The sequence below is a fragment of the Streptomyces sp. SGAir0957 genome (assembly GCF_043523415.1).
Genome location: NZ_CP027293.1, coordinates 1543351 through 1601021, shown reverse-complemented (window position 1 = coordinate 1601021; position 57671 = coordinate 1543351). Strand labels below are relative to the sequence as shown.

The following is a 57671-nucleotide window of genomic DNA, read 5'->3' as shown; positions in this document are numbered from 1 at the left end:
AGGACGGTGCCCTTGGGGTTGAACGCGACCTCGACGGCGTTGTAGACCCCCTGCGTGCCGTACGTGGCGGGGATCCTGAGGAAACGCCCGGACTTGCGCCGGGTGACCGGGTCCCAGAATCCCACGGTGCCGTCCTGGCCCGCGGTGACCAGAAGCCGGCCGTCCGGGCTGAACGTCAGCGCGTTCACCGCGTACTCGGTGGTCGCCTCGAAAGGGTCGCCGCGGGGCTGTTGCGTCCTCGGGTCCCACAGCCGCACGGTGCCCTTGCTGTCGCCGGTGGCCAGGACCGTGCCGGCCGGGTCGAAGGCCACCGCGGTCCCCTGGTAACCGAAGGAGGCCGCGGTGACGGGCGCGCCGAGCGGCTTGCGAGTGGCGGGGTTGAAGAGCCGGACCGTGTTGTCTCCCCCCGCGACGGCCAGTACCGTGCCCGCCGGGTCGAGCGCGAGACCGGTGGCCGAGCCCGCATCCGGCAGCGGGATGGCGCGGCCCAGATCGTGCCCGGTGGCGACGGACCACAGCCGCACGACGCCGTTGCTGAGGGTGATCAGCGATTTTCCGCTCGCGCTGAAGACGGCCGCGCTCACTTTGCTGCCGTCGGGTTGTGCGACGAAGGGGCGGCCGACGGCGCGCTGCGTGACCGGGTCCCACAGCCGCGCCGTGCCGTCGCCGCACGCCGTGGCCAGCAGGGTGCCCTTGGGGTTGAACGCCAGCCCGACCACCCCGAACAGCCGGTCCTTGGTGGCGGTGATCGCGGTGCCTGTCTCGCGGTGGGTCGCGGGGTCCCAGAAGCGGACGGTGCCGTCCTTGGCGGCCGTGACCAGCGTCCGGCCGCGGGGGGCGAAGACGACGGAGGTGGCCATGCCGTCCTTGGCGGCGGCTTTGATCGGGGCCCCGACCTGCCGCAGGTCGTGGGTGTCCCACAGCAGCACCGTGGCGCCATGGGTGCTGGCCAGGAGGGACCCGTCCGGGCTGAACGCCACCGCCGCCCTGCCTCCGGCGGAATCTGCGCCGCGCTCCCGCACGGCCCGTCGAACCCGGTGGTGCGTCGCGGTGTCGAACAACTGCACCGTTCCGTCGTTGCTGGCAGTGGCCAGCGACCTGCCGTCCGGGCTGAAGGCGACGGCGTTCGTCAGGCCGTCGAAGCCCTGTGTGACGGGGGCGCCGACCTGCTGTCCCGTCGCCGGGTTCCACAGGCGCAACTGGAGCCCGTCGACGCTGGCCAGCAGGGTGCCCGCCGGGTTGAACGCCAGCGCTTCGACCTCTGTGTCGTGCCCGATGAGCATGCCGTCCTGCTGTTGCCCGGTCAGCAGTGTGCTCATCGCCGTACCGGCCTGGTCGGTCCGTGACACATGCCAGGCGGCGACGGCCAGCCGCCTCGCCCGCAGCGGGTCCGACCGTTCGACGACCAGGCTCTGGGAGGCGAGTTGCCGCGACAGTGCGAGGGCGTGCTGCGCGCGGACATGCCTCTCCTGCGCGGCGGCGGCGTCCGCGTTGCTCATCGCCGTCCTCGCGGCGATCCCCGCGGCCACGGTCAGCAGCACGAGCACGATGCTCACCGCCCTGCGCTGCCAAAGCTGTCGCCGGACCGTACGGTCGGCGGTGGCAAGAAAGGCCCGCGCGGACGGCGGCAGCCCCGCGGTGCCCGACGGGGCCTGCTCCGCGCGGGCCCGCATGGCGGCCAGCCGCGTGCCCCGGTACAGCAGGGACGCGTCACGCCCCGAGCGCTCCCAGGCCAGCGCGTCGTCGGTGAGCTGCTGGACGGCGTGCAGCGAGTCGCGGTCGGCATTGAGCCATTTACGCAGGTCAGGCCATTCGCGGAGCAGTGCCTCATGGCTGATGCGGACGGTGTCGCGATCCAGCGTGAGCAAACGGGCCTCGGCGAACCGGTCGATCGCCTGCTGCGCGGCGCCGGGATTCGCGAGGCCGTGCAGCAGCTCGGCGCGTTCCACCGGCCGGGCGGTGTCGCTCGCGTCCTCGCCGACCCGCACGAGCCGGGGCAGCATACGGCGGACGGCTTTGCGGCCCGCTTCGTCCAGCGAGCCGTAGACCTGTTCGGCGGTGGTCGCGATCGCCCGTGCGATCCCGCCGGTGGCGCGGTACCCGGCGACAGTGAGCCGTGCTCCGGCGCACTCCCACCACGTCGCCCACAGGGCGTGGGAGAGCAGCGGCAGCGCCCCGGCGGCCGGCCGGCCGTCGCTGGAGGCGCCGAGCTCGTGCAGCATGACATCCGCCAGCCCGTCGTCGAGGACAAGGCCGACGGCTCCCGCGGGCCGTTCGATGCAGGCCAGCAGTTCCTTGGGGGTCATGGGCTCGACCAGCACCTGGCGTTCGCGCAACACGGTCAGCAACTCCGGGTGTTCGGCGGCCCGGCCGTAGAAGTCCGCCCGCAGCGCGAGGACCGCCAGTGTCCGCGGCGGGGCTTCTCCGTCCCCGCCCGCGGCGGCGGTCACGGCCCGCAGGAACGCGGTGCGTTCCGCCGCGTCCGGGCAGAGAGTGAACAGTTCCTCCAGTTGGTCGACGAGGATGATCAGGCGCGCGCCGGGCCGGTCGGCCAGCATCCGGGCGATCAGCGCACGTGCGTGACCGGGATCGGCCCGCAGCCGGTCGGCGCCGTCCTGGGGTGCGGCGTCGAGCTGCCCGGCCAGGCGGCGGAGCGGGTTGCTGCCGGGCGTCAGGCGTACGCACGGCCAGCCCTCGGAGCCGGGCAGACCGGGCAGGCCCCGGGCCCGGACAGCGGCCAGCAGACCGGCGTTGAGCAGGGAGGTCTTACCCGAACCCGACGCTCCGACCAGGGCCAGCAGACCGGGCGCGGCCGCGTCGGCGGCACACGCCTCCGCGACCGTCGGGAGCAGCCGGCCGGTCATCTGCTCGCGCCCGAAGAACACATCGGCGTCGTCGGTCCCGAACGCGTCGAGGCCCGGGTAGGGGCACCGGCCGGGCGCGGGGTCCCGCGGTCCCTGCGGCCGGGGCGCGGCCGGCGCCGCCGGGTTGGGCGCGATCACGAGGTTCCCTGAGCGGTCACCCGCCTGCCGCCGGGGCCAGGGCCGGTTCTGGTCGCGCAGCTTCTGGAAGACCGTGTCGTAGACCGAGTCCAGGGTCAGCTGGTGCGGACCGCGCGGATCGCCGTCCTCCAGGAGTTCCAAGAACGCTCCGGTGAAGGCGGTGCGGTCGGCGCCCGGTGGGGCCAGCGCCAACTGTTCCGCGGAGCCGATGAGATACAGGCCGTGCGCGGGGGCGAGGGCGAACGCCGGCGCAACCGGCCCGCCGCCGCTCAGGGACGCCCATCCGGAGAAGCAGCAGTCGAGCACCACGACCACGGACGAGGCGGGGCTGACCGCGAGCGCCTGCCGGAGCGAGGAGAACGACAGTGCCTGATGGTCGGCCATGCCCGGGACGAGCCGGCCGGTGCCGCTGGCGGCCAGATACAGTTCGTCGTCGGGCCCGAGCAGGCCGTGGCCGATGAAGTAGACCAGCAGCACGGTGCCCGCCTGCTGGGCCGCCTCGGTGACGGCGATCGCCATGGTCTGGGCGTCCGGCGGATTCAGCACCGCGTGCAGCGCACCGTCCCGCACACCGCACCGCTCGCGCAGGGCGTTTCGCAACGCTTCGAAACTGCTCTCCACCGCGGGCACGGCCGGTAGGTCGGGGCCGTCGTGTGCGGCGGTGGCCAGCAGCAGGACCCGTACACCGGAACCGGACAGATCAGTCATCGGCCGGCGGAAGCTCCGTATTGTTCTGTGTCTCGTTGAGCAAGGTGACCACGTGGGCCACCTGTTGCGCGAGCGCGACGGCGTCGAGCTTGGCCAGGTTCTCTGCGGCGAGCTCCACCGACGCGCCGTCGGCACGCGTCACCTTGATGCGCACCCCGGATCGCCGCAGCCGCAGCCAGGCCACCACGGTGGTGCCGAACGCGGTCACCGCACCGGCCGGTCCGAGAGCCACGGTGAGGGCTTCGAGCACCGGCCCGAGCGCCCCCGGGGGTGGCGGGCTCTCACGGCGGCCGACCGTGCCTCGCAGTTCCTGTACCTGTCTCAACCACTCGTGCAGCGAACGGAGTTCGTCCGCGGTCTGCGGGCCCTGCGCGGTCACCGATGCGTACACGATCCAGCCCCCCCCAGCTCTCGATCGATCACGGCCGTCGGCCAGCGTAGCCAAGAGCGCGGTCCCGCGCGGGCGATTCGACGGCCGCCCGAGCCCCGCGAGGACGAGGCCCGGTGTGGTGCCGGCGCTCTCGGTCACGCGGTGGCGGACGTGGCCGTTCTCCGGGGCAGGATCTGCCGGGCCAGGTCGGAGCGGAGTCCGAAGCGGCGCCATTCCCGGGGGTATCCGAGGGACACTTCATCGAAGGGCACGCCGTCGTAGACGGTGCTGCGGGGGATGTGCAGATGCCCGTACACGACGGACCGTACGTCGAAGCGGGTGTGCCAGTCGGCCGTGCGCACGGTTCCGCACCACTGCGCGAACTCCTGGTAGGTCATCACCTCGGTGGGCCGGCGCACCAGGGGCCAGTGGTTGACCAGGAGCAGTGGTGGCTGGCCGGGGCCGCTGACCTCCGTCAGTCGCCGCTCGCTCTCCTCAATGCGCGCCGCGCACCAGTCCTGGCGGCTCGGGTAGGGGTCCGGGTGGAGGAAGAACTCGTCGGTGCACACGATCCCGGCCTCGTAGGCCTTCTCCAGGGATTCCTCGCGCGTCGTGGTGCCCGGGGCCAGGAATGTGTAGTCGTAGAGCAGGAAGAGGGGCGCGATGCGTACCGGGCCGCCCGCGCCGTGCCACACCGGGTAGGGGTCCTCGGGGGTGAGCACGTCGAGGCGGCGGCAGAGCTCCACCAGCGCTTCGTAGCGGCGCACTCCGCGCAGCGGGCTGGTCTCCTGCTTGACGGTCCACAGTTCGTGGTTGCCGGGAACCCAGATCACCCGTGCGAAGCGCTCTCGCAGCAGAGTCAGGGCCCACTCGATGTCCGCCATCAGTTCACCCACGTCGCCCGCGACGATCAGCCAGTCGTCGGGCGACGTCGGCTTCAGCTCGGACACCACCGACCGGTTCTCGGCGTAGGAGATGTGGAGGTCGCTGACTGCTCGTATCACGCCTTCGGGCTCTGGCATGTGATCAGGGTAGAACGCCTGCGTAGGGGGTGGGTAAGGCCGGGGTGTCGATGGAGGGCGGCGCTGACTCCCTTGGTGTCGGGGCGTGCGCCGAGTGACTGTTGATCCTCGGCGGAGGGTGGCTGGGGTCTGCCTCAAATGCTGCGCCGCGAAGGGTATTTGGGGGCGTGGCCCGCGTCGTGGTTCCGCGTGCCAGCCCCCTGGGACGCGGCCTGTACAGGGGTGCGGTGTTCGACCATGATGCTCAAGGAACTGTCGTGGTCGGGGGGCACGAGTGGGTTTGGTCGGCCATGCGAAGCCCGCTTCGTGTGCGCCTGAGCAGGCTCCTTCCGTTCTTCCGCGCTCTTCTGACGTGGCGCCATGTCAAAGCGGTGTGGCAGGAAGGAGTCCGGCATGAGCCTTCGCGCGCTCGCTCGCATGTATGCCGACGGTGAGATATCGACGACGCAGGCCCTGGGTGAACTCGGCAGGCGCCTGGACATCCCATTGTCCGAAGGGCAGCGCGGATTGTGGGCGCTCGCCCAATTGGAACCGGATACGTACGCGTACAACGTTCCGGTGGGCTTTGCGTTTTCGGACGTGGATACCGAGGCGCTTCAGACCGCGTTCCGCGACACGCTTTCCCGGCATCCGCTTCTCTCGGCCACGGTGCGCGACACGAAGGACGGGCCGCGTCTGTCCCACGGAGATGCGGACGGTTTCTTCGTCGAGGACGTGGATATTTCCGATATCCCGTCCGATCGAGTGCTGGACTTTTTGAGGGAGAGGGCTCGGCGGCCGTTCGACGTGGCCGGGGCTCCCTTGACCAGGCTGACTGTCCTGCGTCGCTCCGCGTCCGAGGCGTACGTTCTGCTGGTCGTCCATCACCTCGTGATCGATGGAGTGTCGGGGCGTCTCGTCGTCGACACGCTGCTCAGTTCGTACCGGGCGCGGGCCGAGGGGCAGGATGTGCCGTTGGAGGTGGGCTCCGCCTCGTTCGGGGAGTTCGTCGCGTGGGAACGGGACTTGCTCGCCGGTGAACGCGCCGGTGAGCGCGCCGAGGAGGACCGCGCGTTCTGGGCGCGGGAGCTGGCCGGCGCGGGCGTCCTCACGGGGTTACCCTCGCAGGTGGCCCTGGAGCCGGACGCGCCCCACGTGGGCGAGGTGCACACCAGTCGGCTGTCGAACGAGCAGGCCGCCGCCATCGCGGCCTTCACCGCTTCGCACGCCATCAGCCCGGGGATCTTCTTCCTGACGGCCTTCCTGACCTTGCTGCACCGGTACACCGGAAACGAGGACCTCGTCATCGGGATGCCGGTGGCCGGGCGCCCGACGGAGCAATTCGATTCCATTGTCGGCTGCTTCGTGAACACGCTGCCCGTCCGGAGCAGGCCGAACGCCTCCGAGGAATTCCTTTCGTTCGCCCGGCGCGTGCGGTCCACGGTGCTCGACGTGCTTGAGCACGGGGCCTACCCGTTCCACCGGATCGTGGACGATCTCGGTGCCCGGGGCGAGAATCCGCGGTCGCCTCTTTATCAGGTCGTGTACAACTATCAGGATTCTGCTCTTTCCGGATATCTGGGCGAGCGGGCCCGCGCCACCGGCGAGACGGAGTTCGAGCTCGTCGACGGGCTGTACCAGCTGGGGGAGTACGACCTCACGGTGGACGTGGCTCCCGGTGACGGGTTCCTGGTGAACTGGAAATACCACCCCGACGCCTTCTCGGCCGACGCCGTCGCGCGCATGGCGGAACACTTCGCCACCCTGGTGGACGGCATCCTCGCCTCGGACGGGCAGTCGCCGATAGGTGAACTGAATCTGCTCGGTGACGAGGAACGGCGCTTCGTCGTCGAGGCATGGAACCGCACCCAGGTCGACTTTCCCGCGCATCGGACGTGCTGGGACCTCTTCGCGGAGCAGGCGGAGGCGAACCCGGATGCCCCGGCGGTCACCTGCGGGGAGCGGACTCTCACCTATCGCCAACTCGCTGACCGCAGCACGGCGCTGGCGCAGGCGCTGCCGCGGCAAGGCGTCGGGCCCGGGGACGTCGTCGGGGTCTGCTACGAACGGTCGCCCGACCTTGTCGTGGCCCTCCTCGCCGTCATGAAGCTCGGCGCGGTCTACCTGCCCCTGGACAGCCGGCTGCCGACCGAACGCCTCGCCTACATGGTCGAGGACAGCGGGGCACGACTCGTCCTCTGCCATGCGGGGGTGGTGGCGGACAGGCTCGCCGCCATGGGGGAGGGGAAGGCGAGGCTGTATCCGACAGACCGCCAGGACGAGGAGGGTGCCCGGACATGGGCAGGGGGTGGGGGGACGGTCGGCGGTGCGCTGGACTCGCAGTCGGACGCTGGTGCGCCGGACTCGCAGTCGGTCGGCGATGCGCCGGACTCGCAGTCGGTCGCCGGTGCGCCGGATTCGCGAGTCTCGACACCTCGGGCCGCCTACGTCATCTACACCTCGGGCAGCACGGGGAAGCCCAAGGGCGTCGTGGTTCCGCACGCGGCGCTGACCAACTTCCTGCTCGCCATGGCGCACACGCTGGGCGTGACGTCCCACGACCGGCTGTTGGCCCTCACCACGCACAGCTTCGACATCGCAGCCTTGGAGCTGTACCTCCCGCTGATCACCGGCGGGCAGGTCTGCGTCTGTGACGCGGCCACGGCCGCCGATGCCACCTTGCTGGCCGACAAGGTCGCCGACTGGCGACCCACCATCATGCAGGCCACTCCGGCGACCTGGGCCATGCTGGTGCGCGTCGGGTGGCGGAACACCGAAGGCGTCAAGGTGCTGTGTGGCGGCGAGGCGTTGTCCGACGGCCTGAAGAACCACCTTGTGGCGCGCGGCGAGGCCTGGAACCTGTACGGGCCCACGGAGACGACCATCTGGTCCGCGGCCAAGCGGCTGCGCCGTGAGGAGCCGGTGTCCATCGGCAGCCCCATCGCCAACACCCAGCTGTACATCCTCGACCAGAACCTGAGTCCCCTGCCTGTCGGCGTGACCGGCGAGCTGCACATCGCGGGCGACGGGGTCGCCCTGGGTTACCACCGCAAGCCGGAGCTGACGGCCGAGCGCTTCCTCGACAACCCGTTCGCGCCCGGACGGCTGTACCGGACCGGCGACCTCGCGCGCCGACTGCCGAACGGCGAGATCGTCGTCCTGGGCCGGATGGACAACCAGGTCAAACTGCGCGGCCATCGCATCGAACTCGGCGAGATCGAGGCGGTGCTCGACGCCCGTCCGGAGATCGGCCGAAGCGTCGTCCTGCTGGAGCGTGTCGGCCTGTCGGACAGGCTCACGGCCTATTACACCGGGAATGGGGACGGACACGGGGACGGGGATGGCGGCAGGAACGGGGGCGGGGACGCGCCTGTCGACGCTGCCCTGCTGCGCGCGGAACTCGCCAAGACCCTCCCCGCCTACATGGTGCCCGCCGCGTTCGTGGCCCTGGACGCCTTTCCGCTCACGCCGCACGGCAAGGTCGACCGGGCGAGGCTGGCCGAGGCCGCCCGGACGGTGCCGACCCCGGCCGCCGAGAGCCGGGCCGGTGAGAGCCGGGCTGCCGACAGCCCGGCCGCCGAGAGCCCCGTCGAGGACAGCCCGGTGGCCGCGCTGGACATCGAGCGCACCGTGCGCGGGATCTTCGAAGAGGTGCTCGGCTCGCGCGACATCGATCGTGCCGCGGGCTTCTTCGACATCGGCGGGGACTCGTTCGCGGCCATCGAAGCGATGGCGCGGATCAACCGCGAGTTCGGCTGCTCGCTGCGCCCCACCAGCCTTTTCGCGCACCCGTCCGTCGCGGCGATGGCCCGGCACCTGACGGGGCTGCTGCCCGCTGAGCAACCACCCGCGGCGCAGGCACCCGCGGCGCAGGCACCCGCGGCGCAGCCGGTCGAGCCCTTGCAGCAGTCGGCCGAGCCCCTGCGTCACCCTGCTCCGCGCCGTACCACTCCGGCAGCCGACGACGCCTCGCTCGCCGACTCGATCGCGGTGATCGGCATGTCCTGCCGGTTCCCGGGCGCCATGGACCACCGCGCGTTCTGGTCCGCGCTCGTGGAAGGACGCAGCGGCGGCACGTCATGGTCGGCCGAGGAACTGCGCGCGCTCGGCGTGCCGGAGGAGCTGATCACCCGGCCCGGATACGTGCCGCAGCGGTCGGTCGTGGACGGCAGGGCGGAGTTCGACGCGGCGTTCTTCGACATCTCCCCGCGCGACGCCGAGTTCATGGACCCACAGGCGCGCTTGCTGTTGCAGCACGCGTGGCAGGCGCTTGAGGACGCCGGGTACCGCCCGGAGGACGTTCCCGGGACCAGCGTCACCACGTCCACGAGCACGAACTTCTACCAGGCCCTGCTCCCGGCTCTGATGGCGAACGCGTCGGGCCCGCGGGTCCTGGCCAGCTCCGAGACCTACGCCGCGTGGCTGTTCGCGCAAGGCGGCACGGTGCCCACGATGATCTCCACGAAGCTTGGCCTGCATGGCCCCAGCATGGCGGTGAGCACCAACTGCTCCTCGGCGCTGAGCGCGGTGCACGTCGCTTGTCAGGGGCTCCTGGCCGGCGATGCCGACCAGGCGATCGTCGGCGCGGCCAGCCTGTTCTCCGCGGGGGAACTGGGCTACGTGCACCAGCCGGGCCTGAACTTCTCCAGCGACGGGCGCAGCCGCGCCTTCGCCGACGGCGCCGACGGCATGTCCGGCGGTGAAGGTGTCGGCGTGGTCGTCCTCAAACGCGCCGACGAGGCGATCGCCGCCGGCGACCACATCTACTGCCTGATCCGCGGCGTCGCGGTGAACAATGACGGCGGCGACAAAGCAGGGTTCTACGCGCCCGGTGTGCGCGGCCAGACCGAGGTGATCCGCAAGGCGCTGGACAAGGCGGGCACGGACCCGTCGACGATCAGCTACGTCGAAGCGCACGGCACGGGCACGCGACTCGGCGATCCCATCGAGGTCGCCGCTCTGACCGAGGCGTACCGGCACTACACGGCACGCAGCCAGTACTGCGGCATCGGCTCGGTCAAGAGCAACATCGGCCACCTGGACGCGGCCGCGGGCATGGCCGGCCTCATCAAGGTGGCCTTGGCCCTGCAGCACGGCGAGGTTCCGCGGACCCTGCACTGCGACGTGTCCAGCTCGGAGATCGACTGGGACGAGTCGCCGTTCTTCGTGGCCGACAGGAACCTGCCGCTGAACGGCGACGAGCCCGCACGGGCGGGACTGAGCTCCTTCGGGATCGGCGGCACCAACGCGCACGCGGTACTGGAACAGGCGCCGACCGGTGCGCGGGCCACCGGACGCCCCGGGCCCCAGGCGGTGGTCCTCTCGGCCCGCGACAAGGAGCGGCTCGGCGTCCTCGCGCGGCAGCTTCTGGAGTTCCTGCCGGGATACCGGGACGCACACGGCGATCTGGCGTCGCTCGCGCCGCTCGCGTACACGCTGCAGGTCGGGCGGCGGGCGATGGCCGAGCGAGTCGTCTTCGTCGCGAGCGACGTCGGCGGGCTGATCGCAACCCTTCAGGAGTACGTCGAGCGCGGGGCGCGCGGAGCGGTGTTCGAAGGTACGGCCCGACGGCCCGAGGACGAGTTGCTCGGCCTCTTCGATCGCCCCGGGGAGCTGCGAGATCTGGTCGCGGGGTGGCTCGAACGCGGGGAGTGGGAGAAGGTCGCGCCCCTGTGGGTCAACGGCGTCGACGTCGATTGGCACGCCTGCCACGGGGCGAACCCGCCGGTGCGGGTGAGCCTGCCGACGTATCCGTTTGCTGGGAAACGGTTCTGGCCGACTGCCGAGGCGGGGTCTGTGTCGGTGTCGGGGTCGGGCTCGGTACGGGTGCCGGTGCCCGTACCGGTGTCCGTGCCCGTGTCCGTACCGGTGTCCGTACCGGTGTCGGGTTCCCGGGCCGCCGACCCGCTCGACGCGCTCGACGCGGCATCGTTGCTCGTGGCCGCGGCCGGGCCCGCGGGCGTCGAAGCGTTTCTGTCCGGTCGCATGACCGCTACGGACGAGATGGACGGCCTCTCGCGCCCGCTGGTGCTCGCACAGCTCGTGGCGGCGGGCCTGTTCGACGTGCCCGTTCGGCGCGACTTGATCGGGCAAGGGGTCACGCCTTCCTTCGCGCAGTGGCTCGACCGGACGGTGACCGTGCTGCTGAGCCACGGAGAACTCGTGCGCGAAGGCGAGTTCGTCGCGCCCAGGAAGGCTGCGCCGGACCTCGAACAAGCGTGGCGCGCTTGGCGCGCGTGGAAGGACACCCATGCCGACGATCCGGAGCTGGCGGCCAAGACCGGCCTGACCGAGCGCATGATCGACGCCCTGCCCGCGATCCTGTCCGGGCGGACGAAGGCCACGGCGGTCATGTTCCCCGGCGGCTCGTTCGAGCTGGTCGAACCGGTGTACCGGGGGAACGCGACGGCCGACTACTTCAACGACGTGACGGCCGGCGCGGTGCGCGCGGAGGTGGCCGCCCGCCGCCGCGACGGGGTCCGGCTGCTGGAGATCGGAGCGGGCACCGGCAGCACCAGTGAGCGCGTCTTCGCCCGACTGGCGGGCCGCGATCTCGCTGAGTACCTCGCTGAATACCGCTACACGGACGTTTCGAAGGCGTTCCTGATCGACGCGGAGCGGCGGTTCGCCGGGCAGGTGCCGTACGTGTCCTTCACGACCTTCGACGTGGAGCGGGAACCCGGCGCTCAGGGACTTGCCGCGGGCCACTACGACATCGTCATCGCCAACAATGTCCTGCACGCCACCAAGGACATCGTGCAGGCGGTGCGTCACGCCAGAGCGCTGCTGCGGCCCGGCGGAGCCCTCGTACTCAACGAACTCGCCCGGAACGACTGGTGGTCACACCTGACCTTCGGGCTCCTCGAAGGCTGGTGGCGGCCCACGGACGGACGGCGCATCCAGGGCGGACCGGCGCTGTCCTCGGACTCGTGGCGCGAAGTGCTGCGGGAGTGCGGGTTCGACACGGTCGAACTGCTGGCGGAGCCCGCCCGCGACCTGGGGCAGCAGGTGCTCCTTGCGCGTGCCGGTTCGCCCGTTCCGCGCCGGGATCCGCGGCCTGCCGCGCCCGGTTCGACCGAGGAGCACGTCCGCGCGGCCGTCGAGCGGATCCTCGCCGAGACGCTGAAACTGACCGCGGACGAGCTTGCTGCCGACAAGCCTTTCGCCGACTACGGACTTGACTCGCTCACCGGCGTCTCCCTGGTGCACCGGCTCAACGAGTCGCTGGGCACCGACCTTGATCCGAGCGTGCTGTTCGAGAACCCGTCGATCAGGCGGCTGACGCGTTTCATCGTCGAGGAGGAAGGCGCTGCCATCGTGGCCGCGCCGATCGAGACGGCCGTGCCGATCGAGACGGCCGTGCCGATCGCATCGACCGTACCGATCGCGTCGAGTGAGACGCTGGCGCAGACCGAGACGACCGAGACGACCGAGACGACCGAGACGACCGAGACGACCGAGACGACGGGGACGACGGGGACGACCGTGACGACCGGGACGACCGCGCCGGCCGAGACCTCGGGCGGCGATGGCCGGGAGCCCGTCGCGATCGTCGGGATGAGCGGCCGGTTCCCGGGCGCCCGGGATGTCGACGCGTTCTGGAACCTGTTGTCCTCCGGCCGGGACGCCGTCTCGAAGGTGTCCCGCTGGGACCTCGCGTCGCTGGGCAGCGTGTGCCTGGACGGCGGTCTCCTGGACGGCGTCGACGAGTTCGACCCGCTCTTCTTCGGGATCTCCGGCGCGGAGGCCGTCTACATGGAGCCGCAGCAGCGGCTGTTCCTCCAAGAAGCGTGGCGGGCGCTCGAGGACGCGGGCCACGTGGGGGAGTCGCTCGACCGCGACCGGTGCGGCATCTACGTGGGCTGCGCCGCGGGCGACTACCTGGACATGACGGGGCCGGCCGACTACCCGGGCCAGGCGCTGTGGGGCAACATGAACTCGCTCGTGCCGTCCCGCATCGCGTACTACCTGGACCTGCACGGACCGGCGATCGCGGTCGACACCGCATGCTCCAGCTCACTCGTCTCCCTCTACCTGGCGTGCCAGGCGCTGTGGGCGGGCGAGGTCTCCACGGCGATCGCGGGCGGGGTCTACGTCCAGAACTCGCCGCGGCTGTATCTGGCGGCGTCGCGGGCCGGGATGCTCTCCCCGACGGGCCGGTCCCGGTCGTTCGACCAGGCGGCCGACGGATTCGTGCCCGCCGAAGGGGTCGGTGCCCTGATCCTCAAACGGCTCTCGGACGCCGAGGCGGACGGCGACCACATCCACGGCGTGATCCGTGGCATCGGGATCAACCACAACGGCACCACGAACGGGATCGTCGCGCCGAACGGGACCTCGCAGGAACGGCTGATCCGGCAGATCTACCAGGATTTCGGCATCGACCCCGCGGGGATCGGTCTTGTCGAGGCGCACGGCACCGGAACCAAGCTCGGCGACCCGGTGGAGTTCCGGGCGCTCGATCGCGCGTTCCGCGGCTTCACGGACGCCGAGCGGTTCTGCTCGCTCGGTTCGACGAAGGCCTCCATCGGCCACGCGCAGGCCGCGGCCGGCGTGATCGGCGTCATCAAGGCACTGCTTGCGATGAGGCATGGGGTGATCCCCGGTCTGCCGCACCACACGGAGACCAACTCCAGTGTCACGTTGGCCGGCAGCCCGTTCTTCGTCCACACGGAGCCGAGGCGGTGGGACGCGCCGGAAGGCGGCAAGCGGCGCGCCGCGGTCACGTCGCTCGGCGCGAGCGGAACCAACGCCCACGCCGTCATCGAGCAGGGCTCGCAGCCGTCCGCGCCGCCGCGGAGCGGACAAGGCGGGGCCCGGTTGATCGCGTTGTCCGCGGCGACGGAGCACGCCTTGCGCGAACAGGTGGACCGGCTCGCGCGCCACTGCCACGAGCACCCGGACCTCGACGTCGGCGAGGTGAGCCACACACTCCTGCTCGGCCGCAGGCACCTGCGGCACCGATGGGCGCGCGTGGTCCGGGACCTCGCGGAACTGGAGCACCACTGCGCTGCCTGGCTCGCCGGGCAGGACATTCCGGCGCAGAGCGCGGACTCCAGGTTGCGGGGACTGGCCCAACAGTTCCTCGACGGTGAGGCACCGGAGTTCGCCGAGTTGTTCCGCGACCGTCGCTACCGTCGTGTTCCGCTGCCGGGCTACCCCTTCGAGCGGGAACGCTATGCGCTGCCGGTCCGCGCGGAGGTGGACAACGGGCCGCAGCATGACGGGCCACAGAACGACGGACCGCAACACGACGGGGCAGTCCTCACCGGCGACGAGTTCTACCTGCGAGAACACCAGGTACAGGGAACCAGGATCGCCCCGGGGGCCATGTATCTGCAGTGGGCCGCCGCAGCGGCGAGGCGGACCACGAGGCGGACCACGAGGCGGACCACGAGGCGGACCACGAGGGGGATCGCGAGCGACGCGGTGCGCCTGGACGACGTCGTCTTCCTGCGCCCCCTCGCGGTTTCGGGCGTGCCGCGCGCACTGCGGGTGGCTCTTCGCGCGGAGGGCGACGTCACTCGCTTCACGGTGTCCTCGACGGAGTCCGCCGGAGACGAGCCCGTTCTCCACTGCCAGGGCGAGGTGTCCGCCACCGAGCCGACAGCCGCGCAGGCGCTCGACCTGCCCGCGCTGCTTCGGGACCACCGACCCACCGCATTCGACCCCTCGCGGTTCTACGCCGAGTGGCGTGAGCGCGGTATCGCCTACGGCCCTACGTTCCAGGGGGTCGTGGCGGTGCATCGGCGTGACGACGCGGTCTTCGCCGAATTGCGGCTGCCCGACGCAGCGTCAGAAACCATGGACGACCCCGTCCCGCACCCGGCGCTGGTGGACTCGGCGATGCAGTGCATGCGACTGCTCGACGGCGACGGCGACGGCGACGGCGAGGGCGACGGCGACGGTCAGGTCGGGTTGGTGTTCACCATCAAGTCGGCCGAAGTCCTCGCCCCCGGCGCGACCACGATGTGGGCCCTGGTCCACCGCGCCGAGGACGCGCGCGGCGCGGACCGGATCGACATCGACCTCGCGACCGACGACGGCACGGTGTGCCTGCGTCTGCGAGGCATCGCAGGCCGTCGGGCCCGAGCCGAGCAGACGCCGGCCCCGGCGGTGGAAGGTGTCGTCACGCTGCTGCCGGTGTGGGACCCCCTTCAGCAGACGGACTCCGCGACATGGCCGCTGAATTCCGCTACGCAGCCGCAGAGTTCCGCATCAGTGGGCATCATCGCGCCCCCAGGGCAGGCGCGGGACGTTCTCCTCGCACGCTGCCCCGGCGCGCACATCCTCGCGGACCCGGCGCGGAATACGTACGACGACCTGGAGGAGGCCCTCCGGTCGGTCCCGGAACTGGACCATCTGATCTGGGTGGCGCCCAGCGCCGTGGACGACCGGTCCGCCGACAGCGTCGTCGAGGGCCAGTCCAGCGGCTCGCTGCATGCCTTCCGCACGGTGAAAGCACTTCTGGCCGCGGGGTACGGCGATCGCCCGCTGGGCCTCAGCCTGATCACCGAGCGGGCGCACCCCGTCCATGAGGCCGAGGCCGAGGCCGTCGACCCGGCGCACGCCGGTGTCGCCGGCCTGGCGGGGTCGACCGCGAAGGAGTACCCGAACTGGCGGGTGCGGGTGGCGGACGTCGAGGACTACGACGCGCCCTCCCTCGCCGCGGTGCTCGACCTGCCCGCGGACCCGGACGGCAACCTGCGCATCCGCCGCGACGGCCGATGGCACGAGCAGCGGTTGCTGCCTGTCCAGCCGGCCGCGCCGACGTCGTCCCGGTTGCGGCAGGGCGGCACCTACGTCGTCATCGGCGGGGCGGGCGCCCTCGGCACGGCCATCAGCGCTTACTTGATCCGCCGGTACCGCGCTCAGGTGGTGTGGCTCGGGCGCAGGCCGCAGGACGCGCGCATCGAGGCCGCTCGCGCGCAGGCGGCCGGCGCGGACGGGCCCGCGCCGCTGTACCTGCGGTGCGACGCCACCGACCTCGCGTCCCTGCGCGCGGCGAAGGACGAGATCGTACGGCGGTTCGGCGCGGTGCACGGCGTCATCCACTCGGGTCTCGTGTTCTCGGGGGCGAGCCTGGCCCGGATGAGCGAGGCGCAGTTCGAGGACGTGCTGCGCGGCAAGGTCGACGCGAGCGTCCGGTGCATGCAGGTGTTCGGCGGTGACTCGCTCGACTTCGCCTTGTTCCTGTCGTCGATCAACTCCTATCTCAAGGCCATCAAGCAGGCGAATTACGCGGCCGCCTGCACGTTCCTCGATTCCTTCGCGCTGACGGTGCGACGCCGCTACGGCGCTGTCGGCAAGGTGCTGAACCTGGGCTACTGCTTCAACAACGCACCCGCCGAGGGCGAGCGGGACGCGGTGGTCGGAGCGCAGGCGCCGCTCATCCAGGCGGACGAGCTGACGGCGGCGATCGAACGGCTCTGCGCAGCGCCGGTCGGCAGGCTGACGGTGATGAAGTTCAGCCCCGCGCTCAACAACCGGGGCATCGTTCTGGGCGACGACGAAGTCACCCTCCCCACGACCGTGCCACCGGACGCCGTGCCACCGGACGCCGTGCCACCGGACGCCGTGCCACCGGACGGCGAACTGGAGCGACTGCGCGCCCGCACCGCAGAGCTGACCACACTCGCGATCTGATCGCGGCCTTCGGAAGGAGCTGATGATGAAGCAGCTGCTGCTCGACTTCCTCTGGTCCCATCTGTACGCGCTCGGCGCGTTCGGTGAGTCAGGGCAGACTCCGCAGGCCGCACGGGAGTCGGCGGGCCTCGCAGCTGGATACGACGCCTGGTTCGACGAGTGCCTGCGCGTCTTCGAAGCGGCCGGCTACGTCGATCGGCGGGACGGCAGGATCCTGCTCGACGATGCCACGCGGGACCGGCCGATCGAGCAGCTGTGGCGCGAGTGGGAGACGGAGAAGCCCGCATGGCAGGGGAATCCCGACCTCGCGGCCACCCACCTGCTGGTGGAGACCACCTTGCGGGCCTTCCCCGACATTCTCACCGGACGGCGTCCGGCCACCGAGGTCATGTTCCCCGGGGGATCCCTTGAGCTGGTGCAGAACGCCTACGCGACCAACCCGGCGTCGGCGTTCTTCAACCAGGTGCTGGCCACCGACTTGGTGACGCGGCTGCGGCGGCGGGCACGAGCCCGGACGGCGGATGCCGCACGGATCCTGGAGATCGGCGCGGGCACGGGTGCCACGAGCACCGTCGTCCTGGACGCGCTGCGGTCCGCGCGCCTCGACGTGCGCGAGTACTGCTACACCGACATATCAAGGGCCTTCCTGCACCACGCGGAGCGTTCCTTCGGCGCGGACAACCCCTATCTGACCTGCGAACTCCTTGACATCGAGCGTCCGGTCGCGGATCAGGGCCGCACCCTCGGCGGGTACGACGCCGTGGTCGCCGCCAACGTCCTTCATGCCACCCGGGACATCCGCCACACCCTGCGCAACGCCAAGGCGCTCCTCAAGCCCGGCGGGCTGCTGGTCCTGAACGAGCTGACCGCGAACAACCTGCTCAGCCAGTTCTCGTTCGGCCTCCTCGACGGATGGTGGCGCTACGAGGACCCGCACCTGCGTATCCAGGGCAGCCCGTTGCTCTCCCCGGCGCACTGGCGGCACGTCCTGACGCAGGAGGGATTCCGCGCGATCGCCTTGCCCGCGCAGGATGCCGAGGATCTGGGACAGCAGATCATCGTGGCCGAGAGCGACGGCGTCGTACGGCGGACGACGGCCGTGCCGCGCCCATCCGCGCCGCAGGTCGCGCAGGTCGCGCAGGTCGCGCAGGTGGCCCAGGTGGCCCAGGTGGCGCCGGTGCGCGAGAATCCGGTGCGGGCCGTGGCCGATCACAGCGCCGGGAACGAGCCCGGAGACCGTCTGCGCGCCCACGTCGAGGCGGTCGCGCGCGATGTGCTGGCAGAGGCGTTGGACATCCCGCGGACGAGGATCGGGCGGGCCGAGCCCTTCTCGAACTACGGGCTCGACTCGATCTTCGCGGTGAACGTGGCCCGCACCCTCGGCGGGACACTCGGCATCGACCTCGACATCACTGTGCTGTTCGAGCACAACACCCTGGCCGAACTCGGCGAGTTCATCGTCTCCGAGTACGCCGAGGAGCTGCGGGATATGTCTCAGCCTGAGCTCGACGAGACCGCGCTCGACAAGGCGGCGCTCGACAAGGCCGCGCTCGACGAGGCGGCGCTCGATGGGGCGGCGCCCGACGAGACCGCGCTCGACGGCATGGCGGTCATCGGCATGTCCGCACGTTTCCCCGGGGCCGACGACGTCGACGCGTTCTGGCGGATCGTCGAGCAAGGCAGACGCTGCATCACCGCGCCGCCGGAGAAGCGTGCGGACTGGGCGTCCTACGGCGACGAGGCAGCCGCGCTGCGCGGCGGATTCCTCGACGGCGTGCATGAATTCGACCCGCTCTTCTTCCGCATGTCGATGACCGAGGCGCGCCAGGTGACGCCGGAGCTGCGCCTGCTGTTGATGACGTCGTGGAACGCCGTCGAGGACGCGGGCTACCGCCCGGCCGAGTTGCGGAACCGGCCGACGGGCGTGTTCGTCGCCACGACGCAGAGCGAGTACCGGCCCGCGGCGACGGACCTGATGAGCCTGCCGTCGCCCGCGATGGTGCCCAACCGGATCTCGTACCTGCTCGACCTCAACGGTCCCAGCGAGCAGTACGACACGACGTGCTCGTCCTCGTTCGTGGCCCTGCACCGGGCGATCCGGTCGATCCGCGACGGCGAGTGCGAGCAGGCGCTCGTCGGCGGGGTGAACCTGGTGATGTCGCCCGCGGGGTTCGGCGGGATGCGGGCCGCGGGGATGCTCAGCCCGCGCGGCGACGTCCGGCCGTTCCAGGAGGACGCCGACGGTACGGCGCGCGGCGAGGGCGTCGCCGCCGTACTGATCAAACCACTGCGCCGGGCTCTGGAGGACGGGGACTTCGTCCACTGCGTCGTGCGCGGCACCGGCGTGGCCCACGGCGGCAAGGGCGTGTCCTTCACGGCACCGAACATCAGGGGCATGAAGGCCGCCGTCGCGCACGCCTTCGCCGACGCCGGGATCGATCCGGGCGCCGTGGACTACGTCGAGACCCACGGCATGAGCTCGCTTCTGGCGGACAGCGCGGAGCTGGCGGCGCTCGGCGGCGGACTCCGCGGCGAGGACGACAGCGAGGACGTGACGTATCTGGGCAACGTGAAGCCCTGTATCGGGCACACGGAGGTCGTCTCCGGACTGGCCGCGCTGGTGAAGACCGCGCAGGCGATGCGGCACGGCGTGATCCCGGCGCTCCCGGGCTTCGGGCGGCTGCACCGCGACCTCTCCCTCACGGGGACGCGGCTGCGCGTCGCCGCGCGGAACCTGCCGTGGCCCGAGCGCACCGACGACGCCGGCCGGCCGCTGCCGCGCCGCGCGGGCATGCACAGCTTCGGGATCGGCGGCGTGAACGCGCATGTGGTGCTGGAGCAGCACATCGCCCCCGCGAATCGGGACGGCAACGCGGGCGCGCAGGTCCTGGTGCTCTCGGCGCAGAGCGTCGATGCTTTGCGCCGGCGGGCGTCCCGGCTGATCGACCGGCTTGCCGAAGCGGATCCGCGCGCGTGGGCCGACATCGCGTACACGCTGCAGGTCGGCCGGGAAGCCATGAGCTGCCGCCTGGCGTTCGTGGCGCGGAGCACCGACGACGCCGCCCGCGTTCTGGGCGGTTGGCTCGACGGCGACCCGGACATGCTCGCCCGCGTGGTGTTCGCCGAGGGCGTCGATCCCGCTGCCGGTGCCAAGGGCGATGGGATACCCCCGCGGCTCGACCAGGTGGCGGAAGACTGGGTCGCGGGCGCGTTCACGGACTGGGACCTGCTGCATCGCGACGCCCGGCGCAGGCGGATCCCGCTGCCCGGATATCCCTTCGCACGGCTGACGTGCTTCGCCGAGCAGGCGCCGCGGTCGGATCAGGCGCCGCGGTCGGATCAGAAGCCGCGGTCGGATCAGGAGCCGGATCAGGCCGCGGACACCGTCGTCGGCCCCCAGGACGGCGAAGACTTCGTCGCCGACCTCGTCGCCTCGGTGCTCGGCCTGTCGCGCCACGAGATCGACGGCACGAGGCCGCTCGCCGACTACGGTCTCAACTCCCTACTCCTGGTAGCGACGTTGGGCCGGATCAGCAGTAAGTTCCCGGGTTTCCGGCCCGAATGGTGGCAGCCGCACGACACGTTGAACGACATCGTCGCGAGGTTGTCCGAGGCGGGGGTCCGCTCCACGCGTGCGCACGCGCGTCCCCTGGCCCCGGAGCTGGTGCGCCTCAACGGCGTGACCGAGGGCAGGCCGGTGTTCTGGATCCACGGCGCCCTCGCCGGCGTCGAGTCGTACCGCACGATCGCCGAGCGGATCGACCGCCCGTTCTACGGCATCCAGGCGCGTGGCCTGCTGTCCGAGGATGCGCCGGTCGAGGGCGTCACGGCCATGGCCGAGTACTACACCGAGATCATTCGCGCGGTACAGCCGGAGGGACCGTACGACATCGGCGGATTCTGCCTCGGCGGCATCGTCGCCTATGAGGTGACCCGGCTGTTGCAGGCGCGGGGCCAGGACGTGGCCTCGCTGACGATGGTGGACTCGCCGGACGAGACCGGCCTGGCGAAGTCGAACGCGAACGGGTTCCAGTCGGCGCGGAGCGCGGCTCTGCAAGTCGTCAATTCGCTGCTCTGGCCTGCGGGGGAGAAGGACCCGGCGGTCTTGCGTGCCCGGCTCGTCCACCGGGACGAGGTCGCGGCGGACCTGGACGAGATCGCGGAGGGCCCGGACGAGGACGCGGAGGGCCCGGACGAGGACGCGTTCGTCCTGCGGCTCGCGGACCTGGCGGCCGGGCGCGGGCTCGCCATGAGACCCGCCCAGATCGCGCGGTTCATCAGGCGCAACATCGCGATCCAGCTCGCCTACCGGCTCGGCGAGCACACCATCAGGCCGCTGCCACGGCCGGAAGCCGTGCTGTGCACCTACTTCCGCAACCGGCGCGGGCTCTTCCTGGGCGAGATCGAACCCTACTTCCAGGTCGTCGGCGAGACCTTCACCCTCGACCACGTGAACTACCGGCAGGACTGGGAGCGCGAACTGCCGGGCCTTCGCCTGGTGGAGATCGACGCAGCGAACCACATGACGATTCTCAACGACGCGGGTCCGCTCGCCGCGATCGAGGAGACATGCCTGGCGCTCTACGCGTCCGACGAGATCGGGGCTTCCCGTGGCTGACCAGACCGCCGCCCGGACGTACGGGCGCCACGAACCGGTGGCGATCGTCGGCATCGGTTGCCGACTGCCGGCGCGGATCGAGGACCCGGCCGCACTCTGGCAGGCACTGCTCGGCGGCGTCGACGCGGTGCGTGAGGTACCGGCCGACCGGTGGAACGCCACCGCGTGGGCCGAGGCGGAGGCGTCCGGCCGGGCGGCGAACCGCCGGGGCGGATTCCTCGACGACGTGACGGGATTCGACGCGGAGCACTTCGGCATCCCACCGGCCGAGGCACGGCAGATGGACCCGCAGCAGCGGATCGCCTTGGAGGTGGCGTGCGCCGCCGTCGAGGACGCGCGGCGTTCCACGGCGAGTCTCGCGGGCACGCGCACCGGTGTCTTCCTCGGCGGGATGTGGCAGGAGTATCCGCTGTTCACGCAGGGTGCGGCCGAGGCGATCCACGCGCACTCGGCCATCGGCTGGGACAACTCGGTGATCCCGTCCCGCATCGCCTACGCGCTGGGGCTGCGCGGCCCCGCGATGGCCGTGGCGACCGCGTCGAGCTCCTCCTTGGTCGCGGTGCACCTCGCCGTGCAGAGCCTGCGCTCCGGAGAGTCGGACTTCGCACTCGCCGGCGGCGTCAACCTGATGCTGCACCCGAACACCTCGGTCGCCATGACGAAGCTCGGCACGCAGAGCCCCGCCGGCCTCTCCCGGGCCTTCGACGGCGACGGCGACGGCTACGCCCGGGGCGAGGGCTGCGCCGTGGTCGTGCTGCGCCGGCTGTCCGACGCGCTGGCCGACGGTGACCGCGTCTACGCGCTGGTGCACGGCAGCGCCGTCAACAACGACGGTGCGACGGACGGGCTGACCGCCCCCAGCCACGAGGCGCAGACAGAGGTGCTGCGCTCGGCGTGGGAGAACGCCGGGGTCGCGCCGGGTGCGGTGGCGTACGTCGAGGCACACGGTACGGGCACGCCCCTGGGCGACGTGACGGAGGCGGGCGCGCTCGGCACCGTGTTCGGGCCCGACCGGCCCGTGCCGCTGCGCATCGGCTCGGCGAAGACGAACTTCGGCCATCTCGAACCGGCGGCCGGTGTGCTCGGGCTCGTCAAGGTCGCGCTCGCGGTCCACCATGGCGTCATCCCGCCGAGCCTGCACTTCCGCACGCCGAACCCGCGCATCGACTTCCCCGCCGCACGTCTGGACGTGGTCACCGAGGCAGCCGCGTGGCCGGCCGGGCCGCGGTTCGCGGGAGTGAGCAGTTTCGGATACGGCGGAACCAACGCGCATGTCGCCGTCGGCGAGGCGCCCGCGGCCGCGCCGGTACCGGACATGCCGGATGCGGGCGGCGGTCCGGTCTGCCTGCCGGTGTCCGGCACGAACCGGCACGCGCTCGCACGCAACGCCGCACGCCTTGCGGGCCACCTCGGACAGTCGCCCGACCGCAGGCAGTCGCCCGACCTCGGGCGGTCACATGACCTCGGGCAGTCGCCCGACCTGGGGCAGTCGCCCGGGGCGAGGCTGTCCGACGTCGCCTACTCGCTGGCGACGACACGCACGCAGCACCCCTCGCGCGGCGTGGTGATCGCCACAACGACGGACGAGGCGGTGGCCGGTCTGCGGGCGCTCGCCGCGGACGAGAGCCACGACGCGGTGGTGACGGGCGAGACTGCCGGTCGCGGTCGCGGTCGCGGTCGCGGTCGCGTCGCGTTCGTCTTCCCCGGCCAGGGCGCCCAGTGGTGGGGGATGGGCCGGTCGCTGTGGGAGCAGAACGACGCGTTCCGCGAGGCGGTGACGGCCTGCGACGACGCCCTCGCCCCGTACACCGGGTTCTCGGTCGCCGAGGTGGTGCGTGGACAGGACGGTCCCGCGCCGTCCTTCGCGCGCACGGACGTGGTGCAGCCGGCGTTGTTCGCGATGTACGTCGGTCTCGCCGCGATGTGGCGAGCCTGGGGCGTCGAGCCCTCGGCGGTCGTCGGCCACAGCCAGGGTGAGGTGGCCGCGGCGGTCGTCAGCGGGGCGCTGAGCCTGGCGGACGGCGCTCGCATCGTGGCGTTGCGCGCCCGGGCAGTGCACGAACACGCGCCGGACGGGGCGATGGGGCTCGTGGAGCGCCCGGTCGGCGAAGTCCTCGAGCAACTGGCGCCCTACGGCGAAGCGCTGTCCGTCGCCGTGGTGAACACCGCGCGGTCGACCGTCGTGGCCGGAGACGCCGGGGCGGTGGACCGCTTCCTCGCGCAGATGGAGGCCACCGGCGCGTACTGCCAGCGCGTGGACGTGGACTACGCGTCGCACAGCCCGCACATGGACGCGCTGCTGCCCGCGCTGCGCGAGCAGCTCACGGACGTCGCCCCCGCGGAGACGGGGATCGCCTTCTATTCGAGCGTGACGGGACAGCGAGCAGCCGGGCCGCAGCTCGACGCGGACTACTGGTGCCGCAACCTGCGCGAGCCGGTGCGCTTCGATCGCGCCCTTGAACGCCTGCGCGCGGACGGGTTCGGGACCTTCGTCGAGGTGAGTCCGCATCCGGTGCTCCAGATCGCCCTGGCGCAGGGGACGGAAGCCGACGGGTCGGCCGTCGTGGTGGGCAGCCTGCGGCGCGGTCACGGCGGGCTCGAACAGGCGCTGCGGGCGTTGGCGGAGTTGCACGTCCAAGGGGTCCCGATCCCCTGGAGGCGAGTTTTCTCGACCTCTGACCCGGCCTCCGATCCGCACAGTGTGGACCTTCCGACGTATGCGTTCGAGCACCGCAGCTACTGGCTGGACGAGCACGACGACGCGATCCCGGCCGTCACCCGTGCTTCATGGCGCGAGGACGTCAGGGCGTTGCCCGAAGCCGAGCGCCTGGGATCGCTGATCGCACTCGTCACGGAGGAGGCCGCGGCCTTGCTCGGCCGGCCCGCGGACGGCGTGCGCCCCGACACGACGCTGCGCGACCAGGGCTTCGACTCCCTCATGGTGGTCGAGCTGCGCAACCGGCTCAGCGCACGGACACGGGTCGCGCTGCCCACCGTGCTCGCCTTCGACTACCCCACACCGCAAGCGATCGCGGCACTGCTGCTGACGCACGCCGAGGCGCGGGACGAGGCTCAGGACGAGGCACACGCCAACGCGCAGGACGAGGCACACGCCGACACGCAGGACGAGGCCCCGGACGTCTCGACCGAAGTCGCGGCCGTGCCACGGCAATTGGACGACGACGACCCCGTCGTGATCGTCTCCATGGCCTGCCGCCTCCCGGACGGGATCGACACGCCCGAAGCGTTCTGGGACCTGCTCGCCGACGGCCGCGAAGCCTCGGGCCCGTTCCCACGGCGCTGGGACGGGTGGGATCTCAGCACGCTCGAGGACACGGAGCGCGACGCCACCGGCAGGCGCTTCGCGCGCAAGGGAGGCTTCGTACGCGATGTCGAGGACTTCGACGCGGCCTTCTTCGGGCTCAGCCCGCGTGAGGCGCTGTCCCTGGACCCGCAGCAGCGGCTCGTCCTGGAAGTCGTGTGGGAGGCGTTCGAGCGGGCCAATCTGCCCGCCGCGTCCCTGGAGGGCAGCAACACGGGCGTCTATCTCGGCGCGATGAGTTCGGACTACGACGTCGCCCGGCGCTGGGACGTCGGGAGCAGCGACGGCTACAAGATCACCGGCAACGGGTCGAGCCTGATCTCCGGGCGCGTGGCCTACACCCTCGGCCTGTCCGGGCCTGCGCTCACCGTCGACACCGCGTGCAGTTCGTCGCTCGTGGCCTTGCGCCTCGCGTGCGAGGCCCTGCGCAGCGGCGAATGCGATCTGGCGCTCGCCGGCGGAGTGACCGTGATGAGCACCCCGCAGATCTTCGTCGAGTTCAGCCGTCTCAACGGGCTGGCGGCCGACGGCCGTTGCAAGAGCTTCGCCGACGACGCCGACGGGACGAGCTGGGCGGAAGGCTGCGGCGTCCTGGTGCTGAAGCGCCTCTCGGACGCGAGGCGCGACGGTGACCATGTACTGGCCGTGGTGCGGGGCACCGCCATGAACCAGGACGGGCGCGGCCAGGGGCTCACCGCGCCGAACGGGCTCGCGCAGCAGCGTGTGCTGCGCAGTGCCCTGGCCGACGGGGGACTGACCCCGGCCGACATCGACGCCGTCGAAGCGCACGCCACGGGCACGGTGCTCGGCGACCCCATCGAGGCCGGCGCCCTTTCCGCGGTGTTCTCGGGCCGCCTGCGGCCCCTGCACCTGGGATCGGCCAAGTCCAACATCGGCCACGCCCAGGCGGCCTCCGGCGTCATCGGCGTCATCAAGATGGTGCTGGCCCTGCAGCACGAGCGGCTGCCCCGCACGCTCCACGCGGAGAAGCCGAACGCCCGGATCAACTGGACCGGCGGCGAACTGGCGCTGCTGCGGGAGCCGAGGCAGTGGCCGCGGACACGGCGGGTGCGGCGCGCAGGCATCAGCTCCTTCGGCATCAGCGGCACGAACACGCACGTCATCATCGAAGAAGCACCGGCGACCGCATCGGCGACCGCACCAGCGACTGCACCGGCGACCGCACCCGCGGCGGCACCGGCGACCGCACGGGCGACCGTCATCGCGGACCAGCCCGGCGACGCTCTCGTCCACCCTTTGGTGATCTCGGGCACCGACGCGACCGCCCTGCGCGCACAGGCCCGGCACTGGGCCGAGTGGCTGCGCGAGCGGCCCACCGCGTCGATGCGGGACATCGCCTACACCTCCGCCGTCGGCCGGACGCACTTCGACGCGCGCGCCGTGATCTTCGCGGGCAACGCCACCGATGCCGCCGAAGCCCTGAGCGGGGTCGAGCCCGGCTCCGGCACGGCGCGGGGGAAGGTCGCCTTCGTATGCGGCGGTCAGGACTTCGACGGTCAGGACGCGCAGCCGCCAGGGGCGAGCCGGGAACTCCTTGAGCAGAGCGCGGTCTTCCGCGACACCGTGGCGGAGTGCGACGCGGTCCTCTCGCCGTTGACCGGCTGGTCCGTGCTGAAGGTGCTGCGCGGCGAGGAGGACGTGAACAGTCCGGATGTGCTGCCGTGCACGCTCTTCGCGACCTACCTCGGACATGCGGCGCTGTGGCGCAGCTGGGGTGTGGAGCCGGCGGCGGTGGTGGGCGACGTGCACGGCGACGTTGCCGCTGCGGTGGTGAGCGGGGCGTTGAGCCTGGAGGACGGCGCCCGAGCCATCGCCCGTCGTGCTCGCGAATCAGAGCCGGGACCGGGACCGGGATCGGAGCCGGAGCAGGAGCCATTCATGCTCGACCGCGCCCTGGAGCGGCTGCGCGGCGACGGCTTCGGAGTCTTCGTCGAGCTCGGCCCGCCCGCCGAGGGTGGATCGGGCGGGCTGGACCAGCTCTGGCGCGAGGCCGCCACGTTGTTCGAGCAGGGCTTCCCTCTGGACTGGGAGCGAGTCCTCGGGTCGTACGGCGCCCGCAAGGTCGACGTCCCGACGTACGCGTTCCAACGCCAACGCTTCTGGCTCGGCGAGCTTCCGGCCGCCCCCGCCGCGCTGACAGACCGTCAGTCCGCGCACCGCTACCCGTGGTTCGGCGCAATCACGGCTCTCGCGGGCGGCGGCGGTCACCTGTTCACCGGCCAGCTGTCGCTGGACGCGTCCCCGTGGCTGGCCGATCACGTCGTCGGCGGGCAGGTCTACGTGCCGGGCGCGGGCTTGATCGACGCCACGCTGTTCGCCGCCCGGACCGCGGGTGCCGACTCCGTGGCAGACCTGACGCTGATTGAGCCGGTCGTCCTTCTTCCGGGCCGCGCTCTGCGCATCCAGGCCACCGTCGGTGATCCGGACGCGCACGGGCGGCGCCCCTTCGCGTTCTACAGTCAACCCGAGGACACGGACGAGCCGCTGAGCTGGCAGCAGCACGTGACCGGAGAGTGCGTGACCCGCGCACGCGTCGATGCCACGACGCCACCGCAGGACACCGAGAACTGGCCGGTGCCCGAGGCCCGGACGCTCGACATCGAAGCCTTCTACGGACGAGCCCTCGCCAACGGGCTCGACTACGGCCCGGCCTTCCGAGGACTGCGCGAACTCGCCTGCCGCGACGGCGTCTACTACGGGCGGGTCTCCCTTCCGGACACGCTGGACCCGGCCGGGCACGCGCTGGCCCCTTCCGGACACGTTCAGCATCCAGCCGGCCACGACCTGCATCCGGCACTGTTCGACGCGGCACTCCAAGTCGTCGTCGCCGGGCTGATGGAGGCGGGCGCGGCTCCCGGGCCGCTCGTCCCGTTCATCTGGTCGGACGTCGAGCTGTTCCGTGCGGCAGGCAGAGAACTGACTGTACGCGTGTCGTTCGAGCCCGGCGCGGACGAGGGCCTCGCCCCGGCCACCGTCTGGCTGGCCGATCCGGCAGGCCACCCGGTGGCCCGGATCGGCAGGCTCCAGTTCCAGCGCGGCAGACGTCGCGGACACCCGTTCGCCGAGCACCTCTACCGCGTCGGCTTCGAACCCGTACAGCCCATGGCCGAGAACCCCGACCTAGCGGGCACCCTCGTGGTGGGCGACGCGGAGTTGGGCGCGGGGCTCGGCGCCGATGTCGTACCCGACCTGGACGCGCTCGTGAAGCGGCTCGATGTCCGGGCGGACACGCCTCGGCGGCTGCTGTTCGCGCTGCCTGGCGGCGCGTCCGCGCGGTCGTACGGCGCGGAACGCAGCGCCGCCGAAGCGCTGCGGACGCTTCAGTTGTGCCTCGGCGATGCCCGCCTCCAGGGCGCGGAACTCGTCTGGATCACCCGTGACTCCGTGTCCTCGAACCCCGCCGACCAGGTGCGCGATTGGGCCGATGCCGCGGTGTGGGGCATGGTGCGCACAGCCCGCACGGAACAGCCCGAGCGCGCCCTGCGCCTCATCGACCTCGATTCCGGTACCCCGGACTTCCGGCTCCTGGCGCGCGTGCTCGCAACCGGCGGCGAGCCGGAGTGCCTGCTGCGCGGCGAGACCGCCCACGTGCCACGGGCGAGGCCGACCGTCGGCGAGGTCGACGCGCTCGTCCTGCCGGACGAAGGCAGCTGGCACGTGCGTCGGCGGGAAGACGATCAGCTGGACGTCGTTGCCGCCACGTACGACGAGGGCGTGCCGGAGCCGATCGGCCCGCGGGAGGTCCGCGTCGAGGTGCGCGCCGCCGGGATGAGCCCGGGGCACGCACAAGACCTGGAGTTCGCGGGGATCGTCAGGGAGGTCGGCAGCGGCGTCACCTCCCTGCACGCGGGTGACCGGGTCATGGGCAGTGCGGCAGCGGCGCTCGGCGATCAGATCAGCGTGAACGGTGCCACCCTCAGGCCGATGCCCGCCAACCTCACCTTCGCGCAGGCGGCTGCTGCTCCTTCCCCCCACGACGCGAACGATACGAGGCAGGACGAGAGGCAGGACGAGAGGCAGGACGAGAGGCAGGACAAGAGTCAGGACGAGAGGCAGGACAAGAGTCAGGACGAGAGGCAGGACAAGAGGCAGGACAACAGGCAGGACAACAGGCAGGACAAGGCGGCGTTCACCGCCTTCGACGTACGCGACGCCCCGTACGCCCTGCGCCACGCGCGGCAGAATGCCGCGCACAAAACCGTGCTGACCTTGCCCCGCGCCCTCGACCCGGACGGCACCGTGCTGATCACCGGCGGCCTCGGCGAGCTCGGCGGCGCGCTCGCCGCGCACCTGGTCCGCGCGCACGGAGCGAGGCGGCTCGTGCTGCTGTCGCGGCGCGGCGGCAACGCCCCCGAAGCCGGATCGTTCGCGAGGAAGCTCGAAGCCGCGGGCGCCGAACGAGTGGACCTGGTCGCGGGCGACGTCGCGGACCGGGCCGCGGTGGCCGCCGTGCTGGACGGGATCGACCCGCGCCATCCCCTCACGGCCGTGTTCCACCTCGCCGGGGTGCTCGACGACGGCCTGGTGGAGGGCTTCACCGCGGAGCGGCTGCACCGGGTGATGGCCCCCAAGGTCCAGGGCGCGCGTGCGCTGGACGAGTTGACCGAGCGCCTCGACCTGGCCGCGTTCGTCCTCTTCTCCTCGGCGGCCGGAACGCTGGGCACCGCGGGACAGAGCGGGTACGCCGCCGCGAACGCGACGCTCGACGCCCTGGCGGCCAACCGGCGCAAGCGGGGTCTGCCCGGACTCAGCCTCGCCTTCGGGCTCTGGGAACAGGCCGGAGTGGGCATGACCGCCCACCTCGGCAAGGCCGAGCTGGGACGGCTGCGGCGGCAGGGGATCGGTGCCCTGACCCTGGCCGAGGGCCTGCACGCCCTGGACGTCGCGCTGGCTCGGCCCGAGCCCCAGCTGCTGCCCGTGCGCCTGGAACTGGCATCGCTGCGACACGCACTCGGCGACGCGGAAGCGCCTCCCTTGCTGCGCGACATGCTGCGGCGCACATCAACAGGGCGCCGCCGAGCCGAGGTTGCCGAAACCTCGGAGTCGTTCGACATGCGGATGGCGGACGCTTCCGAGGCCGAACGAGCGGCTCTGCTGCTCGACCTCGTCCGCAGCGAGGCCGCCGACGTACTCGGCCTGCCCGGACCCGACAGCGTGCCGGCCGACAAGGCACTGCGTTCCCTCGGGATCGACTCGCTCACCATGGTCCAGTTGCGCAAGCGCCTCGCCAAGCGGCTGAACACCACGCTGCCCGCCACCCTGGTGTTCGACCACCCCACCGCCGACGCGATCGTCGGGCTCCTCCTCCGCGACGCCACCACCCTGAGAGGGAACGAGAAGTGAAGACAGAGGCCCTGTTCATCGCGGGTACCGCCACCTACCTGCCCCCGGCGACCAAGGTCGAACAAGCCGTCTCCGACGGCCGGTTCGACGCCCAGGACGCCGAGGACACGCAGCTCGAGTCGGTCTGCGAGGCCACGGACGAAGCTCCGCCCGAGATGGCGGTGGCCGCTGCCAGAAACGCTCTGGAAAGGTCGGGGCACCGGGCCGAGGACGTCGCGCTGCTGCTGCACGCCTGCGTGTACTTCCAGGGCCTCGAGCTGTACCCGACGGCTTCCTACATCCACCGCGAAGTGCTCGGGGACCGTTCGGCGCTCGCCTTCGAGGTCAAGAACGCTTCCAACGGCTGCATGACCGCGTTGGACATCGCGGCGCGCTCCCTCGCGGCCACCGACGACGTGGCGGCCCTCGTGACCACCGCCGACAAGGTGAGCCCGCCCGCGATCGACCGCTGGAACAGTGACATCGGCATCGTCCCCGGCGACGGCGCGTCGGCGATGGTGCTCAGCAAGAGGTCCGGGTTCGCCCAGGTGCTGAGCACCTCCACGGTGTCGGACCCCACCCTTGAGCGCCTGCACCGTGGCGACGCGCCCTTCACGCCCCACCACGACCCCGCGCTCCCCATCGACCTGCGGCTGCGCAAACTGCAGTACCTGGGAGACGTGGAGCTCGACGAGTTCACCCGCCGGTTCCGCGCCGGACTCAGCGACTGCGTCGAGCGAGCCCTGCGCGACGCGGGCATCCGTCTGAGCGACGTCGCCCGGTTCGTGGTTCCGCACTTCGGACGCATCGTGCTGCAGCGCGAGGTCCTCGCCGCACTCGACATCGACCTCGACCGCACGACCTGGTCCTGGGGCCGCACCGTCGGCCACCTCGGCGCGGGGGACCAGATCGCCGGACTCGACCACCTCGTGCGGGAGCGCGCCGTGGACGTCGGCGGCCTCTGCATGTTGCTCGGTGTCGGCGCCGGCTTCACCTGGACGTGCGCCGTGGTCCGGATCGTCGAGCTTCCCGAGTGGCCGACGCCGCCCGCCGGACTCGACCTCGCAGGCGAAAGGATCTGATGCGCTGCTACGTGTTCCCGGGACAGGGCACCCAGAAGAAGGGGATGGGACGCGGCCTGTTCGGAAGGTTCCCCGACCTGCGTGACCGCGCCGACCAGGTGCTCGGATACTCGATCGAAGAGCTGTGCCTGGACAACCCGGAACGACGGCTGTCCGAGACCGTGTACGCGCAGCCCGCGATCTACGTCGTCAACGCGCTGCACTGGGCGGCGGCGCGGGAGGACCTGCCCCCCGCGGACTTCTTCGCGGGCCACAGCCTCGGCGAGTACAGCGCACTGCTCGCGGCCGGCGCCTTCGACTTCGAGACGGGCCTGACGCTGGTGCGACGCCGCGGGGAACTGATGAGCCAAGTCACCGGCGGTGCGATGGCCGCGGTCGTCGGCGTCTCCGCGCGGACCGTCGAGGAGATCCTGAAGCGCCACGGTGCCCCTACCGTCGTCATCGCCAACTACAACGCACCTGAACAGTTCGTGCTCTCCGGCAGCCGGGAGGAACTGGCGCGCATCAAGCCGGTCTTCGAGAAGGTGGAGGGTGTCCGGGGCTTCGTCCCCATCCGCGTCAGCGGCCCCTTCCACGCACCGGCGATGGCCCCCGCCGCCGAGCGCTTCCGCTCCCTGCTGGCCACAGTCGACGTGGGCGAACTGCGGACACCGGTCGTCTCCAACGTGACCGGCCGACCTTTCGGCCCCGATGCCCAGCAAGTCCGCGACCTGCTGGCCGAGCAGATCACCCACCCCGTCCGCTGGTCCGACTGCATCACCTATCTGCGGGACGCGGGCGTGTCGGCCTTCACGGAACTGGGTGGATCGAAGGTGCTGACCTCGCTCATCGACCGGATCACCGCCGCGCGAGAGCTCGCGCCGCCCGACCCACGCCGAGACCTGATCGAGCGCATCAAGCGCGAGATCCTCCAGCCGGAGATCGGCGACGAGGCGCTGGACTTCGACGAGGACGCGTCGTTCCGGCAGCTCGGCCTCAACTCCATCATCTACGTGCGTCTCGCCCGCCGCGCCGGGACGGCCCTCGGCGTCCCGATCAAGCCGGACATCATCTTCCAGCACCGTTCCTGCGCCGCCCTGGCGGACTACCTCCTGACCCGCGACGACATCGCCCGAGCCGCAGCCTCCGAGGCCCCACCCGCGCCTCTGCGCGAATACCAGGACGAGCGGGTGACGGCCCTACTGCGCGACTGCGCGAATGGAACCCTCAGCGTCGACCGGACCATGGAGGCGATCCGCGCCTTGGCGTGACGAGCGCGGGCTCCGCGTCCGCGCCTGACGAGGCCCGAACGCGCGTTACGTCGCGCTGCGTTCACCGGCCTCGCTGTACGCGCGTGCCACGGCGCGCGCGTGCTTCTCCTCCGGGTCCGGGCGTCCCGCGCGAAGCAGTTCGCGCCACTGCTCGACGCTCCAGTCGCTGGGAGCGGTGGTGGCGATGAAGTCCTCCAGGACCCGGACGAACCGTGCGGGGTCGGCGTGGTGCGGGAAGTGCCCGGCGCCGGAGAAGATCTCAAGGCGGCTGCCGGGCATCGCCTGGTGCGCGAGGTGGGCGTGTGCCACGGGCAGCACGCTGTCGCGGTCACCCCAGATGAGGAAGGTGGGTATGCCCTGCGTCAGATAGCAGCGGTCCAGCATGGTGACCACTTGGCCGCGCCAGTCGACGACGGCCCGCAGCGTCCGTGTGAAGGCGGCGCGGGAGCTCTGGTCGGGCAGGGCGTCGACCACGTTCACGAGGTCGGCCGCGTCCACACCGAGCCCGGTGTCCAGGAGCCGGAGGGCGCTGATGAACGCGCCGATCTGCCACCGCGCCCCGGGCACCTTCAGCAGGCCCAGCGCGAGCCCCGCACCAGGCAGCGTCGCGGCCCGCAGGATGGGAGTGACCTGGCGTCCGACCCCGCCCGTCGAGACGAGGACGAGTCGGTCGACGCGCTCGGGGAACTGGTAGGCGAACTGCATGGCGACCCCGCCGCCGAAGGAGTGCCCGACGACGGTGACGCGGTCGATGCCGAGGACGCCCAGCAGGTCACGGAGGCCGTTCGCGTACGCGGCGACCGAGTAGTCGGCGCGCGGCTTCGCCGAGTCACCGTGCCCGAGCAGGTCGGGAGCGAGAACGGTGTGCCGGCGCGCGAGGGCTGCGATGCAGTCTTCCCAGTGCGCGGAGGTCGCACCGACGCCGTGGACGAGCAGCACGGCGGGTCCTTCCCCGGTGATCCGGTAGGCGCGGCGGTAGCCGTGGACGGTGGAAAAGGCGAGCGTGCCGCCCCCTCGCGGCGCCCACGCGACCGACCGCGGCTCAGAACGATGCGCCAAGTCCGTTCTCCCCGTGAGCGGTTGCCCGCAGGCGCGCGACCCCGTTGCCCGGGACCCGTACGCCGAGTGTACGAAGCACGGTGGGGCGGAGGGTTTCGTGGGGGTTGCGGCTGGATTCCGTTCCGAATCGCCGCGGCATGCCCGGCTTTCCGAGCTGTCCAAGTGGTGGCGCGCCGCCATGCGGCAGATGTAACCTCGTCTCTGGTTCGGAGAGAAGGAGACATTGTGGCAACACGTATCGATCTGACCTACGGGGACGACGGAAGCCGGGAGCACGTTGTGCTCTCGTCCGACCAGCTCGCCCGAGTGGTGGCTGCCGCGCTCTGCGGTGAGGCGTTGCTTCCCGCGCAGGCGCGGCCCCATGAACTGTGGCGCGACATCGCTGCCCTGACCGACCTCATGGGACGCCTCGGGGAAGCGCGGGAGAAGGCCATCGTGGCGGTGGACGAGACCGGCGCCGTTGACCGGGACGCCCTGGGCATCGCCGCGAAGATGGGCGCGGCCAAACTGTACGAGCTGCTGGAACGGCACGGCCGGCCACGCAATCAGACGCGGCTCACGCAGGTGGAGGCGCTGGAGAGCCGGGTGATCGCCGAGGCCGGAGAGTGGGACCCGGCCCGCGTCATCGACACCGTGAACAGCTACGGGTGGGACCTCGATGAGAAGCGGGCTCGCGCGCTGCTACGCACGCTGAGCGAGCAGGAGGTGCTGGAGAAGATTCCGGGCCGCCGAGGACGCGCCGTCTACCGTATCCCCGGTGCCCGGGACTGACGGTACTGCCCGGCCCCGCGACGAGCACGCTCGACGACAGACCGTCCACTCCGGCGCGGGTGGCGAGGTCGGCGCGCGCCGTGGCGAACAAGAGCCGTCAGAAAGGGACTAGGCGTTGCTCCACCCGGCTGTCCCGGAGTACGAGTCCAGCAGGTCCACCACGAAGAGCAGGGTCGAGCCCGGTGGGATCAGTGGTGAGGGTGACTGGTTGCCGTAGCCGAGGCGTGGGGGGACGATGATCTCGCGCCGGCCGCCGACTCTCATCCCCTTCACTCCTCGGTCCCAGCCTTTGATGACCCGGCCGCCGCCCAATGCGAATTTGAACAACTCGCCCCGGTCCCAGGACGCGTCGAATTCCTTGCCGGACTCCCAGGTGACTCCGACGTAGTGGACCTTGACCACCATGCCGGGTTTCACCTCGGGCCCGTCGCCGACGATCAGGTCCCGGACGGTCAGCTCGGTAGGGGCGGCACCCTCCGGGACGTCGACCTCGGGCTTTGTCCGTTCACTCATCGTCGCCTCGTCACTTTCCGCTGGGCCCGGGCACGGACCGACCGGCGGCATGGACGCCCATGCCGCACATGGTCACGTTACCGAGGAAGCGCCGCGCCGATCGCGCCGCGTTGTCGGTGGGCGGTGGGAGGATGCGGGGGATCCGGGGAGGACGGGGGCGGAAGACGTGGGGCGTGGCGAGCGGGAGGTCCTCGCGCGGGGGACGAGGCTGTGCGAGGCGGCGCGGGCGGTGGTCGCCGATCATGGTGCCGCGGCGGAGGCGGTGTCGGCGGCGTTGCGGCCGCTGTACGAGGCGGTGGTCGAGCGGGAGTTGGACGCGATCCCCGTTGCGCGGCTCCAGGATGTCACCGAGGGGCGGTTGCGGCTGGGTGGCGTGGAGCAGAGTGGCCTGAGCACGGTGGGTGCGGTGCTTGCCGCGGGGGCGTACCGGCTGCGGCAGATTCCCGGGGTGGGGCAGCGCACCGTCGACCGGATGCTCGCCGCGGCGCGCCGGCTGGCGGATGCGGTGGAGGAGACCGTGGCCGTCCACCTCGACGTGGACCGGCCGGAGCCGCGGACCACGGCGCTGGTGCGGGCCCTGTCCGTCCTGGTCGAAGCGGGCCCTGGGGCCCGGCATGCGGTGGAGCGCGCCACGGCGTTGTCCGGTCGGCTCAATCCGCTGTTGGTCGAGGCGGCACCGGCCGCCGGGCAGCTCAGGATGTTGCTGGCGGGGCGGGACAAGCGGGCGCGTGCCCTGGCCGCCGTCGATGAGATCCGCGCGTTGGTGGGGGAGGCCGAGCGGGCCGGGGTGCCGGAGGAGTTGGCTCAGGCCTCGGTGGACCTGCTGCGTGGCCCCGCGTCCGAGGCCGCCGCCTGGGTGGACTTCGAGCTGCGCTCCACCGAGTACTACAGCGTGCTCGCCGACGTCTCCGGGCGGCCGCCTGATGTGGCTGCCGCTCAGGGGTTCCTGCCGGAGGAGGTCACCGAGCGCGTCCGGCGCCAGCAGCTCGACGACACCCGTCTGCGGGTCTCCTTGCGCGGCTATCAGGCGTTCGGTGCGCGGTTCGTGCTCGCCCAGCGAAAAGTGATACTCGGCGACGAGATGGGCCTCGGTAAGACCATCCAGGCGATCGCGGTGCTCACGCACTTGGCGGCCGAGGGGCAGAGCCACTTTCTGGTCGTCTGCCCGGCGAGTGTCCTGGTCAACTGGGTGCGGGAGATCGAGGCCCGCGGCGCGTTGCCGGTGCGGGTGCTGCATGGCCCCGAGCGGCATGACGCGTTCGCCGACTGGAAGGGGCGCGGCGGGGTCGGAGTGACGACGTTCGAGGCGCTGCGCGGATTTCCGGTGCCGGGCGGCGGTGAGGTGGGGCTGCTCGTCGTCGACGAGGCGCACGTCGTGAAGAACCCGGCGGCCAAACGGTCGCAAGCGGTGGCCCAGTGGGCCGAGCGCTGCGAGCGTGTGCTCTTCATGACGGGGACGCCGATGGAGAACCGGGTCGCCGAGTTCCGCAACCTGGTCGGGATGGTCCACCGCGATCTCGCCGACTCACTCGCCCAGGGCGACGCCGCGGCCGGGTCGGTGGCGTTCCGCAAGGCCGTCGCCCCGGTCTATCTGCGGCGCAATCAGGTGGACGTGCTCACGGAGCTGCCGAGCCTGCAGCAGACCGACGAGTGGGAGGAGCTGAGCGCGTCCGACGAGGACGCCTACCGCGAGGCCGTCCGCGCCGGAAACTTCATGGCGATGCGCAGGGCCGCGTACATGTGCCCCGAGAAGTCGGCCAAGCTGGACAGGTTGCGCGAGATCGTCCGGGAGGCGGGGGAGAACGGGCAGAAGACGGTGGTCTTCTCCTACTTCAGGGACGTCCTGGGGGCGGTCGAGCCGGCGCTCACGTCGGCGGAGTCCGGCCTCGCCGTTCTTGGTCCGCTCGACGGGAGCGTCCCGGCCGCGCGACGGCAGCGGATCGTCGACGACTTCACGGACGCGGCCGGACCTGCCGTGCTCCTCGCCCAGATCCAGGCGGCCGGGGTCGGTCTCAACATGCAGGCCGCCTCCGTCGTCGTCCTCTGCGAACCGCAGATCAAACCGACCCTCGAACACCAGGCGGTGGCCCGGGTGCACCGGATGGGCCAGGTCAGAGCGGTCCGCGTGTACCGGCTGCTGGCCACTGGAGGCGTGGACGAGCGGCTGGTGAAGATCCTGGCGGCCAAGACCCGGCTGTTCGACGCGTACGCCCGGCGCAGCGCCGTCGCCGAGGCGACCCCGGACGCGGTCGACGTGTCGGACACCGAGCTGGCTCGCCGGATCGTGGAGGAGGAGCAGGCGCGGCTGGGGGTGACGGACACAGGTGTGGTGGTGCCCGGCGATGCTGCTGACGTCTGAGCTCTGCCGACTCCAGCAGATCCGGCCGCATCTCGGTCAGGAGATTTCGGCTTCGGCCGGCTCCGGGAGTTGACGTAGCAGTCTGTCCCGCAAGGCGGTGAGGCGGGAGATTTCTGCGTTCAGGGCGTCGACTCGCTGCTGGACGATGCCTGGGGCGGAGCCGGGTACGGGGGCCGTGCAGGTGCGGTCGGGGTGGGCGATGAGGAGGTCGATGCGGTCGGCGCAGGCCTGCACGTCCGCCACGGTCAGGCCGAGTGAGAGTAGTTGCCGGACCACGCGGACTCGGGTCAAGTCCTGTGCGGAGTAGTCCCGTTGGCCTGTCGCCGTGCGGCGTGGGGGCGGGAGGAGGCCCCGTTCCTCGTAGAAGCGCAAGGCTCGCGGGGTGGTTCCGGCGGCTGCCGCCGCGTCTCCGATGCGCATGCGAGCCTCCCTCGTCGTGGGGGTGCGGGGCGACTGTCAGATGCTCACTACCAGGGTTCCGAAGTGTCGTCCCTCGTGCAGTTCCTGCAACGCCTGCGGAGCCCGTTCGATGCCCGGCAGCGTCACGCACGGGTAGACGATGTCGCCCGCGCGGAGCCAGTCCGTGAACCGGTCGCGCCACTCCTCCTCCACCCCGGGGTGATCGACCGTCTGGTAGCCGAGCAGCGACACGGAGCGTTTGACGAGGAGGAACGTGTCGATCGCGGCCGGTGAGACGCCGCCGGGAAGCGCGGGGTCGAACTGACCCGACAGCGCGCCGACGATGCCCACCCGGGCGCCGCGCCGTGTCACCTCCAGCGCCGCGGTCAGCTGTTCGCCGCCGACGTTGTCGATGATCACGTCATAACCGTCCGGGGCGGCCTCGGCGAGTCGGTCTCGAAGCGGTACCGACGACCCCGGCGCCTGTCCCGGTTCCGGTGTCACCACGGCGTCGTAACCCAGTTCCTGGCGTAGTCGCTCCGCCTTGGCGGGGGTGCGCGTCGTGCCCACCACTCGTCCCGCACCGAGCAGTCGTGCCACCTGACCGGCCAATGTGCCGACTCCGCCCGCAGCGCCTGTGACCAGGACGGTTTCGCCCGCCTGCAACCGTGTGAGCCGGGTCAGCGCCCCGTACGCCGCGGAAGCCGTGGACAACAGTGCCACGGGGCTGGGGTGGTCGGCGGGGACGACCCCTACGGCGCCTGCGTCGACGACCGCGTACTCGCGCCAGCCGAGCAGGTGGGTGACGAGGGTTCCGACCGGGATGCTCGCGACGCCTGGGCCCGTTGCCACCACCTCGCCCAGTGCGGGGCCGAACAGTGGGTCGCCCGGCTTCAGTGGTGGGAACGGGAAGCCCTCGGCTTCGCGGGAGATCAGTGTGCGCAGCCCCGCGAACACCAGGAAGTGTGTGTTCCGTACGAGTAGTTGGCCGGCTACCGGGCTCGGGATCGGGGTCTCGGTGACCCGGAAGTGTTCTGGGCCCGGGAGCGCCGAGGGGATGGCGGCCAGTCGTACCTCTCGGCCGGTGGACGGTGCGGGCATGGGTGACCTCCGGAGACCGTTGGGGTGTGCGGTGTCCGGACGGTAACCCTTGACGTGCGGGTGAGGGGCAAGTCGCTTCGCGCCGGGGCCGGCACGGGGGTTCTTACGCCGCCGAAGGCTGCCACGCCTCCTGGAAGCGGCGGCGGGCGCGGTGCAGGCGGGAGCGGACTGTGCCGACCGGGAGGGAGAGGGTCTCGGCCATTTCCTCCTCGTTCAGGCCGTACACGCGCAGGGTGAGGACCTGGCGGTGCGGTGCGGACAGGCGGTCCAGGACGTCGCTGATGTGCACGGCGTCCAGGGGGTTCGTCGCCCGGCCGACCTCCACCTGCGAGTACGCCGTCTCCGCGCCGCGTCGTTTCGCGGTGCGGACGGCCTCGCGGACCGTCACCGAGCGCACCCAGCCGTAGAACGCCGCCGGTTCGCGCAGTGATCCCAGGCCGCGGTAGATCGCCAGAAGGGCCTCCTGCGCGGCGTCGGCCCCGTCGTCGTGGGTGATGGACCGGCAGATGCGGGCGACATACGGGGCGATGTCGGCGAGCAGGCTGTTCATCGCACGCTCGTCACCCGCCTGGGCACGCCTGAGCAGCGCCGGGAGAGTGGGGATGTCGCTGACGGTGTTCATTTCGCGGGAGCGCTCCTCAGGGAAGCCCGGTGGGGCAGGTGTGGCGAGGTGGGTGCCGCTCGGTGCGGTGCGGTGCGGTGCGGTGCGGTGCGGTGCGGTGTGGTGTGGTGCGGACCGGTCCGGACTGGTTCGGTTTGGGCCGGTCCGGTCCGGACTGGTCCGGTGCAGCTCGGTGCGGTTCAGGGCGCTTCGGCTCTGCCCGCGGTCGCCGGTACGGGGTCGGTGTCCGCGTCCGCGTTCGCCGCGAACGCGAGCAACCCCTCCCGGACGTCGTCGCGGAACGACCCCATGAACGACGCGCTGAAGCAGGACGTGAAGTGCGGGAACTCGACGGCCAGGCGGCCCTCGAACGAGACCACGCACGCCATCACGGGGCTGCGGCCCGCCTGCGGGAAGTAGTTCTCGCGGGCCGGGACGAGGCGGACGTCGGTCGCGCGCAGGTCCTCGGGGAGGCGGGGGCCGGGGACCACGCCCATGTTCGTCACGATCACCGTGCTCAGTTGCAGCGTCGGGTGACGGGGGATCTCCGGCATGATCCGGAGCTCCTTGACGTGGTCACCGTTGTCGATCGCGTCCGTCAGGCGGGTGTGCAGGGTGCGCGCCAGCGTCAGCGGATCCGTCTCGGGGGAGATCTCCACCGTCTGCAGGTGGGTGGCCACCGCGGCCACCATCACGGAGGCCGGCACCGGCGGGGTCAGCCGCGAACGCAGGTCCACGGGTGAGAGACAGCCCAGCACGCGGGGGGCGTCGCCGTCGCCGTCCACGCGGAGGCGGGCCGCGCGCACGACCGCCGCGCTCACCAGCCCGTGCACGGAGACGCCGGCCCGGCGGGCCACCTGGCGGAGCCGGGCCGTTTCCTCCAGGCTCAGCGTCAGCCGACGGGTCTCGATGTGGCCCTCAGGGGCGGGCTGCTCGGCCGTCGGGCGCGGTACGTCGTACGGGACGAGGTTCACCTGGTGCGCCGCTGCCTGCTCGACGCGCTGTTCGAGGTACTTGGCCGTGTCCGCCTCGTCGGCGTGCGGGAGCAACTCGCTCACGGGGCGGGGCCATGCGAGGTCTTCGTCCTCTTCCTCTTCCGTGGAGCCGGTCGTCGAGACCCCCTCCGACACCAGGTTCCGGTAGCCGTCCCAGAGGCTGTTGTGCAGCGTGATGCTGCTGTGTCCGTCCGTGATCGTGTGGTCCACCACCAGGACGAACAGGTGGTCATCCCCTTCCGGCGCGCTGACCAGCACCGCGCGGGTCAGCGGGCCCCCGACCGGCAGCGCGGCGTTCAGCTCCGCCGCGTAGGCGTCCGCGAGGTCGCCGGTACGCGTGAGCAGCCGGGGCCTCTCCTCCTCCGTGAGCAGCCGCAGCACGTACCCCGACGGGCCGCCGGGCGCGATCCGTGAGCGCAGTGTCGGATGCGCGGCCGTGATGGCGTCGAACGCGGCCGACAGGGCCTCGACGTCGACCCTTCCGCGCAGGGCGCAGGAGAGCACCGCTCTGCTGCGCTGGCCCACGTACAGCGCCTCGGCCGGACACAGGGCGCGTTCCGATCCGTTCGGACCACTCAGGTCACCCGAACCGTTCGAGCCGTCAGTCATCATCTCGTCCATCGTTTTCCGCGTCCGCGCTTTCAGGAGGGATAAGGAGGGATAAGGAGGGATAAGGAGGGGGCAGGCAGATAGGGAGTCGAATCCACCGCGCCGACCGGGCAGTCGGAGATCCGATCGGGTGGTCAGGAATGCGGCTTCGCCACGACAGTGCAACGGCGGCAAGCGCCGGATCAACCTCTCAGCATTGTCCGGGCCGCACATCGCGTGATTTCCCTAGAGTCGCCCGTCGGCAGACATACCGACACGCCGGTACGCGCCGGTACGCCCGCTTTAGGGAATTCACTGAAGTCATTGCCGACGGGCCGGTCCGCCTTGACCGTGGCCCGGCCGGTGAATCAGCGTGGTGAACCGTCAGAACCGGTGGTGGGGTGCGTGATCCGGACCTTCATGCCCTCGGCGTGCGGCCCTCCCCCCTCCGTGCGCCGGCCGCGTCCGGTCGGACCGGCGATCCCCGTCCGACCGGGCCGGATGTTCCCCGAACCGTGTGATCACGGCTTGCCGCGTGAGGGATGTGCCATGTCACTGCACGAGGACGATCGTCGACCGTTGACCCAGGACCAGCCGTTGAACCAGGACCGGCCGTTCACCCAGGACCAGCCGTTGACCCAGGACCAGCCGTTCACCCAGGACCAGCCGCTCCGCGGAGCCCGGTCGCTCACCGGAGCCCAGGAAGGGCTCTGGTACGCGCAGCGGCTTTCCCCGGACAGCGCCGCCTACAACACCGGCGAAGCCGTGGAAATATCCGGGCCCGTCGATGCCGGCCTGTTCGAGAACGCGCTGCGACGCACCGTCGGCGAAGCCGACACGTTCGCCCTGCGTTTCTCCGACACGGACGACGGACCCCGGTGCCGGCAGGGGGAACCGGGACTCGACGACTGGGCATTGCACCGTATCGACGTCAGCGGCGCGGACGATCCCGAGAACGCCGCCTGGGAATGGATCCGGGCGGACCTCGCGGCCCCCGTGGACATCGACAAGGGGCCGCTGTTCTCGCACGCCTTGCTGACACTCGCGCCCGACCGGCACATCTGGTTCCTGCGGGCCCATCACATTCTGCTCGACGGTTACAGCTACAAGCTCGTCGGGCGACGGCTCGCCGACACCTACAACGCGCTGGCCTCCGGGGAGCAGCCCGCCCCGACCATCTTCGCCCCCGTCGACCGGCTCCGGGCCGACGAGGCCGCCTACCTCGCATCCGAGCGCTACGAGCGCGACCGCGCCCACTGGGCCGAGCGGCTGGACGGGCTGCCCGAGCCCGCCCGGCTCACCCGGCGCACGGCCGCGCCGGTCGCCCCGTTCCTGCGCCGCACCGCGGAGCTGTCACCCGCCGAGACCGAGGAGCTGGCCGCGGCCGCCGCCCGCCTCGGCGTCTCGCGCACCGACCTCCTCGCCACCGCCGTCCTCGCTTTCCTGCACCGGATGACCGGCGCCGAGGACCTGGTCCTGGGCCTGGCCACCATGAGCCGGCTCGGCAGCGCCGCGCTGCGCACCCCCGGCACCGCCTCCGACGTCCTGCCGCTGCGCGTGCCCGCCGCCCCCGGCGCGTCCGTGCGGGAACTCGCGCGTACCGTCGCCGACGAGCTGAAGGCGCTGCGCGAGCACCAGCGTTACCGGGGCGAGTTCCTGCGCCGCGACCTCGGCCTGCTCGGCACCGGCCGCCGGATGTACGGGCCGGTCCTCAACATCGTGCCGTTCACCGAGTCCCTGGACTTCGGCGGGCACTCCGCCACCTGGCACCATCTGTCCGGCGGTGCCGTCGACGACCTGCAGATCTCCGTCAGGCCCGGGACGGAGTCCGGTGGGCTGTGGCTGGCCTTCGACGCCAACCCGGCGCTGTACGAGGAGGACGAACTCGCCCTCCACCGTGATCGGTTCCAGTTGCTTCTGCGCCGACTGGTCGCCGCTGAGCCGACCTCGTCCTTGCGGGATCTGGATCTGCTGTTGCCGGGGGAGCACCCGCACGACTCGTCCGCTCAGACCTCCCCCGTCACCGACACCCTCTCCGAGCTGTTCGAGCAGCGCGCCGCCGAAGCACCGCAGCGGACCGCCGTCACCTGCGACGGCGAGAGCCTCACCTACGCCGAGCTCGACGCCGAGGCCAACCAACTGGCCCGCCTGCTCGTCGAACAGGGCGCCGGGCCCGGCCGGGTGGTGGCCCTCGCGATGCGCCGGGACCTCAGGCTGCTGCCCGCGCTGCTCGCCGTGCTGAAGACGGGCGCCGCCTATCTGCCGCTGGACACCGGCCACCCGGCGGAGCGACTGCGGCTGGTTGTCGAGGACGCGCGGCCGGTTCTTCTCGTCACCGATGCCGACCGTACCGACATGCCGTTCGCCGCCGATGTCCCCACGGTGTCCCCCCGTGACCCGAAGGTTCAGCGGGACCTCGCCCGGCGGCCAGCGAACGGCCTGACCGACGCCGAGCGCGGTGGCCCACGTCGCCCCTCCGACATCGCGTACATCATCCACACCTCCGGTTCGACGGGGCGCCCCAAGGGCGTACCGGTCCCGCACGCGAACGTCGTCCGCCTCTTCACCGCCACGGGCACGGCCGCCACGACTACGGCCGCCACGAGCACCGCCGCAACGAGCACGGCCGCCACGACCACCGCCGCCGCCCAGCCCTTCGACTTCGGTGCCGACGACGTCTGGACGCTCTTCCACTCCTACGCCTTCGACTTCTCCGTATGGGAGATCTGGGGCGCGCTACTGCACGGCGGCCGCCTGGTCGTCGTGCCGTACGCCGTCAGCCGCTCGCCCCGGGACTTTCTGGGGTTGCTGCGCAGCGAGGGTGTCACCGTCCTCAACCAGACGCCGTCCGCGTTCGAGCAACTCATCGACGCCGACCAGGAGTTGGCAGGCCAGGAGTTGACCGAACAGGAGTTGTCCGCCGGAAGCGGATCGCTGCGCTACGTCGTCTTCGGCGGGGAGGCGCTGCGGCCCGAGCGGCTGCGCCCGTGGGTCGACCGGTACGGGCTCGACCGCCCGGCGCTGGTCAACATGTACGGCATCACCGAGACCACCGTGCACGTCACGCACCACCGCCTCACCCGCGCCGACCTGGACGACCCCCGCCGGGGCAGTGTCGTCGGCACGCCGCTCGCGGATCTGCGCGTGTACCTCCTCGACGCGGCGGGGCGGCCGGTGCCGACGGGCGCCACCGGCGAGATGTACGTGGCAGGGCCCGGGGTGGCCGCCGGATATCTGAACCGGCCCGACCTCACCGCCGAACGCTTCCTCGACGACCCCTTCGGGGAGCCCGGCACTCGCATGTACCGCTCCGGCGATCTGGCGCGGCGCCGCGCCGACGGCACCCTCGAATACCTCGGGCGGGCCGACGCGCAGGTGCAGTTGCGCGGTTTCCGTATCGAGCCGGGCGAGATCGAGGCCGTGCTCGCCCAGCATCCGCAGGTCGCACGGGCCGCTGTCGTCGTCCGCCGCGCCGACAACGGCGCGCGGCAACTCGTCGCCTACACGGTCCCGGCAGGGAACCCGGCCCCGCACCCCGGGAACGCGGCACCCCAACCCGTGAACGCGGCCCCGCACCCCGGGAACCCGGCCCCCCACCCCGCCGACCTCCGCGCCCACGTAGCCGCCCACCTCCCCGAGCACATGGTCCCGGCCGCCTGCGTCCCCGTGGAGGCCCTGCCCCTGACCGCCAACGGCAAGCTCGACGTGGACGCTCTGCCCGCGCCGGACTTCGCCGCGACGGCGGCGTCGGCCGGTGCCCGTCCCACCACACCCCGCCAAGCCCTGCTCTGCCGGCTGTTCGAGGACGTCCTGCGGCTGCCCCGTGACACCGTCGGCGTCGACGCCAACTTCTTCGACCTGGGCGGCGACTCCCTCTCCGCGACCCGGTTCCTGGCCCGGCTGCGCGCGGAGACGGGGACCGAGGTGCCCATCACCGCGCTGTTCGACGGGCCGACGCCGGCCGTGCTCGCCGAGCGGCTCACCGCGCAGGGCGACACGGTCCGTCCGCTGCCCGCGCTCGGTGACGTCGTGCGGCCGGAGCGCCTGCCGCTCTCCTTCGCGCAGGAACGCATGTGGTTCCTGAACCGGCTCGACGACGGGGCCGCCACGTACAACATCCCGCTCGTCGTGCCGCTGCGGGCGCCCGTCGACGCGGAGGCGCTGCGGGCGGCCCTCGGCGACGTCACCGACCGGCACGAGATCCTGCGGACCCTGTTCGCCGAGCACGACGGAGTGCCCCACCAGCGCATCCTGCCGCCGGGGGAACTGCGGCCCGCGCTGCGGTGCGTGGACTGCCCGACCGAGGAGGTCGGCACCCAGGTCGTCGCCGCCGCGCGGCACCGCTTCGACCTGACCCGCGAAGGCCCGCTCGCGGCGGCCCTGTTCGGCTCGGGGCCCGAGCGCACCCTGCTGCTCGTCCTGCACCACAGCGCCGCCGACGGCTGGTCCCTCCGCCCCTTCGCCGACGATCTGAGCACCGCGTACGAGGCGCGTCGCGCGGGCCGGGCGCCCGCCTGGGACGCGTTGCCGGTGCAGTACGCGGACCACGCCGTGTGGCAGCGCGCCCTCCTCGCGCCCGAACCGGAGGGCCCCGGGCGCCTGGAGCGGCTGACCGCGTACTGGCGTGAGACGCTCGCGGGCCTGCCGCAGGAGTGCACCCTGCCCGGCGACCGGCCGCGCCCGGCGTCCCCGCGCGGCGGCGGCGCCCACGTCACGGCGGTGGTGGACGCCGCACTGCACGAGGGTCTGCTGCGGCTCGCGGACCGGCAGAACGCCAGCCTGTTCATGGTGCTGCACGCGGCGGTCAGCGCCCTGCTCGACCGGTGCGGCGCGGGCGAGGACATCGTCGTCGGCACCCCGGTCGCGGGCCGCTCCGAACCCGCCCTGGACGACGTGATCGGCCTGCTCACCAATACGCTGGTGCTGCGCGCCGACACCGCCGGCGACCCCGCGTTCCGCGACCTCGTCGCCCAGGTGCGCGCGCACGACCTGCGCGCCCTCGACCACCAGGACCTGCCCTTCGACCGGCTGGTGGAGGAGCTGAACCCGCCCCGCCACCCGGCCCGGCACCCGCTCTTCCAGGTCATGCTGGCCCTGCAGAACAACGAGCGGGCAGTGCTGCGCCTCGACGGGCAGGAGCTTCCGCTGCGGCCCACCGCCACCGGCACCGCCAAGTTCGACCTCTTCGTCGACGTCCTCGAACGGTACGACGACGGGGGCGCGCCCGACGGCCTCGACCTGCACGTCGAGTACGCGACCGACCTGTACGACGCCGCGACGGCCGAGGCGTTCGCGCACGCACTGCACGAGGTGCTCGCGGCCGTGTGCGCCGACCCGGACGTCCGTGTCCACGCGCTCCCGGCGCTCCCGCCGCGCACCACGAACCCCGCGACGGACACCGACGCCTCCGCCGGCGACGCGCTCAAGGTGGAGCGCACCGCCCTGTCCGTCCCCGGCATCCGCGACGCGGTCGCCCTGCCCGCACCCGGGAACGACGGCGGACCCCTGCGCCTGTACGTCGTGCCGGGCCGGGCGGAGGCGGCCGAGCGTGTCGAACAACTCCTGAGCGGGGAGCGGCGTACGAGCGGCGACGGGAAGACCCCGGTCCGCGTCACGGCGGTCGCCGTCCTGCCCCGCACCCCCGACGGTGCCGTCGACGCCGACGCCCTGCACGCCCTGCCCCTCGTCGACCGCACGGCCGCCGACGCCTGGCGCGAGCGCCTCGCCGCTCTCCCCGGCGTCACCGCGGCCGACGTCACGGTGGAGGACATCCCCGGGGAGCTGGGCCGCCGCCACGTCGGCACCCCGCGCCGCACGGGCGCCGCCGAGCTGACGGAAACGCCGGTCGGGACCGCGTCCTCCGCGGCCCCGGTCCCGGCGCTGAGCGAAGGCCCCGCACTCGTCGGGCCGTCGGTGCCCGGCTGGGCGCAGGCCCTGGTCCGCGCGGCGGAGCGGCCGGACGGCGAGGTCGTGCACGTCCACGCCGACGGCAGCGAGCACCGGCGCGACTACGCGTCGCTGATCACGGAGGCGTCCCGGGTCCTCGGCGGACTGCGCCGGGCCGGGCTGCGCCCCGGTGACCAGGTCATCCTCCAGTGCGACGCCAGCGAGGACTTCCTCGCCGCGCTGTGGGGCTGCATCCTCGGCGGCTTCGTCGCCGTACCCCTGACCGTGCCCACCTCGTACGGCGTCCCCTCGGCGGCGCTGGCCAAGCTGGAGGGCATCTGGAAGATGCTCGGCCGGCCCTGGATCGTGTGCTCCCCGGGCCGGGAGGCGGACCTGCGCGACCTCGCCGCCCGGCAGGAGTGGTCCGGTCTGCGGCTGACGACGGCCGACGCGCTGCGCGAGGCGCCGGAGGACCGCGACTGGTACGAGGCCCGCCCGGACGACCTCCTGCTGATGCTGATGACCTCGGGCAGCACGGGCCTGCCCAAGGCCGTGCGCCAGAGCCACCACGCGGTGCTGACCCGGTCGGCCGCGACCGCGCAGCTCAACGGGCTCGACGAGCACGACACCACGCTCAACTGGATCCCGCTCGACCATGTCACCGGCGTGGTGATGTTCCACCTGCGCGACGTCTATCTCGGCTGCCGCCAGATCCACGCGCCGACCTCCTGGATCCTTGAGGACCCGACGCGCTGGATGGACCTCGCCGACCGGCACGGGACCACCGTCACCTGGGCGCCCAACTTCGCCTTCGGCCTCCTCGCCGAGCAGGCCGAGCACTTCCGCGACCGCAGCTGGGACCTGTCGCCGATGCGGCTGGTCATGAACGCCGGTGAGGTCGTCGTGGCGTCCGCCGCGCGCCGCTTCCTGCACACGCTGAAACCGTTCGGGCTGCCGCAGGACGTGATGCACCCCGGCTGGGGCATGTCCGAGACCTGCTCGGTGGTCACGGACGCCGTGCTGCCCGGCGAACCGGACGGCCCCGACGCGTCGTTCGTCAGCTGCGGCCGCCCCTACCCGGGGTTCGCCATGCGCGTCGTCGGCGAGGACGGCACGCTGCTCGACGAGGGCGCCGTCGGCCGGTTCCAGGTCCGCGGCGCCTCCGTGACCAGCGGCTACCACGACAACGCGGCGGCCAACGCCGAGGCGTTCACCGACGACGGCTGGTTCGACACCGGCGACCTGGCGTTCCTGCGCGACGGCGAGCTGTACATCACCGGCCGCGCCAAGGACGTCATCATCGTCAACGGCGTCAACCACTACAGCCACGAGATCGAGGCCTGCGTCGAGGAACTGCCCTGTGTCGTACGGAGCTTCACGGCGGCCGTCGCCGTGCGCTCCGACCCCTCGGCCACCACCGACGAACTCGCGCTCTTCTTCCACCTCGCCCCGGACCAGGACCCGGCCGCCGCGATGCGTCGCATCGCGGGCAAGGTGACCCGTGAGGTCGGCGTCAGCCCCGCCTTCCTCGTCCCGGTCGCCGAGGACGCGATCCCGAAGACCGAGATCGGCAAGATCCAGCGCACCAAGCTGCGCAAGAGCTTCGAGGCGGGCGACTTCGACGAGGCGGTCCGCGCGGCCCAGCTGCTGATGGGCACCGCCGCCACGCTGCCCGACTGGTTCCTGCGCCCGGTGTGGCAGCGGGCCGGGCGGCACCGCCCGCGCGCGAGCGCCGCCGGACGGCACACCCTCGTCCTGGCGGGCGGCGACCCGCACGCACACGACCTCGCGCGGCAGATCGCGGAGGCCGTGCGGGCGGACGGCGGACTGTGCACCGTGGTCACCGAAGGAGCGGCGTACGAGCGGATCGACGCGGCACGCTACCAGGTCAGGACCGCCGACGACACCGATCACGCGGCGCTGCTGCGGCAGTTGCACGCCGACGGGCGGCCGGTCGACACCGTCCTGCACCTGAACCGCACCGCGACGGCGCCCCTGGACGACACCGGCCCCGGCTCCCTCCTCGCGCTCGCCCGCGCCCTCGCCGCCCGGCCCGGACAGCAGCGCCCCGTCGGCCTGCTGTACGTGACGGCGGGCGCCCAGGCCGTGGAGCCCGGCGACGACGCCGCCCCGGCGCACGCCATGGCCGGCGCCCTGCTGAAGTCGCTGGGGGAGGAGTTCACCTGGCTGCGCGGCGTGCACCTCGACCTCGACCCGGCCGCCACCGCGGAGCCCGTAGCCGTCCTGCTGGCGGAGGCGGCCGGGACGGCGGACACGGCGGCCGACGCCGAGGTCGCCTGGCGCGGCGGGCAGCGGTACGTACGCCGCCTGGCCCCGCTGCCCGACGAGCCGCCGCGCGCCGAACTGCCCGCCACAGGCGACGGGTTCACCCTGGTCAGCGGGGGTCTCGGTGGCGTCGGCAGTGAGGTCGCGGCACATCTGCTGAAGACGCCAGGCACCCGTCTGCTGCTGCTCGGCCGCACCGCGCTGCCCGGCGAGGACAACTGGCCGCAGCGCCTTGCCGAGGGCGGCCCCGTGGCCGAGCGCATCGAGGCGCTGCGCCGCCTGCGCGCCCTCGGCGAGGTCCGCTACGCGTGCGCCGACATCACCGACGACGCCCAGGTGCGGGCCGCCGTGAACGAGGCCGTCGAGGCGTGGGGCGCGCCCCTCACCTCGGTGCTGCACCTCGCCGGAGTCCGCGACGAGCGGCCCGCACGGGACCTCGACCCCGCGTCCTGGCAGCGTGCGATCGAGGCGAAGGTGGGCGGCGCGTGGACGCTGCACCGCGTCGCCGCCGACCACCCGGTGACCTCCTTCACCACCTTCTCCTCCGTCAACGGCTGGTTCGGCGGCGCCATGAACGCCTCGTACGCCGCCGCCAACGCCTTCCTCGACGCCCTCGCCCTGCACCGCCGCGCCCACGGCCTGCCCGCGCAGAGCCTGGCGTGGAGCCTGTGGAACGAGCGCGGCATGAGCCGCGGCTACGGACTCGCCGCTCTCGGCGAGGCCCGCGGCTACCGGGTCCTCGACACCACCGCCGCGCTGCGCTCCTTCGACCTGGCCCGCACCCTGGACGAGCCGCACCTCCTGATCGGCGCCGACCGCGGCGCCCCCTGGGTGCGCAGCCACGTCGTGGGCGAGGCCCGGCAGGTGCGCCGCCCTGCCGCGCGGGTCGCCCTGGAGGAGGGCACCGACCTGGGCGCCCTGTACGGCGCGGCGGCCGACGCCGCACGGGCCGCCGGACTCGGCGACACCTGGGTGCTGCGTTCGGCGGGCAGCGCCGCCCAGCAGGCCGGACCGGACACGGGGGAGCGGCTGCGGCGCCTGGAGAGCGAACTGGCCCGCCTGTGGTGCGGCGTCCTCGGCTGCGACCGGGTGGGCCGGGACGAGAACTTCTTCGACCTCGGCGGCAACTCCCTGCTCCTGGTCACCGCCCAGAGCGCGATCACCAAGGAGTTCGGCTGCGAACTCACCGTCGTCGACCTGTTCGCCCACCCCACCGTCCGCGACCTCGCCCGGCACCTGTCGACCCTGATGGAGGCCGGGACGGACACGGCGACCGGTGCGGGGACCGGCGCGACGGCCGACGAGCCGGCGCAGCGGCACGGACCCGCGGAACCCGGGCCGAGCGGTCTGGAGAAGGCCAAGGAAAAGGCACAGCGGCAGCGCGCGGCACGGGCCCGCCGCGCCGCCCGGCACGGGAAGGACCGAGGGCATGCGTGAGACCCCCGTCCCGCAGGAGGGACAGGACGACTACGACGAGGAGGCACCCGCCGTCGCCGTCATCGGCATGGCGGGGCGCTTCCCCGGCGCCGACGACCTGGACGCCTTCTGGGACAACCTGGCGGCGGGCCGCGAGTCGGTGCGGCCCGTCACGGACGAGGAGTTCCTCGCCGCGGGCGGCGACCCGGCCGACCTCGACGACCCGTCCCTGATCCGCATGGCGTCCGTCGTCGAGGGCATCGACCGCTTCGACTCCGGGTTCTTCGGCTACAGCCCCGCCGAGGCCGCCGTCGTCGATCCGCAGCAGCGGCTGCTCCTGGAGACGGCCTACCAGGCGCTGGAGAACGCCGGATGCCTCGGCCCGGCCGCCGGGGAGGCGGCCGGCACGGTCGGCGTGTACGCGGGCAGCGGTGACAGCCGCTACTACCCGGGCCACGTCCACCCGCGCTTCGCCGGGCAGCCGGGATCGGTGGCGCTCGTGCACGCGGCCACCGCGAACTCCCTCGGCACCCTCGCCACCCGCGTCTCCTACGAGCTGGGCCTGACCGGCCCCAGCGTGTCCCTCCAGACGGCCTGCTCCACCGCGCTCGTCGCCGTGCACACCGCCTGCCAGGACCTCCTCGACTACCGGTGCGACACCGCGCTCGCCGCCGCCGTCTCCCTCAACCCCTCGGCGCCGCTCGGCTACCGGCACGTACCCGACGGCCCCTTCTCGCCCGACGGCCACTGCCGCGCCTTCGCCGCCGACGCGGCCGGCACCTCCTCCGGCGACGGCGTGGGGGCGGTCGTCCTCAAGCGCCTGGAGGACGCCCTCGCCGACGGCGACCGCATCCGGGCCGTCATCCGCGGCAGCGCCGTCAACAACGACGGGCGCCGCAAGGTCGGCTTCAGCGCGCCCAGTTCGGCCGGGCAGACCGAGGTGATCCTCGCCGCCCAGGCACAGGCGGTGCTCGACGCGCGCAGCATCGGCCTCGTCGAGGCGCACGGCACCGCCACCAAGCTCGGCGACCCCATCGAGGTCTCCGCGCTGACCGAGGCGTTCCGGCAGAGCACGGACGACACCGGGTTCTGCGCCCTGGGCTCGGTGAAGACCAACATCGGCCACCTCGGGGCCGCCGCCGGCATCGCCGGGCTCATCAAGGCCGTCCTGGCCCTGGAACACCGGCAGATCCCGCCGAACCTGCACTTCGACGAGGCCAACCCGCTGATCGACTTCGCCGCCGGGCCGTTCCGGGTGCCCACCGCCCTGGAGGACTGGGCGGCCGGGGACCAGCCACGCCGGGCCGCCGTCAGCGCCTTCGGCATCGGCGGCACCAACGCGCACGTCATCCTGGAGGAGGCACCGCCCGCCGCGCCCGCCCCGCCCCGTCCGCCCGAGGAGGACCACCGCCTGGTCCTCCCGCTCTCAGCGCGGACAGCCGGTGCGCTGCGCGGTCAGGCCGACGCCCTCGCCCGCCACCTCGACCACCACCCCGGCCTGCGCCTGGACGACGTCGCCCACTCCCTGCGCACGGACCGGCCCGCGCTGCCCCACCGCCTCACCGTGACCGCCGCCTCCCGCGACGAGGCGCTGGCCGCGCTGCGCACCGCCGCGCCCGCCACCCCGGCCCTGACCGGCGAACCCGCCCGGGTGGCGTTCCTGCTGCCGGGCGGCGGCACCCAGTACCCCGGCATGGGAGCGGAGCTCTACCGCGACCACACCGTCTACCGCGACATCGTCGACGAATGCGCGCGCATCCTGCGGCCCGTCCTCGACACCGACCTGCGCACCACCCTCTTCGACGACCCGAAGCCCGACAGCACCGCCCTGTTCGCGGGCCTCGTGGCGACCGAGTACGCGCTCGCCCGCACCCTCATGGAGGCCGGGGTCCGCCCCGACGCGCTCATCGGGCACTCGCTCGGCGAGTACACCGCCGCCTGCCTCGCCGGGGTCATGGACCTCGACGCCATGCTGCCCCTGGTCACCGAGCGGATCCGGCTCATCGCCTCGGCGGGCGGCGCGACGACCGGCGTCGCGGCGCCGGTCGAGGAGCTGCTGCCGCTCCTCGACGACGACCTGTCCCTCGCCGCGGTCAACGGGCCCGCCGCCTGCACCGTCGCCGGGCACGCCGACGCGGTCGCCCGCTTCGAGGCCGAACTGACCCGCAGGGACCTCCCGTTCCGGCGGCTGCGCATCCCCGCCGCGGCCCACTCCCACGTCCTGGACCCGGTCCTTGGCACGTTCGAGAGCCACCTGCGCACCCTCACCCTACGCCCCCCGCGCATCCCGTACGTCACCAACGTCACCGGCACCTGGGTCACCGACGCCCAGGCCACCTCGGTCGAGCACTGGCTCGACCACACGCGCCGCACCGTCCGCTTCACCGACGGCGTCACGTCCCTGTGGGAGCGCATGGCCCCCGTCCTCGTGGAGATCGGCCCCGGCGACACCATGACCAAGCTCGCCGCCGCCCAGCTCGCCGAGCACACTCCCGTCACGGTGACGACCATGCGCCACGCCAAGGCCGACGCCCCGGACGGCTTCGTCCTCACCGAGGCGCTCGGCCGCCTGTGGAGCGCGGGCGTCGACACCGCGCTGCCCCCGGTCCCGGGCGACCCCGGGCGCGTACCCCTGCCCCCGTACGCCTTCGAACGGCACCGCCACTGGATCGACGCGCCCGGCGCCCGTACCGACCCGGACGCGACGGACACCTCCGCCACGGCGGCACCCGGTACGGGTCTGGCGCAGCGCCCCCGCCTGACCACCGAGCACGTGCCCCCGCGCACCGACCGCGAAGAGGCCGTCACCCGGCTGTGGGAGGAGACCCTCGGCATCGGCGGGATCGGCGTCAACGACAACTTCTTCGACCTCGGCGGCGACTCCATGCGCGCCGTCCTCCTCGCCGGCCAGCTCCGCAGCGCCGGGGTGCTCGACGTGCCCGCCGCGACCCTGCTCGCCGCGCCCACCGTGGCGGGGGTCCTCGCGGCCGCCGACGACACCGGCGCCGACTCCGCGCACCCCGGGACGGCCGCGCTGGGTCCGCTCCTGCCGCTGCGCACGGAGGGGAGCGCCGCGCCGCTGTTCTGCGTCCACCCCGGCGCGGGCGTCTCCTGGCGCTACACAGGACTGCTGCCCCATCTGGGCGGTGAGCAGCCCGTGTACGGCATCCAGGCCGCCGGGCTCGACGGCACCCGGCCGCCGGCCACGGACGCCGCCGCCATGGTCGCCCACTACGTCGGGCTCGTCCGCGAAGTGCAGCCGCACGGCCCGTACCGGCTGCTCGGCTGGTCCTACGGCGGATTCGTCGCCCACGCGATGGCCTGCGCGCTGCAGGAACAGGGGGAGCGGGTGGAGCTGCTCGCGATGCTCGACGCGCCCCAGCCGCACGGCACCGCCCACGACCCCGACGCCGCCGAACGGCAGGTGGCGGCCCTCCTGACGCGGGTGGCGGGGCTGCCCGTCGAGCCGGGCGCGGACCTGCCGGACGTCGACGCCGTACTGGACCGCATCGACGCGGCGGTCACGGCGGACCAGGCGAGTTCCCCCGTCACCCGCGCCGAGGCCGCCGCCATCGCCGAGGTCATGCGCAACAACCTGCGCATCGCCCCGCAGTTCGCCCCCGGCGTCTACCAGGGGGACGTGCTGTTCTTCAGCGCCGAGGAGGAGGCGGACGGTACCGGGGACCTCGCGGTCATGCCGGGCAAGGCCGACGCCTGGCGCCCGCACGTCGACGGCGCCCTCCACGACCACCGCGTGCCCTGCGGCCACTACGAGATGACCGAGCCCGACCCCATCGCCCGGATCGGCGCGGCCGTCGCGAAGGCGCTGCGGCCGACCGACCCCGCCTGAACTCTTCCTTCTTCATTGCGCCCCGTCTCCCGTCCCCGTTACGAAGGGCCCCCCGTGCACGCGACCGCGACCCAGAACCTGTACGAACTCGGCGACGCCCCGCCCCTCGGCACCGCGCCCAAGCAGATGTACGCCTCCCTCATCCGTCAGGAGCGCTACGGGCAGCCCGTCGACGCCTTCCGCACCGAGGTCGTCGACGTCCCGGCCGTCGGCCGCGGACAGGTGCTCGTCAAGGTGATGGCGGCCGGCGTCAACTACAACAACGTGTGGGCGGCGCTCGGTGAGCCGCTCGACGTCATCGCCGCGCGCCAGAAGGCGGGCGCCACCGAGGACTTCCACATCGGCGGCTCCGACCTGTCCGGCGTGGTGTGGGCCGTCGGCGAGGACGTCCGCAGCGTGCGCCTCGGCGACGAGGTCGTCGTCCTCGCCAGCCGGTGGGACGAGGCCGCCGAGGACATCCGCCTCGGCGCCGACCCCGCCTTCTCCACCTCGCAGCGCGTGTGGGGGTACGAGGAGAACTACGGCTCCTTCGCGCAGTTCGCGGTCGTCGACGACTACATGCTGCACCCGAAGCCGAAGCAGCTGTCCTGGGCCGCGTCCGCCTGCTACATGGCCACCGCCGCGACCGCCTACCGCCAGCTCTTCGGCTGGGACCCGCACACGGTCAGGCCCGGCGACCCCGTACTTGTCTGGGGCGGCGCGGGCGGCCTCGGCTGCATCGCCATCCAGCTCGTGAAGCACGTCGGCGGCATCCCGGTCGCCGTCGTCTCCAGCGAGGAGCGCGGCGAGTACTGCGTGCGGCTCGGCGCCAAGGGCTGGATCGACCGGCGCGAGTTCGACCACTGGGGCCGCCTCCCCGACACCTCCGACGAGGAGGCGATGGGCCGCTGGCTGAAGGGGGCGCGCGCGTTCGGGCGCCGGTTCTGGGAGGTGCTCGGCGAGCGCCGGGCTCCGCGCATCGTCCTCGAACACTCCGGCGCCGACACCATCCCCACGTCCATGTACATGTGCGACAACGGGGGCATGGTCGTCATCTGCGGCGGCACCACCGGCTACAACGGCGACGTGGACCTGCGCTTCCTGTGGATGCGGCAGAAGCGCCTCCAGGGCTCCCACGTCGCGAGCGCCCGCGAGGCCCGCGAGATCACCCGCCTCATCGACCAGGGCGTCATCGACCCGTGCCTGTCCCGCACGTTCGCCTTCGACGAGATCGGCCTGGCCCACCAGCTCATCCACGACAACCGGCACCCGGCGGGCAACATGGCGGTCCTGGTGGGCGCACGGGAGTGACGCGGCGATGGGCTGCGGGGGTGTCACCGGCGCCCCCGCAGGCCACCCCATACCTGTGTTACGTCAGGTGGACGTCACGCAGCTGAAGACGCCCGGCCCGACCGGGGCCACGCGGACGTGCACGGCGCGGGCCGGGGCCGTGCGCAGCGCGACGCGCAGAGCGTCGCCGCACGGTTCGGCCCGCAGATCGCGCAGACCCCTCGCCCCCGCATCGCCGGACCGGAGCAGCGCCTTCCACGCGGCCTCCTTCGCCGAGAACAGCGCCGTCACCGACCACGCGCCACCGCGCAGCAGCGCCTCCTCGTCGGCGCGGAGCACCAGCCGCGCCGCGCCGTCGGGCAGCGGGCGCAGTTCCACGTCGCAGCCGAGCGGGGTGTCCCGGCCCGGCGCGCGGGCCACGGCGACCGCGACGCCCGCGCTGTGCGAGATCGACGCCGCCCGTCCGGGCGGGAACAGCGGGAGCCGGCCCGCCCGCGGAATCTCGCCGCAGTCGAGTCCCACCGAGCGCAGGGCACGCCGGGCGGCCAGCCGGCCCGCCAGGAACTCGCGGCGCCGGTGCGGCGGCATCTCCGCCGCGGCCGCCTCTTCGGCGGGTCCCGCGGGGAGCGACAGCGGATCCGCGGTGAGGGCGACGCCGAGACCGAGCCCGGCCGCCGCGCACAGCGGCCGCAGCCGGTCGAGCTCCGCGAGGAGCCTTGGCCGCGGCCGGTCCTGTGCCGGGTGGGCCGTCGCCACCGACGGCCCACCCCGCTGCGCGTGCGCGGGCACGGCCTCAGGCCCGCAGCAGCTTCTTGATGATCTTCCCGGCGGGGTTGCGCGGCACCTGCTCGATGAACTCGATGCGTCGCGGACGCTTGTAGGGCGCGAGCGACTCGGCGGTGTGGCGCAGCAGTACGGTCGTCCCGGTGCCGGTCCCCTCCTCCACCACGACGTACGCCAGCGGCACCTCGCCGTAGTCCGCGTCGGGCATACCGACGACCGCGGCGTCGCGAACGGCCGGATGGCTCATCAGGGCGCGTTCGATCTCCGAGGGGTAGACGTTCTGCCCGGCCCGGATGATGAGGTCCTTGCTGCGGTCCACGAGGTGGATGCGGCCCTCCTCGTCCATGAAGCCGAGGTCACCGGTCTTGACCCAGCCGTCGAGGAAGATCTCCTCGGTGGCCGCCGGATCGTTCCAGTACCCCTGCATGAGGCCGGGCCCGCGCACGACCATCTCGCCGATCTCCCCGCGCGGCAGCTCCCGTCCGGCCCCGTCCACCGCGCGGGCGGACATGCCGGGCACCACGCGTCCGCAGGGGATGCGCGCGGTGACGTCGCCGGGGACGGGGTGCTCGTCGGGGCCGAGGGTGACGAACGGGCCGCCGACCTCGGTCATGCCGTAGACCTGGCGGAAACCGCAGCCGAGCCGCCCCACCGCCTCCTCGTACACGTCGAGGGGCATCGGGGCGGCGCCGTAGAGGATCTCCCGCAGCGAGGACAGGTCCGTGCTGTGCGAGCCCTTCGCCTGGAGCATGAAGCGCAGCATCTGCGGGACCAGCCACATGTGCGTGGCGCCGTGCCGCTCCACCGCGGCGAGGGCGCGCTGCGGGGTGAAGCCGGGCATCAGCACCACCGTGGCGCCGGCGGCCAGGTAGGTCAGGGAGACCACCATGCTGCCGTGGTACAGCGGGCAGCAGTTGACCATGACGATGTCGTCGGTGGGGCGGGCCATGACCAGCCAGCCGAGCGCGATGGCCCGGAACGAGCCGGAGTCGACGGTGACCCCCTTGGCCTGCCCCGTGGTGGCCGAGGTGTGCAGCACGGCGATCGGGTCGGTGTCCGCCACGACGGGCAGCTCCCGCTCCGCCGCGACCGTGCCGAGCGCCTCGAACTCGGGCTTGTCGAGGGCAAGGCGGATCCGTACCGACGCCGGGAGCGTCGTGTGCCGGTCGAGCAGTTCGGACTCGCCGATGACGGCGGCCGCGCCGACCCGCTCGACGATCCCGGCCACCTCGGGCACGGTCAGGCTGTGGTTCAGGGGCACGAACAGCGCGCCGAGCCGGGCGAGCGCGAAGTAGCTCTCCAGGACCTCGATCCGGTCCTTGGACAGCACGGCGACCCGGTCACCGTGCCCGATCCCCAACTCCGCCAGGCCGCGCGCGAGTTCCGCCGTACGGTCGTGGAACTCGGCCCAGGTGACGCTGCGCTCCTCGTCGACCAGCGCGGTCCGGTCGGG

General features: G+C 72.4%; 21 protein-coding genes (2 of these 21 only partly in view). 10 read left to right on the top strand and 11 right to left on the bottom strand.

Going from position 1 to position 57671, the window contains the following annotated elements:
• The 3 genes in view from C1N81_RS12400 to C1N81_RS12390 are tightly spaced (each overlapping or abutting the next) and all read right to left on the bottom strand, a layout consistent with a single transcriptional unit that may run on beyond the window.
• Positions 1-3710: the 5' portion of a caspase, EACC1-associated type gene (locus C1N81_RS12400; protein ID WP_394428846.1), read on the bottom strand. The gene continues 721 nt to the left of window position 1, outside the view; the window shows 3710 of its 4431 coding nt (coding positions 1-3710); the start codon lies at positions 3708-3710; its stop codon lies off the left edge, out of view.
• Positions 3703-4239, bottom strand: coding sequence for an effector-associated constant component EACC1 (locus C1N81_RS12395; protein WP_394428845.1), 537 nt, complete (start codon positions 4237-4239; stop codon positions 3703-3705). Before C1N81_RS12395 ends, C1N81_RS12400 begins: the two co-directional genes overlap by 8 nt.
• Positions 4236-5102, bottom strand: a complete 867-nt coding sequence (locus tag C1N81_RS12390) for a metallophosphoesterase family protein (protein WP_394428844.1) — start codon at positions 5100-5102, stop codon at positions 4236-4238. Before C1N81_RS12390 ends, C1N81_RS12395 begins: the two co-directional genes overlap by 4 nt.
• Positions 5103-5495: 393 nt before the next feature.
• Between C1N81_RS12390 and C1N81_RS12385 the strand changes: the two genes are divergently transcribed.
• Genes C1N81_RS12385 through fabD form a run of 5 tightly spaced genes read left to right on the top strand, consistent with a single transcriptional unit; the run spans position 5496 to position 32342 of the window.
• Positions 5496-16727 (top strand): amino acid adenylation domain-containing protein, encoded by an 11232-nt coding sequence (locus tag C1N81_RS12385; RefSeq protein ID WP_394428843.1) that lies wholly within the window; start codon positions 5496-5498, stop codon positions 16725-16727.
• A gap of 25 nt (positions 16728-16752) precedes the next feature.
• The gene (locus C1N81_RS12380) at positions 16753-21345 is read left to right on the top strand and encodes a beta-ketoacyl synthase N-terminal-like domain-containing protein (protein WP_394437895.1); all 4593 of its coding nucleotides are present in this window, start codon (positions 16753-16755) and stop codon (positions 21343-21345) included.
• Entirely contained in the window at positions 21338-30031 is an 8694-nt protein-coding gene (locus C1N81_RS12375; RefSeq protein WP_394428842.1) for a type I polyketide synthase, read from the top strand. The genes C1N81_RS12380 and C1N81_RS12375 overlap by 8 nt, the downstream gene beginning before the upstream one ends.
• Positions 30028-31092, top strand: coding sequence for a ketoacyl-ACP synthase III family protein (locus C1N81_RS12370; protein WP_394428841.1), 1065 nt, complete (start codon positions 30028-30030; stop codon positions 31090-31092). The genes C1N81_RS12375 and C1N81_RS12370 overlap by 4 nt, the downstream gene beginning before the upstream one ends.
• Positions 31092-32342 carry an ACP S-malonyltransferase gene (fabD, locus tag C1N81_RS12365; protein WP_394428840.1) on the top strand — a complete coding sequence of 417 codons (1251 nt, stop codon included), beginning with the start codon at positions 31092-31094 and terminating at the stop codon, positions 32340-32342. The genes C1N81_RS12370 and fabD overlap by 1 nt, the downstream gene beginning before the upstream one ends.
• Positions 32343-32387: 45 nt before the next feature.
• On the opposite strand, the gene C1N81_RS12360 is transcribed toward fabD, so the two are convergent.
• Positions 32388-33401 (bottom strand): alpha/beta fold hydrolase, encoded by a 1014-nt coding sequence (locus C1N81_RS12360; protein WP_394428839.1) that lies wholly within the window; start codon positions 33399-33401, stop codon positions 32388-32390.
• A gap of 225 nt (positions 33402-33626) precedes the next feature.
• Here C1N81_RS12360 and C1N81_RS12355 point away from each other — a divergent pair, with 225 nt between their 5' ends.
• Positions 33627-34172: a hypothetical protein gene (locus tag C1N81_RS12355; protein WP_394428838.1), complete on the top strand. Its 546-nt coding sequence runs from the start codon at positions 33627-33629 to the stop codon at positions 34170-34172.
• 108 nt (positions 34173-34280) lie between these two features.
• Here the strand turns inward: C1N81_RS12355 and C1N81_RS12350 are convergent, their stop codons facing one another.
• Positions 34281-34685, bottom strand: a complete 405-nt coding sequence (locus C1N81_RS12350; protein WP_394428837.1) for an FKBP-type peptidyl-prolyl cis-trans isomerase — start codon at positions 34683-34685, stop codon at positions 34281-34283.
• A 166-nt stretch (positions 34686-34851) separates the two neighbouring features.
• Between C1N81_RS12350 and C1N81_RS12345 the strand changes: the two genes are divergently transcribed.
• A complete protein-coding gene (locus C1N81_RS12345) occupies positions 34852-37044 on the top strand; it encodes a DEAD/DEAH box helicase (RefSeq protein ID WP_394428836.1) in 2193 nt (730 codons plus the stop codon).
• 36 nt (positions 37045-37080) lie between these two features.
• On the opposite strand, the gene C1N81_RS12340 is transcribed toward C1N81_RS12345, so the two are convergent.
• The 4 genes from C1N81_RS12340 to C1N81_RS12325 all read right to left on the bottom strand — a co-directional run bounded on the left by C1N81_RS12340 (position 37081) and on the right by C1N81_RS12325 (position 40752).
• Complete coding sequence (locus C1N81_RS12340; RefSeq protein ID WP_394428835.1) at positions 37081-37464, bottom strand: MerR family transcriptional regulator; 384 nt, start codon at positions 37462-37464, stop codon at positions 37081-37083.
• A 36-nt stretch (positions 37465-37500) separates the two neighbouring features.
• The gene (locus C1N81_RS12335; RefSeq protein ID WP_394428834.1) at positions 37501-38544 is read right to left on the bottom strand and encodes an MDR family NADP-dependent oxidoreductase; all 1044 of its coding nucleotides are present in this window, start codon (positions 38542-38544) and stop codon (positions 37501-37503) included.
• Between the two features lie 103 nt (positions 38545-38647).
• The gene (locus C1N81_RS12330; protein ID WP_394428833.1) at positions 38648-39166 is read right to left on the bottom strand and encodes an RNA polymerase sigma factor; all 519 of its coding nucleotides are present in this window, start codon (positions 39164-39166) and stop codon (positions 38648-38650) included.
• A 179-nt stretch (positions 39167-39345) separates the two neighbouring features.
• Positions 39346-40752, bottom strand: a complete 1407-nt coding sequence (locus tag C1N81_RS12325) for a phthiocerol/phthiodiolone dimycocerosyl transferase family protein (RefSeq protein ID WP_394428832.1) — start codon at positions 40750-40752, stop codon at positions 39346-39348.
• A 525-nt stretch (positions 40753-41277) separates the two neighbouring features.
• Here C1N81_RS12325 and C1N81_RS12320 point away from each other — a divergent pair.
• From C1N81_RS12320 to ccrA, 3 genes are read left to right on the top strand one after another with little or no spacing between them, the layout of a single operon-like run.
• The gene (locus C1N81_RS12320; RefSeq protein WP_394428831.1) at positions 41278-50337 is read left to right on the top strand and encodes an amino acid adenylation domain-containing protein; all 9060 of its coding nucleotides are present in this window, start codon (positions 41278-41280) and stop codon (positions 50335-50337) included.
• Entirely contained in the window at positions 50330-54166 is a 3837-nt protein-coding gene (locus C1N81_RS12315) for a type I polyketide synthase (protein ID WP_394428830.1), read from the top strand. The genes C1N81_RS12320 and C1N81_RS12315 overlap by 8 nt, the downstream gene beginning before the upstream one ends.
• Before the next feature lie 54 nt (positions 54167-54220).
• Positions 54221-55456, top strand: a complete 1236-nt coding sequence (gene ccrA, locus C1N81_RS12310) for a crotonyl-CoA carboxylase/reductase (protein ID WP_394428829.1) — start codon at positions 54221-54223, stop codon at positions 55454-55456.
• Positions 55457-55519: 63 nt separating this feature from the next.
• Here ccrA and C1N81_RS12305 read toward each other — a convergent pair whose 3' ends face one another.
• Positions 55520-56191, bottom strand: coding sequence for a 4'-phosphopantetheinyl transferase superfamily protein (locus tag C1N81_RS12305; RefSeq protein ID WP_394428828.1), 672 nt, complete (start codon positions 56189-56191; stop codon positions 55520-55522).
• Between the two features lie 37 nt (positions 56192-56228).
• Positions 56229-57671 carry the 3' portion of a class I adenylate-forming enzyme family protein gene (locus tag C1N81_RS12300; protein ID WP_394437894.1) on the bottom strand. It continues 42 nt past the right edge of the window, so the window shows 1443 of its 1485 coding nt (coding positions 43-1485); the start codon falls outside the window, past its right edge; it ends in the stop codon at positions 56229-56231.

Bases quoted from the DNA above. Each gene is read 5' to 3' on its own strand.
- C1N81_RS12325 (WP_394428832.1), bottom strand. From the start codon at position 40,752: ATGATGACTGACGGCTCGAACGGTTCGGGTGACCTGAGTGGTCCGAAC.
- C1N81_RS12320 (WP_394428831.1), top strand. From the start codon at position 41,278: ATGTCACTGCACGAGGACGATCGTCGACCGTTGACCCAGGACCAGCCG.
- C1N81_RS12380 (WP_394437895.1), top strand. From the start codon at position 16,753: ATGAAGCAGCTGCTGCTCGACTTCCTCTGGTCCCATCTGTACGCGCTC.
- C1N81_RS12350 (WP_394428837.1), bottom strand. From the start codon at position 34,685: ATGAGTGAACGGACAAAGCCCGAGGTCGACGTCCCGGAGGGTGCCGCC.
- C1N81_RS12385 (WP_394428843.1), top strand. From the start codon at position 5,496: ATGAGCCTTCGCGCGCTCGCTCGCATGTATGCCGACGGTGAGATATCG.
- fabD (WP_394428840.1), top strand. From the start codon at position 31,092: ATGCGCTGCTACGTGTTCCCGGGACAGGGCACCCAGAAGAAGGGGATG.
- C1N81_RS12390 (WP_394428844.1), bottom strand. From the start codon at position 5,102: ATGCCAGAGCCCGAAGGCGTGATACGAGCAGTCAGCGACCTCCACATC.
- C1N81_RS12330 (WP_394428833.1), bottom strand. From the start codon at position 39,166: ATGAACACCGTCAGCGACATCCCCACTCTCCCGGCGCTGCTCAGGCGT.
- C1N81_RS12315 (WP_394428830.1), top strand. From the start codon at position 50,330: ATGCGTGAGACCCCCGTCCCGCAGGAGGGACAGGACGACTACGACGAG.
- C1N81_RS12335 (WP_394428834.1), bottom strand. From the start codon at position 38,544: ATGCCCGCACCGTCCACCGGCCGAGAGGTACGACTGGCCGCCATCCCC.
- C1N81_RS12340 (WP_394428835.1), bottom strand. From the start codon at position 37,464: ATGCGCATCGGAGACGCGGCGGCAGCCGCCGGAACCACCCCGCGAGCC.